This window comes from Palleronia pelagia (assembly GCF_900110115.1).
Taxonomy (GTDB): domain Bacteria; phylum Pseudomonadota; class Alphaproteobacteria; order Rhodobacterales; family Rhodobacteraceae; genus Palleronia; species Palleronia pelagia.
Genome location: NZ_FOCM01000007.1, coordinates 111048 through 165515 on the forward strand (window position 1 = coordinate 111048; position 54468 = coordinate 165515).

Annotated in this window: 59 protein-coding genes, 1 tRNA gene and 1 pseudogene (2 of these 61 running past the window's edge); 31 read left to right on the forward strand and 30 right to left on the reverse strand. The window is 66.0% G+C overall.

Features of this window, described 5'->3' with window-relative positions:
• A protein-coding gene (locus tag BMX96_RS14985) for an NADP-dependent malic enzyme (protein WP_091846228.1) crosses the window boundary here: on the forward strand, positions 1 to 1215 show its 3' portion. Its footprint begins 1065 nt before the window's first position; only the last 1215 of its 2280 coding nucleotides appear in the window; its start codon lies off the left edge, out of view; its stop codon occupies positions 1213 to 1215.
• Between the two features lie 440 nt (positions 1216 to 1655).
• Positions 1656 to 3551, forward strand: a complete 1896-nt coding sequence (locus tag BMX96_RS14995) for a propionyl-CoA synthetase (protein ID WP_091846230.1) — start codon at positions 1656 to 1658, stop codon at positions 3549 to 3551.
• Positions 3552 to 3610: 59 nt separating this feature from the next.
• On the opposite strand, the gene BMX96_RS15000 is transcribed toward BMX96_RS14995, so the two are convergent.
• From BMX96_RS15000 to BMX96_RS20140, 5 genes are all read right to left on the reverse strand, one after another.
• Positions 3611 to 4231, reverse strand: coding sequence for an extensin-like domain-containing protein (locus BMX96_RS15000; protein ID WP_236737090.1), 621 nt, complete (start codon positions 4229 to 4231; stop codon positions 3611 to 3613).
• Positions 4228 to 5151 (reverse strand): prephenate/arogenate dehydrogenase family protein, encoded by a 924-nt coding sequence (locus BMX96_RS15005; protein WP_091846231.1) that lies wholly within the window; start codon positions 5149 to 5151, stop codon positions 4228 to 4230. The genes BMX96_RS15000 and BMX96_RS15005 overlap by 4 nt, the downstream gene beginning before the upstream one ends.
• Positions 5148 to 6236 (reverse strand): histidinol-phosphate transaminase, encoded by a 1089-nt coding sequence (hisC, locus tag BMX96_RS15010; RefSeq protein ID WP_073129012.1) that lies wholly within the window; start codon positions 6234 to 6236, stop codon positions 5148 to 5150. Before hisC ends, BMX96_RS15005 begins: the two co-directional genes overlap by 4 nt.
• A 256-nt stretch (positions 6237 to 6492) precedes the next feature.
• A complete protein-coding gene (gene rpsD, locus BMX96_RS15015) occupies positions 6493 to 7113 on the reverse strand; it encodes a 30S ribosomal protein S4 (RefSeq protein WP_073129011.1) in 621 nt (206 codons plus the stop codon).
• A 110-nt stretch (positions 7114 to 7223) separates the two neighbouring features.
• A complete protein-coding gene (locus BMX96_RS20140) occupies positions 7224 to 7853 on the reverse strand; it encodes a Hint domain-containing protein (protein ID WP_330220649.1) in 630 nt (209 codons plus the stop codon).
• Here BMX96_RS20140 and BMX96_RS20145 point away from each other — a divergent pair.
• The 4 genes from BMX96_RS20145 (at position 7746) to BMX96_RS15035 (ending at position 10797) form a co-directional block, all read left to right on the forward strand.
• Positions 7746 to 8210: a hypothetical protein gene (locus BMX96_RS20145; protein WP_330220650.1), complete on the forward strand. Its 465-nt coding sequence runs from the start codon at positions 7746 to 7748 to the stop codon at positions 8208 to 8210. The two genes, BMX96_RS20140 and BMX96_RS20145, sit on opposite strands and share 108 nt — an antisense overlap.
• Before the next feature lie 333 nt (positions 8211 to 8543).
• Positions 8544 to 9389, forward strand: a complete 846-nt coding sequence (gene panC, locus BMX96_RS15025; protein ID WP_091846233.1) for a pantoate--beta-alanine ligase — start codon at positions 8544 to 8546, stop codon at positions 9387 to 9389.
• A complete protein-coding gene (panB, locus tag BMX96_RS15030) occupies positions 9386 to 10219 on the forward strand; it encodes a 3-methyl-2-oxobutanoate hydroxymethyltransferase (RefSeq protein ID WP_091846234.1) in 834 nt (277 codons plus the stop codon). The genes panC and panB overlap by 4 nt, the downstream gene beginning before the upstream one ends.
• 62 nt (positions 10220 to 10281) lie before the next feature.
• The gene (locus tag BMX96_RS15035; RefSeq protein ID WP_091846235.1) at positions 10282 to 10797 is read left to right on the forward strand and encodes a hypothetical protein; all 516 of its coding nucleotides are present in this window, start codon (positions 10282 to 10284) and stop codon (positions 10795 to 10797) included.
• A 32-nt stretch (positions 10798 to 10829) separates the two neighbouring features.
• On the opposite strand, the gene BMX96_RS15040 is transcribed toward BMX96_RS15035, so the two are convergent.
• Positions 10830 to 12542 carry an alpha-glucosidase gene (locus BMX96_RS15040; RefSeq protein WP_236737091.1) on the reverse strand — a complete coding sequence of 571 codons (1713 nt, stop codon included), beginning with the start codon at positions 12540 to 12542 and terminating at the stop codon, positions 10830 to 10832.
• Between the two features lie 303 nt (positions 12543 to 12845).
• Between BMX96_RS15040 and BMX96_RS15045 the strand changes: the two genes are divergently transcribed.
• Positions 12846 to 13577 (forward strand): hypothetical protein, encoded by a 732-nt coding sequence (locus tag BMX96_RS15045; RefSeq protein ID WP_091846236.1) that lies wholly within the window; start codon positions 12846 to 12848, stop codon positions 13575 to 13577.
• Here BMX96_RS15045 and BMX96_RS15050 read toward each other — a convergent pair.
• On the reverse strand, positions 13574 to 14560 hold the full coding sequence (locus tag BMX96_RS15050; protein WP_091846237.1) for a 2-hydroxyacid dehydrogenase: 987 nt from the start codon (positions 14558 to 14560) through the stop codon (positions 13574 to 13576). The two genes, BMX96_RS15045 and BMX96_RS15050, sit on opposite strands and share 4 nt — an antisense overlap.
• 218 nt (positions 14561 to 14778) lie before the next feature.
• Between BMX96_RS15050 and BMX96_RS15055 the strand changes: the two genes are divergently transcribed.
• Entirely contained in the window at positions 14779 to 15246 is a 468-nt protein-coding gene (locus BMX96_RS15055; protein ID WP_091846290.1) for an SH3 domain-containing protein, read from the forward strand.
• A 49-nt stretch (positions 15247 to 15295) separates the two neighbouring features.
• Positions 15296 to 16204: a cation diffusion facilitator family transporter gene (locus BMX96_RS15060; protein WP_091846238.1), complete on the forward strand. Its 909-nt coding sequence runs from the start codon at positions 15296 to 15298 to the stop codon at positions 16202 to 16204.
• Between the two features lie 29 nt (positions 16205 to 16233).
• Here the strand turns inward: BMX96_RS15060 and BMX96_RS15065 are convergent, their stop codons facing one another.
• Both BMX96_RS15065 and BMX96_RS15070 read right to left on the reverse strand, forming a co-directional pair.
• Positions 16234 to 16470 (reverse strand): DUF1150 family protein, encoded by a 237-nt coding sequence (locus BMX96_RS15065; protein ID WP_073129002.1) that lies wholly within the window; start codon positions 16468 to 16470, stop codon positions 16234 to 16236.
• Complete coding sequence (locus BMX96_RS15070; RefSeq protein ID WP_091846239.1) at positions 16467 to 16925, reverse strand: Hsp20 family protein; 459 nt, start codon at positions 16923 to 16925, stop codon at positions 16467 to 16469. Before BMX96_RS15070 ends, BMX96_RS15065 begins: the two co-directional genes overlap by 4 nt.
• Positions 16926 to 17062: 137 nt before the next feature.
• Here BMX96_RS15070 and BMX96_RS15075 point away from each other — a divergent pair, with 137 nt between their 5' ends.
• The 3 genes from BMX96_RS15075 to BMX96_RS15085 all read left to right on the forward strand — a co-directional run bounded on the left by BMX96_RS15075 (position 17063) and on the right by BMX96_RS15085 (position 19031).
• A complete protein-coding gene (locus BMX96_RS15075) occupies positions 17063 to 17296 on the forward strand; it encodes a YdcH family protein (protein ID WP_073129000.1) in 234 nt (77 codons plus the stop codon).
• 192 nt (positions 17297 to 17488) lie between these two features.
• Positions 17489 to 17974: a 5-(carboxyamino)imidazole ribonucleotide mutase gene (gene purE, locus BMX96_RS15080; protein WP_091846240.1), complete on the forward strand. Its 486-nt coding sequence runs from the start codon at positions 17489 to 17491 to the stop codon at positions 17972 to 17974.
• Positions 17967 to 19031 carry a 5-(carboxyamino)imidazole ribonucleotide synthase gene (locus BMX96_RS15085; RefSeq protein ID WP_091846241.1) on the forward strand — a complete coding sequence of 355 codons (1065 nt, stop codon included), beginning with the start codon at positions 17967 to 17969 and terminating at the stop codon, positions 19029 to 19031. The genes purE and BMX96_RS15085 overlap by 8 nt, the downstream gene beginning before the upstream one ends.
• Before the next feature lie 13 nt (positions 19032 to 19044).
• Here BMX96_RS15085 and BMX96_RS15090 read toward each other — a convergent pair whose 3' ends face one another.
• The 4 genes from BMX96_RS15090 to BMX96_RS15105 form a co-directional block, all read right to left on the reverse strand.
• The gene (locus BMX96_RS15090) at positions 19045 to 19776 is read right to left on the reverse strand and encodes an alpha/beta fold hydrolase (protein WP_091846242.1); all 732 of its coding nucleotides are present in this window, start codon (positions 19774 to 19776) and stop codon (positions 19045 to 19047) included.
• Positions 19777 to 19817: 41 nt separating this feature from the next.
• Positions 19818 to 20654, reverse strand: a complete 837-nt coding sequence (locus tag BMX96_RS15095; protein WP_091846243.1) for a DMT family transporter — start codon at positions 20652 to 20654, stop codon at positions 19818 to 19820.
• A gap of 169 nt (positions 20655 to 20823) precedes the next feature.
• Positions 20824 to 22467 carry a chaperonin GroEL gene (groL, locus tag BMX96_RS15100; RefSeq protein WP_091846244.1) on the reverse strand — a complete coding sequence of 548 codons (1644 nt, stop codon included), beginning with the start codon at positions 22465 to 22467 and terminating at the stop codon, positions 20824 to 20826.
• A 53-nt stretch (positions 22468 to 22520) separates the two neighbouring features.
• A complete protein-coding gene (locus BMX96_RS15105) occupies positions 22521 to 22808 on the reverse strand; it encodes a co-chaperone GroES (protein ID WP_073128995.1) in 288 nt (95 codons plus the stop codon).
• 288 nt (positions 22809 to 23096) lie between these two features.
• Between BMX96_RS15105 and BMX96_RS15110 the strand changes: the two genes are divergently transcribed.
• Complete coding sequence (locus BMX96_RS15110; RefSeq protein WP_091846245.1) at positions 23097 to 23498, forward strand: hypothetical protein; 402 nt, start codon at positions 23097 to 23099, stop codon at positions 23496 to 23498.
• Between the two features lie 18 nt (positions 23499 to 23516).
• Here the strand turns inward: BMX96_RS15110 and BMX96_RS15115 are convergent, their stop codons facing one another.
• From BMX96_RS15115 to BMX96_RS15125, 3 genes are read right to left on the reverse strand one after another with little or no spacing between them, the layout of a single operon-like run.
• Entirely contained in the window at positions 23517 to 23789 is a 273-nt protein-coding gene (locus BMX96_RS15115; protein WP_091846246.1) for an NfeD family protein, read from the reverse strand.
• Positions 23789 to 24682 (reverse strand): SPFH domain-containing protein, encoded by an 894-nt coding sequence (locus BMX96_RS15120; protein WP_175481759.1) that lies wholly within the window; start codon positions 24680 to 24682, stop codon positions 23789 to 23791. Before BMX96_RS15120 ends, BMX96_RS15115 begins: the two co-directional genes overlap by 1 nt.
• A 25-nt stretch (positions 24683 to 24707) precedes the next feature.
• The gene (locus BMX96_RS15125; protein WP_091846247.1) at positions 24708 to 25367 is read right to left on the reverse strand and encodes a DUF2161 domain-containing phosphodiesterase; all 660 of its coding nucleotides are present in this window, start codon (positions 25365 to 25367) and stop codon (positions 24708 to 24710) included.
• 121 nt (positions 25368 to 25488) lie between these two features.
• Here BMX96_RS15125 and BMX96_RS15130 point away from each other — a divergent pair, with 121 nt between their 5' ends.
• The 6 genes from BMX96_RS15130 (at position 25489) to BMX96_RS15155 (ending at position 30565) form a co-directional block, all read left to right on the forward strand.
• Positions 25489 to 26412, forward strand: a complete 924-nt coding sequence (locus BMX96_RS15130; protein WP_091846248.1) for a manganese-dependent inorganic pyrophosphatase — start codon at positions 25489 to 25491, stop codon at positions 26410 to 26412.
• A 163-nt stretch (positions 26413 to 26575) separates the two neighbouring features.
• Complete coding sequence (locus BMX96_RS15135; protein ID WP_091846249.1) at positions 26576 to 27448, forward strand: TIGR01459 family HAD-type hydrolase; 873 nt, start codon at positions 26576 to 26578, stop codon at positions 27446 to 27448.
• A 158-nt stretch (positions 27449 to 27606) separates the two neighbouring features.
• Positions 27607 to 28047 (forward strand): MaoC family dehydratase, encoded by a 441-nt coding sequence (locus BMX96_RS15140; protein WP_073128988.1) that lies wholly within the window; start codon positions 27607 to 27609, stop codon positions 28045 to 28047.
• A 75-nt stretch (positions 28048 to 28122) separates the two neighbouring features.
• Positions 28123 to 29055, forward strand: a complete 933-nt coding sequence (locus BMX96_RS15145; RefSeq protein WP_091846250.1) for a bifunctional riboflavin kinase/FAD synthetase — start codon at positions 28123 to 28125, stop codon at positions 29053 to 29055.
• A complete protein-coding gene (locus tag BMX96_RS15150) occupies positions 29052 to 29522 on the forward strand; it encodes a YcgN family cysteine cluster protein (protein ID WP_091846251.1) in 471 nt (156 codons plus the stop codon). The genes BMX96_RS15145 and BMX96_RS15150 overlap by 4 nt, the downstream gene beginning before the upstream one ends.
• Positions 29522 to 30565: a threonine aldolase family protein gene (locus tag BMX96_RS15155; protein ID WP_091846252.1), complete on the forward strand. Its 1044-nt coding sequence runs from the start codon at positions 29522 to 29524 to the stop codon at positions 30563 to 30565. The genes BMX96_RS15150 and BMX96_RS15155 overlap by 1 nt, the downstream gene beginning before the upstream one ends.
• A gap of 7 nt (positions 30566 to 30572) precedes the next feature.
• On the opposite strand, the gene BMX96_RS15160 is transcribed toward BMX96_RS15155, so the two are convergent.
• The gene (locus tag BMX96_RS15160) at positions 30573 to 31376 is read right to left on the reverse strand and encodes an alpha/beta fold hydrolase (RefSeq protein ID WP_091846253.1); all 804 of its coding nucleotides are present in this window, start codon (positions 31374 to 31376) and stop codon (positions 30573 to 30575) included.
• Positions 31373 to 31969: a 2-hydroxychromene-2-carboxylate isomerase gene (locus BMX96_RS15165; protein WP_091846254.1), complete on the reverse strand. Its 597-nt coding sequence runs from the start codon at positions 31967 to 31969 to the stop codon at positions 31373 to 31375. The genes BMX96_RS15160 and BMX96_RS15165 overlap by 4 nt, the downstream gene beginning before the upstream one ends.
• A gap of 100 nt (positions 31970 to 32069) precedes the next feature.
• Between BMX96_RS15165 and BMX96_RS15170 the strand changes: the two genes are divergently transcribed.
• Positions 32070 to 33089: a ribose-phosphate pyrophosphokinase gene (locus tag BMX96_RS15170; RefSeq protein ID WP_091846255.1), complete on the forward strand. Its 1020-nt coding sequence runs from the start codon at positions 32070 to 32072 to the stop codon at positions 33087 to 33089.
• A gap of 222 nt (positions 33090 to 33311) precedes the next feature.
• On the opposite strand, the gene BMX96_RS19695 is transcribed toward BMX96_RS15170, so the two are convergent.
• Together BMX96_RS19695 and htpX are read right to left on the reverse strand one after the other, a co-directional pair.
• Complete coding sequence (locus tag BMX96_RS19695) at positions 33312 to 33449, reverse strand: hypothetical protein (RefSeq protein ID WP_175481760.1); 138 nt, start codon at positions 33447 to 33449, stop codon at positions 33312 to 33314.
• A 123-nt stretch (positions 33450 to 33572) separates the two neighbouring features.
• Entirely contained in the window at positions 33573 to 34487 is a 915-nt protein-coding gene (htpX, locus tag BMX96_RS15175) for a zinc metalloprotease HtpX (protein ID WP_091846256.1), read from the reverse strand.
• Positions 34488 to 34752: 265 nt separating this feature from the next.
• On the opposite strand from htpX, the gene BMX96_RS15180 reads away from it, so the two are divergent.
• The gene (locus BMX96_RS15180) at positions 34753 to 35730 is read left to right on the forward strand and encodes an ABC transporter substrate-binding protein (protein ID WP_091846257.1); all 978 of its coding nucleotides are present in this window, start codon (positions 34753 to 34755) and stop codon (positions 35728 to 35730) included.
• Positions 35731 to 36191: 461 nt separating this feature from the next.
• Here BMX96_RS15180 and BMX96_RS15185 read toward each other — a convergent pair whose 3' ends face one another.
• From BMX96_RS15185 to BMX96_RS15215, 7 genes are read right to left on the reverse strand one after another with little or no spacing between them, the layout of a single operon-like run.
• Positions 36192 to 37481: an MSMEG_0569 family flavin-dependent oxidoreductase gene (locus tag BMX96_RS15185; RefSeq protein WP_091846258.1), complete on the reverse strand. Its 1290-nt coding sequence runs from the start codon at positions 37479 to 37481 to the stop codon at positions 36192 to 36194.
• The gene (locus BMX96_RS15190) at positions 37463 to 37741 is read right to left on the reverse strand and encodes an MSMEG_0570 family nitrogen starvation response protein (protein WP_091846259.1); all 279 of its coding nucleotides are present in this window, start codon (positions 37739 to 37741) and stop codon (positions 37463 to 37465) included. Before BMX96_RS15190 ends, BMX96_RS15185 begins: the two co-directional genes overlap by 19 nt.
• Positions 37734 to 38711, reverse strand: coding sequence for a sll0787 family AIR synthase-like protein (locus tag BMX96_RS15195; RefSeq protein WP_091846260.1), 978 nt, complete (start codon positions 38709 to 38711; stop codon positions 37734 to 37736). Before BMX96_RS15195 ends, BMX96_RS15190 begins: the two co-directional genes overlap by 8 nt.
• Positions 38708 to 39253, reverse strand: a complete 546-nt coding sequence (locus BMX96_RS15200; RefSeq protein WP_091846261.1) for an MSMEG_0567/Sll0786 family nitrogen starvation N-acetyltransferase — start codon at positions 39251 to 39253, stop codon at positions 38708 to 38710. Before BMX96_RS15200 ends, BMX96_RS15195 begins: the two co-directional genes overlap by 4 nt.
• Positions 39250 to 40368 (reverse strand): MSMEG_0568 family radical SAM protein, encoded by a 1119-nt coding sequence (locus tag BMX96_RS15205; RefSeq protein ID WP_091846262.1) that lies wholly within the window; start codon positions 40366 to 40368, stop codon positions 39250 to 39252. Before BMX96_RS15205 ends, BMX96_RS15200 begins: the two co-directional genes overlap by 4 nt.
• 4 nt (positions 40369 to 40372) lie before the next feature.
• On the reverse strand, positions 40373 to 41338 hold the full coding sequence (locus BMX96_RS15210) for a Nit6803 family nitrilase (RefSeq protein ID WP_091846263.1): 966 nt from the start codon (positions 41336 to 41338) through the stop codon (positions 40373 to 40375).
• A gap of 57 nt (positions 41339 to 41395) precedes the next feature.
• Positions 41396 to 41878, reverse strand: a complete 483-nt coding sequence (locus tag BMX96_RS15215; RefSeq protein WP_085790817.1) for an MSMEG_0572/Sll0783 family nitrogen starvation response protein — start codon at positions 41876 to 41878, stop codon at positions 41396 to 41398.
• 255 nt (positions 41879 to 42133) lie between these two features.
• On the opposite strand from BMX96_RS15215, the gene BMX96_RS15220 reads away from it, so the two are divergent.
• Positions 42134 to 43495 carry an aminotransferase-like domain-containing protein gene (locus BMX96_RS15220; RefSeq protein ID WP_091846264.1) on the forward strand — a complete coding sequence of 454 codons (1362 nt, stop codon included), beginning with the start codon at positions 42134 to 42136 and terminating at the stop codon, positions 43493 to 43495.
• A gap of 361 nt (positions 43496 to 43856) precedes the next feature.
• On the forward strand, positions 43857 to 44723 hold the full coding sequence (locus BMX96_RS15225; protein ID WP_214606858.1) for an alpha/beta fold hydrolase: 867 nt from the start codon (positions 43857 to 43859) through the stop codon (positions 44721 to 44723).
• A gap of 190 nt (positions 44724 to 44913) precedes the next feature.
• On the opposite strand, the gene BMX96_RS15230 is transcribed toward BMX96_RS15225, so the two are convergent.
• A complete protein-coding gene (locus BMX96_RS15230; protein ID WP_091846266.1) occupies positions 44914 to 46092 on the reverse strand; it encodes a CaiB/BaiF CoA transferase family protein in 1179 nt (392 codons plus the stop codon).
• Between the two features lie 339 nt (positions 46093 to 46431).
• Here BMX96_RS15230 and BMX96_RS15235 point away from each other — a divergent pair.
• From BMX96_RS15235 to BMX96_RS15250, 5 genes and pseudogenes are all read left to right on the forward strand, one after another.
• Positions 46432 to 46521: transfer RNA gene (locus tag BMX96_RS15235), tRNA-Ser, on the forward strand.
• Between the two features lie 137 nt (positions 46522 to 46658).
• Positions 46659 to 47861, forward strand: coding sequence for a tyrosine-type recombinase/integrase (locus tag BMX96_RS15240; protein WP_236737093.1), 1203 nt, complete (start codon positions 46659 to 46661; stop codon positions 47859 to 47861).
• Between the two features lie 14 nt (positions 47862 to 47875).
• Complete coding sequence (locus BMX96_RS19360; RefSeq protein WP_139210114.1) at positions 47876 to 48757, forward strand: hypothetical protein; 882 nt, start codon at positions 47876 to 47878, stop codon at positions 48755 to 48757.
• A gap of 399 nt (positions 48758 to 49156) precedes the next feature.
• Positions 49157 to 49306: pseudogene (locus tag BMX96_RS19365) on the forward strand (transposase); the annotation flags it as partial.
• Between the two features lie 95 nt (positions 49307 to 49401).
• Entirely contained in the window at positions 49402 to 49590 is a 189-nt protein-coding gene (locus BMX96_RS15250) for a hypothetical protein (RefSeq protein ID WP_091846267.1), read from the forward strand.
• A 287-nt stretch (positions 49591 to 49877) separates the two neighbouring features.
• Here the strand turns inward: BMX96_RS15250 and BMX96_RS15255 are convergent, their stop codons facing one another.
• The gene (locus BMX96_RS15255; RefSeq protein ID WP_214606859.1) at positions 49878 to 50423 is read right to left on the reverse strand and encodes a methanogen output domain 1-containing protein; all 546 of its coding nucleotides are present in this window, start codon (positions 50421 to 50423) and stop codon (positions 49878 to 49880) included.
• A 488-nt stretch (positions 50424 to 50911) separates the two neighbouring features.
• The gene (locus tag BMX96_RS15260) at positions 50912 to 51148 is read right to left on the reverse strand and encodes a YdcH family protein (RefSeq protein ID WP_214606860.1); all 237 of its coding nucleotides are present in this window, start codon (positions 51146 to 51148) and stop codon (positions 50912 to 50914) included.
• Between the two features lie 147 nt (positions 51149 to 51295).
• On the opposite strand from BMX96_RS15260, the gene BMX96_RS15265 reads away from it, so the two are divergent.
• From BMX96_RS15265 to BMX96_RS15275, 3 genes are all read left to right on the forward strand, one after another.
• Positions 51296 to 52228: a hydrogen peroxide-inducible genes activator gene (locus BMX96_RS15265; protein ID WP_091846268.1), complete on the forward strand. Its 933-nt coding sequence runs from the start codon at positions 51296 to 51298 to the stop codon at positions 52226 to 52228.
• A 248-nt stretch (positions 52229 to 52476) separates the two neighbouring features.
• A complete protein-coding gene (locus BMX96_RS15270; protein ID WP_091846269.1) occupies positions 52477 to 53022 on the forward strand; it encodes a GbsR/MarR family transcriptional regulator in 546 nt (181 codons plus the stop codon).
• A 20-nt stretch (positions 53023 to 53042) separates the two neighbouring features.
• Positions 53043 to 54468, forward strand: partial view of a cytochrome ubiquinol oxidase subunit I gene (locus BMX96_RS15275; protein ID WP_091846270.1) — the 5' portion only. The gene runs 11 nt beyond the window's last position; only the first 1426 of its 1437 coding nucleotides appear in the window; it begins with the start codon at positions 53043 to 53045; its stop codon lies off the right edge, out of view.

The following is a 54468-nucleotide window of genomic DNA, read 5'->3' on the forward strand; positions in this document are numbered from 1 at the left end:
GAGCTCGCCCGCAAGACCACCAGCGCCGAGGCCGCCGCCGCCTACAAGGGTGAACAGCTGACCTTCGGCCCCGATTACCTGATCCCCAAACCCTTCGATCCACGGCTCATGGGGGTCGTCGCCCGCGCGGTGGCCAGCGCCGCGATCGAATCCGGCGTGGCCGAACGGCCGATCGAGGATCTCGACGCCTACAAGCGCCGGCTCGACAGCTCGGTCTTCCGCTCGGCGCTGATCATGCGGCCGGTCTTCGAGGCCGCCGGGACCGCCGAGCGCCGTATCGTCTTCACCGAGGGCGAGGACGAGCGCGTGCTGCGCGCGGCCCACGCCATGCTGGAAGAGACCACGGACAAGCCCATTCTCATCGGCCGCCCCGAGGTGATCGAGCTGAGGGCCGAGCGGGCGGGTCTCCAGATCCGGCCGGGACAAGACTTCGACATCGTGAACCCCGAAAACGATGCCCGTTACCGCGATTATTGGCAGACCTACCACAAGATCATGGAACGGCGCGGCGTGACGCCGGACCTGGCGAAGGCGATCATGCGCACCAACACCACCGCCATCGGCGCCGTCATGGTGCAGCGGGACGAGGCCGACTCGATGATCTGCGGGACCTTCGGGCAGTATCTGTGGCACCTGAATTACATCAGCCAGGTGCTGGGCACGAAGGACCTTCACGCGGTGGGCGCCCTGTCGCTGATGATCCTCGAGGACGGGCCGCTCTTCGTGGCCGACACCCACGTGAACCCGCAGCCCACGCCCCAGCAGATCGCCGACACGGTGAGGTCGAGCGCGCGGCACGTGCGCCGCTTCGGGGTCGAGCCGAAGATCGCGCTGTGTTCGCATTCGCAGTTCGGCAATTTCGACTGCGACACCGGGCTGCGGATGCGCGCCGCGCTCGAGATCCTGGACAGCCAGCCGCGCGACTTCTGCTACGAGGGCGAGATGCACGCCGACGCCGCGCTCGACGGCGAGTTGCGGGCCCGCATCTTCCCGTCCAGCCGGATGGAAGGGGCGGCCAACACGCTGGTCTTCGCCAATACCGACGCCGCCTCGGGCGTGCGCAACATCCTGAAGATGAAGGCGGGCGGGCTCGAGGTGGGGCCGATCCTCATGGGCATGGGCAACCGCGCCCATATCGTCACCAGCTCGATCACCGCGCGCGGCCTTCTGAACATGTCGGCCATCGCCGGGACGCCGGTGGCGCATTACGGCTGAGCTTGCACCGGCCGGAGGGTCGCACCGCTGGCGGAAAGGATGTGTTTCGGGGCGCGTCGCGCCGGCCGGGCGCCACGTCCCGGCCGGTCTTGCAGGAGGTTTCGACAGACCCTCAGCGGGCGGGTTTCGAGCCTTTCTTCTGCTGTTGCTTCGCGGGGGACGGGTCGGCCGTCGGCGCCGGGCGGGGCTGCTTCATCTTCTTTTTCGGGGACTTGTCGGGCATGATCTTCGACCTCCGGGTCCGGGCCGTCGCGGAGATGCGTGGCCCTGGGTGCAGGATGCCCCCTGCCCCTCGTGCCCGCGCGATCATCCGCGTCGTCGGTGTCGCATTCAGACCTCGGCATGAGAATTCGGCGCCTGTTAGCGATGCCATCGCGGGACCATGCTTGTCGCGGCGGCGCGGGGCGGCATAATCCGCCCCGATCAGGGGAGGAGATTACATGACCAGCTACGCCGAGACTTACGCCGCATGGAAGGCAGACCCGGAAGCCTGGTGGATGGAGCAGGCGCGCGCGATCCACTGGGACAGCTTCCCGACCCGCGCGCTCGATGACACCGCCAGCCCGATCTACAACTGGTTCGGCGACGGCATCACCAACACCTGCTACAACGCCGTGGACCGTCACGCAGAGGGCGGGCGCGCCGACCAGCCCGCCCTGATCTGGGACAGCCCCGTGACCGGCCAGAAGAAGACAATCACCTATGCCGAGCTCAAGGAACAATGCGCGCGGCTGGCCGGCGCGCTGAAGGCGCAGGGGGTCGAGACCGGCGACCGGGTCATCATCTACATGCCCATGGTGCCCGAGGCCGTCGTCGCCATGCTGGCCTGCGCGCGGATCGGCGCCATCCACTCGGTCGTGTTCGGCGGCTTCGCCTCAGCCGAGCTGGCGACCCGCATCGACGACGCCAAGCCCAAGGCGATCATCGCGGGATCCTGCGGGATCGAGCCGTCGCGCACAGTGGCCTACAAGCCGCTGCTGGACGGGGCCATCGACCTGGCCGCCCACAAGCCCGAGTTCTGCATCATCTTCCAGCGCGAGCAGCTGCGCGCCGACCTGATCGCCGGGCGCGACCTGGACTGGGACGAGGTGCAGGAAGACGTGACGCCCGCCGACTGCGTGCCGGTGCGCGGCGACCATCCCTGCTACATCCTCTACACGTCCGGCACGACCGGGCAGCCCAAGGGCGTGGTGCGCGCCACCGGCGGGCACCTCGTTGCGCTGAACTGGACGATGAAGGCCGTCTACAACGTCGACCCGGGCGAGGTCTTCTGGGCCGCGTCGGACGTGGGCTGGGTCGTCGGCCACAGCTACATCTGCTACGCGCCGCTGATCCACGGGAACACCTCGGTTGTTTTCGAGGGCAAGCCGGTGGGCACCCCGGACGCCGGCACCTTCTGGCGCGTCATCGAGGAACACGGCGTGAAATCCTTCTTCACCGCCCCCACCGCCTTCCGCGCGGTGCGGCGCGAGGATCCGGACGCGACATTCCTGCAAAACCATGACCTGAGCGGATTGCGCGCGATCTACCTCGCCGGCGAGCGCGCGGACCCCGCCACGATCGAATGGCTCCAGGACAAGACCGGCAAGCCGGTCTACGACCACTGGTGGCAGACCGAAACCGGCTTCCCCATGGTCGCCAACCCCGTCGGGATCGAACCGCTGCCGGTCAAGATCGGCTCGCCCACCGTGCCGATGCCGGGCTACGACGTGCGCATCCTGGGCGAGGACGGCCAGGAATTGCCCGCGGGCGAGCTGGGGGCCATCGCGGTCAAGCTGCCGCTGCCGCCGGGCACGCTGCCGGGCCTGTGGAACGCCGAGGAGCGATTCAAGTCCGCCTACCTGAACGCCTTCCCCGGCTATTACGAGACCGGCGACGCGGGCCGGAAGGACGAGGATGGCTATATCTGGATCATGGCGCGCACCGATGACGTCATCAACGTGGCGGGGCATCGCCTGTCCACCGGCCTGATGGAAGAGGTGCTCGCCACCCATCCCGACGTGGCCGAATGCGCCGTGGTGGGCGTGGCGGACGACCTTAAAGGTCAGCTGCCCATGGGCTTCCTGACGCTGACGCGCGGGGTCAACCGCGACCACGCCGAGATCTGCCGCGAATGCGTGCAGCTGGTACGCGACAAGATCGGCCCGGTCGCCGCCTTCAAGCTGGCGGTGGTGGTCGAACGCCTGCCCAAGACGCGGTCCGGCAAGACGCTGCGTGCGACCATGGCCAAGCTCGCCGACGGCGACAACGTGAAGGTGCCCGCCACCATCGACGACCCCGCGATCCTGGATGAGTTGCGCGAGCGTATCGCGGACCTGGGCTACCCGAAGACCTGATCACCTCGGGCCATCGGCGCAGGCCGGTGGCCCGCTCTCTCGCGCAAGCCCCTGCCGGACTACCGGCAGTACGGTCCCGACCGATAGCTGGCCGTGTCGAAGTGGAAGTGGTCCTGGTGGAACCGGTCGGACTCAGGCCCCAGCACCGTGCCGAACGGACCGCAGGCCCCGCCGTGCAACCGGCGCAAAAGCCGCCCGCGGCGGTAGGTCGACCAGTGATCCAACACCGAGATCCGTTCGCCATCCCTGAGGCCGATGGCCGAGATGTCGATGGCCCGCCCGCGCCCGTGCTCGGAGATCCGCGCGCCGGACTGGTTGTTGCGGGTGCGGCAGGCGTAATGCGCGGCAACGTCCAGCGAACTCAGGCCCCCGCCGCGCCGCCCGACCGCGGGCTTGGCCACGTCGTCGACCCAGACCCGCAGGGACCGCGCGGCCGAACAATCCAGCAGCGCCGATTGCGACAGGACAACGCCCGCAACGCTGCTGACACGCACGGGGCTCTCGATGCCGCAAGCCCCCGCGCCGCCCACCGGTTCGGCCAGCTGGCCGCGAATGGCGGGATCACCGCACAGCGCCTGGCCCGGAAGGGACGCCGCGTCCCGGCTGGCCAGGTGGATCATGCGGCTGCCGCAGCTGCCCAGAACCAGCAGCGCGGTCAAAGCCAACAGGACACGTCTCATCGCTTGCCTCCCCCGCGGCCGAAGTCCGGCGTCGCGGTATCCTGTCCCGCATCGATGATGCCGCGCCGGATCGCCCGGGTGCGGGTGAAATAGTCGTGAAGCATCTCGCCATCGCCGGTGCGGATGGCGCGTTGCAGGGCGAAAAGCTCCTCGGTGAAGCGGCCCAGGATTTCCAGTGTCGCGTCCTTGTTGGTCAGGAACACGTCGCGCCACATGGTCGGGTCGCTGGCCGCGATCCGGGTGAAGTCGCGGAAGCCGGCGGCCGAGTACTTGATGACCTCGCTGTCGGTGACGCGGCGCAGGTCATCGGCCACGCCCACCATGGTGTAGGCGATCAGGTGTGGCGTGTGGCTGGTCACGGCCAGGACAAGGTCGTGGTGATCGGCATCCATGACCTCGACCCGCGCGCCCATCTCGGTCCAGAGCCTGGCCAGCCGGGCGATGGCGTCGGGGTCGGCCCCGTCGTCGATGAGCAGGGTGAAGCGGTTCTCGAAAAGCTCGGCAAAGCCTGCCTCGGGGCCCGATTGCTCGGTCCCGGCAAGGGGGTGGCCCGGGATGAAGTGGATGCCGTCGGGCATGTGCGGGGCCACGGCGTCGATAACGGCGCGCTTGACCGAGCCCACGTCGGTGACGGTGGCGCCCGGCGCCAGGTGTGGCGCGATCTCGATGGCGATGGTCTCCATCGCGCCGACGGGAACGCACAGGACCACGAGGTCGGCATCCTCCACGGCCTCGGCCGCCGTCTCGCACACGCGGTCGCACAGGCCGCGCTTCAACGCGACCCCGCGCGTGGCGGCGGTGCGGGCGGTGCCCACGATCTCGCCCGCGAGGCCCGCGCGCTTCATGGCCAGCGCCATGGAGCCCGCGATCAGCCCCAGCCCGATCAGCGCGACCCGTTCGTAGACCGGCGGATGGCTCACCCGTCCTGGCCCTTGAACTGCCCGATGGAATGGACGACCCGGCGGCACGACGCCTCGTCGCCCACGGTGATGCGCAGGCAATTGGGCAGCTTGTAGCCCGCCACCTTGCGCACCAGCAGCCCGTCGGCGCGCAGATGCGCCTCGCAGGCATCGGCCTCGTCGGCGTTGTCGAAGCGCGCCAGAACGAAATTCGCGGTCGAGGTGTCGGACATGACGCCGATCTCGGCCAGCGCCTTGGCCATCCAGGTGCGCATGCGGGCATTCTCGGCGCGCGAGCGGTCGACGAATTCCCGGTCGCGCACGGCGGCCTCGGCGGCGGCCAGCTGCGCCTCGCCCAAGTTGAAGGGGCCGCGCACCCGATTCAGCACGTCGATCACGTGGGCCGGTCCATAGGCCCAGCCGACCCGCAGGCCGCCCAGCCCGTAGATCTTCGAGAAGGTGCGCGTCATCACGACATTCTCGCGCTTGTCCACCAGCTTGGCGCCGCCATCGTAGCCGTCGACATACTCGGCATAGGCGCCGTCCAGCACCAGCAGCACATGATCGGGCAGCTCGGCCGCAAGGCGGCCCATCTCGTTGCTGCCCAGCATGGTGCCGGTGGGATTGGCCGGGTTGGCGACGAAGACCAGACGGGTGCGGAAGCTCACGGCGTCGAGGATGGCGTCCACGTCGACCTTGCGCTCGTGCTCGGGGACCTCGATCGGCGTGGCGCCCGAGGCCAGCGTGCTGATGCGGTACATGGCGAAGCCGTGCTCGGTGTGGATCACCTCGGTGCCGGGACCGGTATAGGCCTGGCAGATCATGTGGATGATCTCGTCGCTGCCCGCGCCGCAGATGATGCGCGCGGGGTCCAGGTGGTGCACCTCGCCGATGGCCTGGCGCAGGCTCATGTGGTCGGTGGACGGGTAGCGGTGCAGCAGGTGCGCGGTCTTGCGCAGCGCCTCGCGCGCCGACTCGGGCGGGCCCAGCGGGTTCTCGTTCGACGACAGCTTGACCACGTCGCTGACGCCCTCGGCATGGCTCGCCCCGCCCTGGTAGGGCGCGATTTCCATGATGCCGGCCTTGGGCTCGATGGCGTGTGTCATTGTGGCTGTCCTTCCCGTGTCCCGCACCTTCTAGCGTTGCGGTCCGAGCCTGACCAGACGCGTTTGGACGCGGGTCGGGAATTGAGTTTTTGGGAAACAGTGAGGCCCCGCCGGGACCCTGCGGCTGACCGCCGGCTGGCGGTGCCGGCGCGAAGGATCCCCGGTGCCTCGTCCCGGAACACGCGGCGCGATGGCGGACACGAAAAAGGCCGCCCCCGGCGGGACGGCCCTTGGAAATTCTTCGGTCTTCGCGCCCTTAGTTCTGGGCGTAGAATTCGATGACCAGGTTCGGTTCCATCTGCACCGGGTAGGGCACATCGCCCAGGCTGGGCACGCGGGTGAAGGTGGCGGTCATCTTCGAGTGATCGACGTCCAGGTAGTCGGGAACGTCACGCTCGGGCAGGCCGGCGGCTTCCAGCACCGAGGCGAGCTGCTTCGACTTCTGGCGCACCTCGACCACGTCGCCTTCCTTGACGCGGTAGGAGGGGATGTTCACGCGCTTGCCGTTCACCAGCACGTGGCCATGGTTCACGAACTGGCGCGCGGCGAAGACGGTCGCCACGAACTTGGCGCGATAGACGACGGCGTCCAGGCGCTGCTCCAGCAGGCCGATGAGGATCTCACCGGTGTCGCCGCGGCGACGCTCGGCTTCGGCATAGATGCGGCGGAACTGCTTCTCGGTCAGGTCGCCGTAGTAGCCCTTGAGCTTCTGCTTGGCGCGCAGCTGGATGCCGAAGTCGGACATCTTGCCCTTGCGGCGCTGGCCGTGCTGGCCGGGGCCGTATTCGCGGCGGTTCACCGGCGACTTGGGGCGACCCCAGATGTTTTCGCCCATGCGGCGGTCGATCTTGTACTTGGCAGACGTGCGTTTGGTCACGGCTGATCTCCTTTTGTCATGTCAAAAGGGCGTTGTCCTTTGCCTTGGGAGCATTCCCGCCGCCGACAGGCATCCCCTCGCGGGGGCCACCAACACCAATGAGCGGCGGCTTATACGCGCCCTGCGGACAGTGTCAATGCGTCCGACCGGGCGCCTTGCAGAAGGATCGCGGCCTCGGCTGGACCTAGCGTGCGGCGGGCCAGATCGCCGTAGCTTTCGGGGTTGGCGGGAAGTCCCGGAACGGCCCGTTCCAGCGCAATCCGGTCAGCGGGCGCCAGCGCGTCGAGATCCGCGTCGGCGGGGTGAAAGCTCTCGGACGCGATCCCGTTGGCGAAGATCACCTGGTGGCGCTCCATCAGAATGTGGACATAGCGCACCGACCGCGAGGAATGGTCGACCAGGATCGTCCGGTCGTTCACCAGGTCGCGCGCGGCGACCAGGACCTCGGGCGTGTTGAACAAGTCGCGCGCCGCCTGCCCGCCCACAAGGATGCGGTGCCGGGGCGACACCAGCAGGTCGCCATCGGGCATCCCGTCTGCCATGGCGTGGGCACGCAGGCGGACGGGGCGCAGATGCGGCGCGGCCGCCAGCCGCGCGCCCGACAGGGTCGTCTCGCCGACCCACAGGATCTCTTGCGCCCCGTCGTCGCGGGTCATGATCCGATCGCCCGCGCCAAGGTCTTCTACCGGACGGTATCCATCCGGCGTCAGCAACGTCGTCCCGGCGGTGAAGCAGATCACCCTAGGATCGGGCCGCATCAGCCGCGACGGGGAGGGTTCTGGCGCACGGACGACCCAGAGATCGCGGCCGCGCGGCGGCAGGGAACCCTGCGCCATCAGAAGCGGCTGCGCCGCAAGCGCCGTTTCTATCAGGGCGAGACGCCAGACCTGGCGTCCGTCAGTGACCGTGAAGGCACGGTCGGGGTCGAGATGCGCCGCCTCGGGGTCCAGTGGTTCACCGATATCGACAGCCGCGCGCCGCAGCATGCGATGCGCAGCTCGCGCCGCGCGCCGCCCGAGATCAGCTTGTCCTTCATGGCCCCTGAGGACCAGTATATGGTTCGTGTCGTCAACGCACACCGCCTCGCCGGTCCATGACCAGCATGCTCCGGCCAAAAGCGCCGTGGGTGGCGGCGCTCGAAGCCCGTCGAGTTCCGTTTGCGACCAAGCGATGACGAACGTGCCCTTGGCTATCGTCACGTTCCGGCCTGCCTCTGTCTTTTCCGCGCTTTTTGCGCGTGTTATCCGGTGACCTTAACACGGACCACGTCAGCCGGTGCCATTGTCATTTGACATTGCGGCAGCCTGTGGCCGACGCCCCACAATCGCCTTTGGCGTGCGAGGCTTTCCCCCTTGGACCCGCGGGGGCCTCCGGGCTATCTGCGGGATCGAGGGGAGCCCCGCTACGGGGCATCGGACGGGAGAGTTTCGATGGAAAAATGCGAGACGAAGACAAGCCTGCGCAGCTTTCGCGCGGCATTGCCCGGGACGGTGGGGCTGGTGCCGACCATGGGCGCGCTCCACGAGGGGCACCTGAGCCTGGTGCGCCGCGCCCGGGCCGAGAACGACCACGTGATCGCCACCATCTTCGTGAATCCCACGCAGTTCGGACCCAACGAGGATCTCGACACCTATCCCCGCGCGGCCGAGGCCGACCTTGCGCTCTTGCGGGCCGAGGGCGTCGACGCCGTCTTCACCCCCGCCCCGGCCGAGATGTACCACCCCGACGCGCAGACCGTCGTCGAGACCACGCAGCTGGCGAAGATCCTGATCGGTCGCCTGCGGCCCGGCCATTTCCGGGGCGTGGCCACGGTGGTCACGAAGCTGTTCAACATCTGCCAGCCCGACGCCGCCTATTTCGGCGAGAAGGACTACCAGCAGTTGCAGGTGATCCGCACCATGGTGCGCGACCTCGACATCCCCGTGCGCATCGAGGGCGTGCCCACCATGCGCGAGGCCGACGGGCTGGCCATGTCGTCGCGCAACCTGCGCCTGACGCCCGAGGCGCGGGCCGCGGCCCCTGCCCTGCATGCCGCGCTGTCGGCCGTCCAGGGACGACCCGGCCTGTCGGTGGGGCGGATGCGCAAGCTTCTGCGCGAGATCCTGGAGCGGGCCGAAGGCGCCGAGATCGCGTCGATCGACATCCGCGACGCCGCGACCCTGGCCCCCGTGACCGGCACGCCCGATGAGCCGGTCGTGGTGCTTCTGGCCGTTCGCTTCGGTCCCGTGCTACTGATCGACAACCGCGTCATAGCCCCCGTGAAGGACCGCCCATGAGCTCAGAGCCGCAAAAGCCCGTCCGCCGCATCACCGCGCCGCAGATCGCCGCCCGCAAGGGGGGCGAGCCCATCGTTTCGCTGACCTCGTACCACGCGCACACCGCGGCGATCGTGGACAAGCACGCCGATTTCATCCTGGTGGGCGACAGCCTGGGGATGGTGATGCACGGGATGGAGACGACCGTGGGCGTGCCCATGGACCTGATGATCATGCATGGCCGCGCCGTGGTGCGCGGCACCCAGCGGGCGCTGATCGTCGTCGACATGCCCTTCGGCAGCTACGAGGAAAGCCCCAACGTGGCCTTCCGCAACGCCGCCACGATCATGAAGGAAACCCAGTGCGGCGCGGTCAAGCTTGAAGGCGGCGCGCGCATGGCCGAAACCATCCACTTCCTCACCCAGCGCGGTATCCCGGTGATGGCCCATATCGGCCTGACCCCGCAATCCAGCCACACGCTGGGCGGCTTCAAGACGCAAGGCCGGGACGAGGACAGCTGGCCCCTGCACATCCAAGACGCTAAGGCGGTAGCCGAGGCCGGCGCCTTCGCCCTGGTCGTCGAGGGCGTGGTCGAGCCGCTGGCCGACCAGATCACCCAGGCCGTGGACATCCCGACCATCGGCATCGGCGCGTCGAAGAACTGCGACGGGCAGATCCTGGTACTGGAGGACATGCTGGGCCTGGGCGACCGCCCGCCGAAATTCGTGAAGGTCTACGGCAACCTCGGCGCCGAGATCGAACGCGCGGTGTCGGCCTACGCGGGCGAGGTGCGCGACCGCAGCTTCCCCACCGACGACCAGGTCTACAAGACCAAGCCGCCGCAGGGCTGATTGACCGGACGGCGACCGCACTAGGTTTACCCGGGCTAACGACTGATGACCCGGGAGGCCTTATGTATCGACGTTCTTTCCTTGCCCTCGCTTCTGCCGCGACCCTGTCGGCCTGTGTACCCGGCCCGCGCGCCAACCCGCTCAGCCGGGCCGAGGCGCGCAACCTGCGCTTCAACGACATCACCGTGAACACCGGCGGCACCGCCTACCTGACGAACGCGGCGGGCGAGTATCGCAACCAGCTGGCGCCCACGCTCGAAGCCGAGCTCAGGCAGGAATTCAGCGACCGGATCGGCGCCGACGGCACCGCGCAGATCATCGTGGACATCTCGCGCCTGAACCTCGCCGACAGCTTCCGCACCGCCACCGGCGGCGATCAATCGCGGCTGACCGGATCGGTGCGGATCGTCACCGGCGGCGCAACGGTGGCGAGCTACCCGCTCGACGTGACGGCCGGCGAAGCCGCCGAGACGCGCACCGGCGTGCTGATCGGCGCCGCGATCAACTCGCGCGCGCGATTCTTCCGCCGCCTGACCGACAGTTTCGCCGCCGAGACCTATCAGCTGGTCACCGCCTGATCCGATCCGCCAGCGGGCGCGGGCGCACTGCCCTAGCGCAGCAGCGCGACCGCCTCCCATGGCTCGAGCGTCACGCGGCCTTGCAAGCCCCTCCGGGCCACGTGGGTGTGAACGACGGGCCGGCCCGATCCGCACAGGGCGTCGGGCAGCTCGAGCGTTTGCGCCTCGCCCGTCAGATTGACCAGAACCGCCAGCCTCTGTTCGCGCCAGCCGCGAGTGAAGGCGAAGACGGCCGGATGATCCTCCAGGTAGGCCTGGAAGCCGCCGTGGATCAGCACCGGCAGCTCGCGCCGCAAGCCGATCAGGTGCCGGTAGAAGGCGAACAAGCCGTCCGGGTCGGCCCGGTCGGCGGCGACGTGCACCTCGCGGCTGTTGGGGTTCAGCGGCAGCCACGGCGTCCCGGCGGTGAAGCCGGCGCCCGGCCCCCCATCCCATTGCATCGGCGTCCGGGCGTTGTCGCGGCCGTTCAGGTTCACGCCCTCCATGAATTCGGCATGGGTCAGGCCATTCGCCATGAATCCCTCGTACTGGCCATGCGCCTCGAGGTCCTCAACATCGGCCAGCGACGCGGCGCGGGTGTTGATCATGCCGATCTCCTCGCCCTGGTAGACGAAGGGCGTGCCGCGCAGCAGGTGCAGCATCGCCGCCAGAGCCTTGCCCGACGCGATCCGTCCCACGCCGTCGTCGCCGTAGCGCGAAATGTGGCGCGGCAGGTCGTGGTTCGACAGGAACAGCGCATCCCAGCCGTATTCGCGCAGGTGGGTCTGCCACGCCGTGATTTCGCGCTTCAGCATCAGGGGCGTGACCTCGCGCGGGCGGAACTTGTGGAATTGCGGGTCCCAGCCCAGCTTCACGTGGTCGAAGTGAAACATCATGGCCAGCGGCGTCGCGTCCGCGACGTATTGCAGGACGGTGTCGCGGCTGACGGCCCAGCTTTCGCCCACAGTCAACAGGTCGCGCCCTTTCAGCACGCGGTCGTGCATCTCGCCGAGCCGGTCCCAGATATGCGGCCCCTCGTCGAACAGGCCGCGATCCACGTCCTTGCCGATCAGGTCGATCACGTCCATGCGGAAGCCCGCGATGCCGCGGTCGATCCACCATTCCATCATGGACCAGATCCGGTCGCGCAGGTCCGGGTTGTCCCAGTTCAGGTCGGGCTGGCCGGGGCTGAACAGGTGCAGGTACCACCGGTCGACCGCCGCAACATAGGTCCAGGCCGGGCCACCGAAGATGGCGCGCTTGTCGGTGGGAGGCAGCCCGCCCGGCCGTCCTTCGCGCCAGATGAACAGGTCATGCTCGGGGGCGTCGCGCGATGCGGCAGCCGCCTTGAACCAGGCGTGCTCGTCCGAGCAGTGGTTGACCACAAGGTCCATGACGATGCCAATGCCGCGGTCACGTGCCTCGGTCACCAGCCGGTCGAAATCGTCGAGCGTGCCGTATTCGTGGTGAATCGCCTGGTAGTCGCTGATGTCGTAGCCGTTGTCGCGCTGGGGCGAGGCATAGACGGGGCTGAGCCAGATGAACCCGACCCCGAGATCGGCCAGGTGGTCCAGCCGCGAGATGATGCCCGGGATGTCGCCGACCCCGTCGCCGTCACTGTCGCAGAAACTGCGCGGGTAGATCTGGTAGCCAACCGCGCTTTTCCACCACGGTGACGCAACGTTATTTCCTGCGCCCGCCGCGGTTGCCGGAGCGCCATTCGGCCCGCTGACGCCGTGGTTCTTCGCTCGCTCGAAGGTGGTCACTGCTTCTTGCCCCTCAAAATACTTCGGTTTTCTTATTAATCCGGAATGCCTTGCGGCATTGGTCGGAATCGCCAACGGACGGTGTGTCCCGCTCCGCCGGTCCACATGGTTCTGATGCCGAGAAAGTCCCGCAGCTCGCCGCATCTTCAAGGCGGCAACCGAGTTATTCGCCGCTGACACCATGGCCGAACACGCACCCTGCCGCCGTCTATCGACCGTCGCAGCGCTTTACGGGACGGCTGCTACCTCTTTAGGTTGATAGGTGATTATCTGTTGCCGAGTAGTTTCCCGGGATTTCGATCTATGACTTTTACCGAGATCGCGCACGCCCTCAAGCTGGCCGAAGCGCAACTGTCCGCTGCGCTGCGCGACTCGACATCGGCTCGCACCCATGCACGCCTGCTGCGCCGGGTGGCCGAGTTGACGGACGCCGCCGAAAGGCACGAGCCCGAGAGCACCGCCGAACTGCGCGACATGGTCGCCTTTTTCGTGCGCCGATCCAGCCGACAATACCAGGACGTGTCCGACAGCCGCGATCTCGACATCGCGCTGAGACTGTCGAACCGGCTGAGCGCCCTCGACCTGCCACAACGGGCGGGACCGGCCGCCCAGGGGCGGCGCCGTCCGGCAAAGCTGGACTCCAGTGTCGCCGACCCGGACGAGCTGGCCGCGTTCCTCGCCGCCAGCACCGACCGCATGGTCGCCATCGGACCTTCCAAACGCTACCTGGCGGTCAGCCCGGCCAACGCCCAATTCCATGGCTCGACCCCGGCGCGCATGCTGGACTTGCACATCACCGAGATCATCGGGCTGTCCCGCTACGAGACGCGCGCCGCGCACGCGCTGCGTCGCAGTTTCGCCGGCGAGCCGCAGGTCTATGTCTACCCGCTGCCGGTGCCAGGCAACGGCCCGCGCCTGATCCGCTGCGAGATGGACCCGATCCGCGACCGCATGGATCAAGCCTATTGCACGCTGATGCGGATGACGGACATCACCGACGACGCAGCCGCGGCGCCCCAGAGACCCGCGGCCTAGAGAACGCCCGGCACGACCTGGTCGGGCGGCCGGTGGCCATCGGCGAAGGTCTTGATGTTCAACAGCACCTTCTCGCCCATCTCGAGCCGCCCTTCGCGCGTGGCCGATCCCATGTGCGGCAGGAGGACGACGTTGGGCTGTTCGCGCAGCCGGGGGTTCACCTCGGTCCCGTGCTCGAACACGTCCAATCCGGCGCCCGCGATGGCGCCCTGCTCCAACGCGCGGGCGAGCGCATTCTCGTCGATGACCTCGCCCCGCGAAGTGTTGACCACCACAGCCGAGGGCTTCAGCAGCGCGATGCGCCGGGCATTGAGCAGGTGGAAGGTGCTGGGCGTGTGCGGGCAGTTGATCGACAGCACGTCGATCCGGCTGAGCATGTGGTCGAAACTGTCGTGATAGGTCGCCTCGAGCGCCTCCTCGATGGGGGCGCGCAGGGGGGTGCGGTTATGGTAATGCACCGCCATGCCGAAGGCGCGGGCGCGCCGCGCCACCGCCTGGCCGATCCGCCCCATGCCGAGGATGCCCAACCGACGCCCGGCGATGCGCCCTCCGAGATAGGCATTTGGCGCCCAGCCCTCCCACGCGCCCTGCTGCATCACCGACAATCCTTCGGGGATGCGGCGGGTCACCGCCAGCAGTAGCGCCATGGTCATGTCGGCGGTGTCGTCGACGGTCACGCCAGGGGTGTTGGACACCAGGATGCCACGTTGCCGCGCGGTGGCCACGTCCACATTGTCGACCCCTGCCCCGTAATGCGCGATCAGCTTCAGCCGCGGACCTGCGCGCGCCAGCAGCGGGCCGTCGATCCGGTCGGTGATGGTGGGAACCAGGACATCAGCATCCGCCACAGCGGCAGCCAGCTCCTCGCGCGTCATGGGGGCGTCGGTGTCGCGCAGGCGCACGTCGAACAGCTCGGACAGCCGCGACTCCACCGCCTCGGGCAACCGTCGCGTGACAACAACACTCAGGCGTCCATCTCCCATGCCCGTGGCCTCCGGCTTTCGTTCCGACGTCGTTTGGCGCAAACTGACTGCTAATGGGGCAAGGCACAAGCCGTAAGGCGGCCACCGAAGACCCCGGCAGGACGCGGAACCGTCCAAGGGCAATGGCAGCTCGAGCAGGCAGGCGAATGGCAGCGAAATCGGTGTGGGCGGCATGGGCCGTCGCGGTGCTTCTCCTGGTGGTCGTCACCGGGCAGGTCATGGCACAGAGCCCTCAGAGTCCCCTTCTCGGCGCGTCCGGCCGCGGGCCGGTTACGCAGCTGCCGATGCCGCGCTTCGTCTCGATGAAGGCGACCGAGGGCAACGTACGCCGCGGCCCATCGCTCAGCCACCGGATCGACTGGGTCTATCGCCGCAAGGACCTGCCCTTGATGATCGTGGCCGAGCATGGCCATTGGCGCCGGGTCCAGGATCGCGACGGCCAGGGCGGCTGGGTTCATTACTCGCTGCTGTCGGGGGTCCGCACGGTGCTAGTCGAGGCAGACGAGGCGCCCATGCTGCTGAAACCCGCAGAGGGCACGCCCGAGAACGCCCGGGTTCAGCGCGGCGTGGTCGCTCGCATCGACCGGTGCCTGCCCGAATGGTGCCGGATCCGCGCGGGCGGACATCGCGGCTGGGTGCGCAAGGCGCATCTGTGGGGCGTCGGCCCGAACGAGGTGATCGACTAGGCCCGTCGCGCTTGCCAGCAGGACCTGCCCTGCCCTAAACCCCGGCGCCATGGCACGCCCGAGTCCCGACAGACTGAACCTGCTGGCGACCGGCGCCTCCGTCTCGGTGGCGCTGATCCTCGTCGCGGCCAAGCTCTGGGCCTTCGGGACGACCGGATCGGTGTCGGTGGCCGCGTCGCTGGCGGACTCGGGGCTCGACCTGATGGTGTCGCTCGGCGGGCTGGCGGCGGTGCGCTACGCCCAGCGCCCGCCGGACGATGACCACGCCTTCGGACACAGCTCGGCCGAGGACCTGGCCGCGCTGGGGCAATCGGCCTTCATCCTGGTGTCGGCCGGGGCCATCGCCGCCGTGGCACTGGGGCGGCTGTTCGCCGACACCGAAACGCCGATCGCGAATGCCGGCGGCGGGATCGCCGTGATGATCCTGTCGGTGGCGCTGACCGCGGCGCTGGTCGCGTTCCAGACATGGGTCGCGCGCGAGACCGGCAACCGCGTCGTGCTGGCCGACCGTCTGCATTACCTGGGCGATCTGGTCCCGAACCTGGGCGCGCTGGCGGCGCTGGCGGCGGCGGCCCAGTTCGGGCTCTATGCGCTCGACAGCGTGATCGCGCTGGGCGCGGCGGCAATGCTGGCGATAGGGGCGCTGCGTATCGGCGTGGGGGCTTGGAACGCGCTCATGGACCGGGCCGCCCCCACCCACATGATCCGCGGGATCGAGACGCTGGCCGAGGACTGGCCGGGGATCGACGGGTTCCATGACCTCAAGACCCGGACGGCCGGCAGCCGGGTGTTCGTGAACCTGCACGTGGAAATCCGGGGCGACCTGCCCCTGACCGAAGCGCACGATATCGGCGCCGCCCTGCGGCGGGCCATCGTCGACCGCTATCCGAATGCAGACGTTATCATCCACAAGGACCCGGTGCGAACGAAGAAGGCCCCGGACAATGCCGGGGCCTGAAGCTTGCAAATTGCGATGGCGTCAGATGATCAGTGCACGCTGACCGGCGCCATGTCGTTCTGCCGCGCCACGGTGAACGCCAGCGAGCGGTCGGCCACCAGCGCCAGGCGATCGCCGTCGGCATTGTGCACGGCGTAGATCTCGTCCAACTCGCCCGCCTGCTCGCGCAGTTCCTCGGGCAGGTCCGACACCGATACCGGGCGGACGTAGACGATATTGTCCTCGGACGCGTTGTGATCGATCAGTCCGGCAAATTCTTCGGTCATTCTTCACCCTCCTTCTGGGTCCGACGGGACGGCTTGGTGCTGGACGCCCCCCCGATGGGGATAGTGCGGACGATGCTGTCCTGCGGCGCACGCTCCAGATCCAGGTGCAACAGCCCATGGCTGAGCTTGGCACCCGTCACATCAACGCCGTCCGCCAGCACGAAGGTCCGTTGGAACTGCCGCGACGCGATGCCGCGATGCAGGAACACGCGATCGGCCTCCGGTTCGGACTGGCGTCCGCGCACCACCAGTTGCCGGTCCTCGACGGTGATGGACAGGTCGTCCTCGCCGAAACCGGCCACGGCCAGCGATATGCGGTAGGCCCGCTCGCTCACCTGTTCGATGTTGTAAGGGGGATAGCCGCCGGCATCCGTCTTCGCCGTCCGCTCGACCAGCCTTTCCAGCTGCTCGAAGCCCAACAGGAAGGGATGCGATCCCAAAGCCATTTTCGTCATGCCACGTCCTTCGTAAAGCGATCGTGCCTGTGGTACGGCCCCGTGATCGGCGGCCGCTTGCCACAAGATATGGGGGGCGGCGGGCGCGCTCGCAAGGGGCGCTTGCCCGGCCCGCGCAAATGGCGCACTCTGCGTCCATGAACGGCCCGCCCCCGAAAAACCCCCTGCGCATGGACGAAGAGCAGGTGCTCCGCGTCCGGCTGGAGGTGCTCAAGCGCGAGCACCGGGACCTCGACGATTCTGTCCGCGCGCTGCAGGACAAGGGCACCGCCGACATGCTGACGCTGCAGCGGCTCAAGCGGCGCAAGCTTGCCCTGAAGGACCAGATCGCCGCGATCGAGGACCGCATCTTCCCCGACATCATCGCCTGATCGCCGCAACCGCGCGGACGGGTGCAGCACACGGGCCCCTGCCCCGCCGCCTCCGGAATATTTTGCGACCTGCAAGGCCGGGACGCACGCCATTGGCCGCCGAAGCCCTTGCCCCTTCATCTTTCCCGAAATACCTCGGGGGTGCGGGGGCTGGCCCCCGTCCTGTTTGCCAGTTTGCGAGGACAGCGGCCCATGACACCACCCGTCGGCATCATCATGGGCAGCCAGTCCGACTGGCCCACCCTGCGCGAAGCGGCCGAGATCCTGGACGCGCTTCAGGTGGGATACGAGGCGCGCATCGTCTCGGCCCACCGCACGCCGGACCGGCTGTGGGACTATGGCCGCGGGGCCGTGGACCGCGGGTTGCAGGTCATCATCGCGGGCGCCGGGGGGGCCGCGCACCTGCCCGGCATGATGGCGTCGAAAACCCGCCTGCCGGTGATCGGCGTGCCCGTACAGACCCGCGCGCTGTCGGGTGTCGATTCGCTCTATTCCATCGTGCAGATGCCCAAGGGCTTCCCGGTGGCGACCATGGCGATCGGGGCCGCGGGCGCGGCCAATGCCGGGCTGATGGCGGCCGGCATTCTCGCCCTCGGCGATCCGGCCCTGGCCGAAAGGCTGGACGCCTGGCGCCGCGCGCTGTCCGACTCGATCCCCGAGGAGCCGCAAGATGACTGACGCCCTTCCCCCCGGATCGACCATCGGCATCCTTGGCGGCGGCCAGCTGGGCCGGATGCTGTCGGTGGCCGCCAGCCGCCTGGGCTACAAGACCTGCATCTTCGAGCCGGCGGGCGACTGCCCCGCCTCCCACGTGGCGAATTTCCACCTGAAGGCGGGATACGACGACGCCGAGGCGCTGGCCCGTTTCGCAGAGGCGACGGATGTCATCACCTACGAGTTCGAGAATATCCCCACCGACGCGCTGGATATCCTCGAGCGGCATCGCCCCATCCGGCCCGGCCGCGAGGCCCTGCGCGTGAGCCAGGACCGGCTGGTCGAGAAGGACTGGCTGGCTGATCTGGGCCTGACCCCCGCGCCCTACGCCGACGTGCCGGACCGCGCCGCGCTGGACGATGCGCTCGCCCGGATCGGCACGCCCGCGATCCTGAAGACCCGGCGCTTCGGCTATGACGGCAAGGGGCAGGCGCGGATCGACAGCCCCGGCGACGCCGACGAGGCGCTCGGCTCGATGAACGGGGCGCCCGCGGTCCTGGAAGGCTTCGTGGCGTTCCAGCGCGAGATCTCGGTCATCGCGGCGCGCGGACTGGACGGCGCGGTCGCCTGCTACGATCCGGGCGAGAACCTGCACGAGGGCGGCATCCTGCGGCGCACCACCGTGCCCGCCGCCATCCCCCACGCGCTGGCCACTGACGCGGTGCTGCTGGCCGCGCGCATCCTCGGGGCGCTGGACTACGTGGGCGTCATGGGGATCGAGCTATTCGTGACCGACAGCGGCCTCGTGGTGAACGAGATCGCCCCGAGGGTGCATAACTCGGGCCACTGGACCCAGAACGGCGCCACGATCGACCAGTTCGAGCAGCACATCCGCGCCGTGGCGGGCCTGCCGCTGGGCGACGGGAGCCGACATGGAGACATCGAGATGGAGAACCTGATCGGCGACTATTCGGACGCGCTGCCAGGGATCCTGGCGGACCCGGCCGCCGCGCTGCATCTTTACGGCAAGGCCGAAGCGCGGCCGGGCCGCAAGATGGGCCACGTGAACCGCCGCCGTTGAGGCCCGCCTGACCTTACAGGTTCGACCGGTCGAACGAGCCGTCCTTCAGGAAGGCTATGACCTGCGCGATGACCAGCGGGTTCACCATCATGAAGGTGTGGGTGACCGGCAGCACGATGTGGTCGTCCATGCCCGCGATGCGGGTGGACGCGACCGAGACCTTGCCGTCATCCGGTCCCTCGATCAGCGTCGAATAGAGGGGGTTCAGCGACCGGTCCCCGGCGATCACCCCAAGCTCGAACCGCGGCAGGTCCAGCCGGTTGGGATAGCTGCCCGCGCCCGTGCCCAGCTGCAGGCCCGCCTCGCCGTTGATCCACTCGAACGGCCCTAGCTCGCCGAAGACGTCCACCAGTTCGCTGCCCTGGTTGGGCGGTCCCAGCATCACGACGCGGCCCATCTTGGCCGGGCGATTGTCCTCCAGCCAGGCGCGCACGAGGATGCCGCCCATCGAGTGGGTCACGAAATGCACGCGCCGGTCGCCACAGGCGGCCACGGCTTTCGGCACGATACCCGACACCAGCGTCTCGATCGGGGCCTCGGTCGAAGGATAGCCCGCGTTGACGGTGCCGTAGCCTTCCAGCCGCAGGGCCTCGGCCATGACCAGCATCGACGCGCTGGTGCGCGCCAGACCGTGCAGCAGCACCACGCATTCACCGTTGGCCGCCCGGTGTACCGGCGACACATTGCCCTGCGCCACGCCGAGGGCTGGCACCAGGGCCAGGAGAAGAATGATGATGAACCGCATGGGTGGCAGATAGGCGCGACGCCGGGCGATACCAGTGCGGATCAACCTCGCCGGCCCACGAGGCCCAGGGCGATCCCGCCGACCACCAGGCCCGACGCCACGACGAGCCGCAGGCCCACGGGCTCGGACAGGATCAGCGCCCCGCCCAGCACGGCGATCACCGGCACGCTCAACTGCCACAGCGCGGCGCGGGTGGCGCCCAGTTGCGGCACCACCGCGTACCACAGCGCATAGCCCAACCCCGACGTGACCGCGCCCGACACCAGGGCCAGCGCCACGCCGCCTGCGTCCAGCGACAGGGGTGCGGGACCCAGCGCCATCGCGACCAGAGCCAGCGGCACCGCCCCGAGAAACGCCGCCGCCGTGGCGGAAATCGGGTCCGACACGCCGCGCCCCAGCAGCGAATAGATCCCCCAGCCGACCGCGGCCGCCGCCATGGCGAGCCCGTGGATAAGCGAGACGCCCCCGCTCCCGCCCGGCCAGAACATCAGGGCAAGCCCCGCCAGCGCCAGCGCGGACCCGGCCCAGCGCCGCGCCGGAACCGCGTCGCCCGAGAGGATCGCGCCGGCGAACATGGTGACCTGCACCCCGCCGAACAGGATCAGCGCGCCGGCGCCCGCGTCGAGCCGACCGTAGGCGAGGGAAAACCCGATGACGTAGACGGCAAGCATGACCGCGCCCGGACCGCGCAGTCGCCGCAGCCAGTCGCCGCGCCGAAGCGCGGTGGCTATGGCGCCCAGGACCACGGCGCCCGCCAGCACCCGCAGGGCGGCAAAGCTCAGCGCGTCGTTGCCGCCGCCCAGCAGGGCGGCGCGGTTCAGGACCGAGTTGGCGGCGAAGGCCACCATGACCAGCAGGGTGAGAAGCGTCAGGCGCATGTCATCCCCTCAACGGTGCAAAATGCCGCGGGCGCGGACGCCCGGCGCGGCACGCTCGGTCATCACTGGTCTGCAAAGACTCACTCCAACGCTCACAAAAAACAGGGGGCCCCGAAACCGAGGCCCCCCGCCCTGCAGATGCAGGCAAGATCTTCGATCCGAAGATCTCTTACATCATGCCGCCCATGCCGCCCATGTCGGGCATGCCGCCACCGGCACCGGCGCCTTCCTTCTGCGGCTTGTCGGCCACCATCGCTTCGGTGGTGATCAGCAGGCCGGCGATCGAGGCGGCGTCCTGAAGCGCGTGACGCACGACCTTCGCGGGGTCGATGACGCCGAACTTGAACATGTCGCCGTATTCCTCGGTCTGGGCGTTGAAGCCGAACTTCGGATCGTCCGATTCGCGGATCTTGCCCGCGACGACCGAGCCGTCGACGCCCGAGTTCTCTGCGATCTGGCGCAGCGGCGCTTCGAGCGCTTTGCGGACGATCGAGATGCCGATGTCCTGGTCGCCGTTCTCGCCCTTCAGGCCGTCGAGCGCCTTGGCACCCTGCACCAGGGCAACACCGCCGCCGACCACGACACCTTCCTGAACCGCGGCGCGGGTGGCGTTCAGCGCGTCGTCGACGCGGTCCTTGCGCTCCTTCACCTCGACCTCGGTCATGCCGCCCACGCGGATGACGGCCACACCGCCGGCCAGCTTGGCCACGCGCTCTTGCAGCTTCTCGCGGTCGTAGTCGCTGGTGGTTTCCTCGATCTGGGTGCGGATCTGGCTGACGCGCGCTTCGATCTCGGACTTCTCACCGGCACCGTCGACGATGGTGGTCTCGTCCTTGGTGATCGACACTTTCTTGGCGGTGCCAAGCATGTCCATGGTGACGTTTTCCAGCTTCATGCCCAGGTCTTCGCTGATGACCTGACCGCCGGTCAGGATCGCGATGTCCTGCAGCATGGCCTTGCGGCGATCGCCGAAGCCCGGCGCCTTCACGGCAGCGATCTTCAGGCCGCCACGCAGCTTGTTCACCACGAGGGTGGCCAGCGCTTCGCCTTCAACGTCCTCGGCGATGATCAGCAGGGGCTTTTGCGACTGGATGACCGACTCGAGCAGCGGGACCATGGGCTGCAGCGACGAGAGCTTCTTCTCGTGCAGCAGGATCATGCAGTCGTCCAGTTCGGTGATCATCTTGTCGGGGTTGGTCACGAAGTAGGGCGACAGGTAGCCGCGGTCGAACTGCATGCCTTCCACGACGTCGGTCTCTGTCTCGAGGCCCTTGTTCTCCTCGACGGTGATGACACCCTCGTTGCCGACCTTCTGCATCGCGTCGGCGATCTGGCGGCCGATCTCGCTCTCGCCGTTGGCCGAAATGGTGCCGACCTGGGCGACTTCGTCCGAGTTCTCGACCTTGCGGGCGGCGGCCTTGATGGCCTCGACGACCTTGGCGGTGGCGAGGTCGATACCGCGCTTGAGGTCCATCGGGTTCATGCCGGCGGCGACCGACTTCATGCCTTCCTTGATGATGGCCTGGGCCAGCACGGTGGCGGTGGTGGTGCCGTCGCCGGCCTCGTCATTGGTGCGGGAAGCGACTTCCTTCACCATTTGAGCGCCCATGTTCTCGAACTTGTCCTCGAGTTCGATTTCCTTGGCGACCGAAACACCGTCCTTGGTGATGCGGGGCGCGCCGAAGCTCTTCTCGATGACGACGTTGCGGCCCTTGGGGCCCAGCGTAACCTTGACCGCGTTGGCCAGGGTGTTCACGCCCTTGAGCATCTTGTCACGGGCGGAAGTGTCGAATTTGACGTCCTTGGCAGCCATGATGACTCCTCTCTGACTTTATCTGGTGTGGATAGATCGAAGAAACGGGTCGCTTAGGCGATGACGCCCAGGATGTCCGATTCCTTCATGATCAGCAGTTCTTCGCCGTCCAGCGTGATCTCGGTGCCCGACCACTTCCCGAACAGGATCTTGTCGCCTTGCTTGACGTCCATGGCGACGCGCTTGCCGTCCTCGTCACGGGCGCCGGCGCCCACGGACACGACTTCGCCCTCGGCGGGCTTTTCCTTGGCGCTGTCGGGGATGATCAGACCGCCCTTGGTCTTCTCGTCGCTTTCGACACGGCGGACCAGCACGCGGTCATGCAGGGGGGTAAATGCCATCTCTGAACGCTCCTCTGAGTTCATTGTTGTTCGCGTTGGCACTCACTAAGGTCGAGTGCTAACGGACGCTGAGATAGGCACCGCGAGCGGCCCTGTCAACTGGATCGGGGTGCTGAAAATGCGGGGGCTAAAACTGGGCCCGTCGCCCGAAAAATCATTTGTTTTCCGCGCCTAGTGCCCGGTTCTTCGCGCACATGGGCCAGGAGATGCAAGCCCGCACGCCATGTTTTTTCTTGCGCGGTCACAGACCCCCGGGAGAAACTGAAGAACCGAACCCGGGAGGCATCCATGAAACACCTGGCCGTCGCACTCGTCGCGCTGTGCCTCGCATCGCCGGTCGCCGCGCAGGACAGCTACACGGTGACCTTCGACGCGGGGGATTACGGCACGATGATCGAGGGCGAGATCACCGGCAACGCCTACGCCGACTACCGCCTGGCCGCCGCTGGCGCGCAGACCATGTTCGCCGAACTCGAACTGGCCGAGACCGACGGTTACGGCAGCGTGTATTTCAACATCCTGCCGCCCGGCAGCGACGACGTGGCGATCTTCATCGGCTCGACCGAGGGGCGCACGGTGCAACTGACGCTTCCCGAGGACGGGACCTATACCCTGCGCGTCTACCAGATGGGCAACGACCGCGACGCGGGCGCGACGAGCGCGTTCCGCGTGGACCTGTCGATCCAGTAAAGCGGCCGCGCCTGCCGGCTAGTCGTTGATGTCGGTATCCCAGCGCTTCACCTGTCCGCGCCGCACGCCAAGGACCCGGCGCAGCGCAATCCACGCGACAAGCGACGCCGCCGCGAAGACCACGAGGGTGACGAAAACCGACCCGCCCAGCCAGCCGAGCCACAGCGCCCCGGCCACCACCAGCGCGCCCAGGGCGAACCCCAGGAGGATGAAGGTCGGAATCACGAGCTCCAGCAGGGCCAGCAGACCGCCCGCCACGATCCAGACCCACCATTGGTCCCACAATCCCATCAGCCGCGCCCCTTCAAAAGCTTGAAGGCGTCGCCGAACGCCTCGAGCGCCTGCGCGGGCACGACGATCGTCTGTTTGCCGGTCCCCTGCCCCAGCGCCTGCAGGGCCTCGACCTGTTTCAGCGCGACCTGGTACTGCGCGGCCTCGAGCCCGTTCTTGGCGATGGCGGCGGCGACGACCTGGGTCGCATAGGCCTCGGCATCGGCCGACACGCGGCGCGCCTTGGCCTCCTGCTCGGCGGCGTAGAGCTCGGCATCGGCGGCCAGCTCGACGGCGCGTTTCTGGCCCTCGGCCTCGGTCACGGCAGCGCGGCGGGCGCGCTCGGCGTTCAGCTGTTGCAGCATGGCCGCGCGGGTGGCTTCGTCGAGATTGACGTCCAGCACCTCGGCGCGGGTGACCTCGATGCCCCAGTCGTCGACCATCATCTCGACCTGCTCGCGCACCTTGCCGATCAGCTCGGATCGGTTGGACTGCACCTGGTCCAACTCGATCTTGCCGATTTCGCTGCGCACGATGCCGGCCACCGTCGTCGCGATGGCGCCATCCACGTCGCGAATGCGGTAGACGGTCTTCTCCGGCTCGGTGATACGGTAGAAGACGCTGGTCTCGACCTTCACCAGCACGTTGTCGGCGGTGATCGCGTCCTGTTCGGCGTTGGGCAGCTGGCGTTCCAGGATGCTGATCTTGTGCGCCACGCGATCGAGAAAGGGCACGATCAGGTTGATCCCCGGTCCCAGCACGCTGCGCAATCGTCCGAACCGCTCGATCACGAATTTCTGGCTCTGCGGGACGATCTTCACGCCCTTCAGAACCGTGACGACCAGCAGGACGGCAACGATCAGCAGGACCGCGTTCTCGCCGATCAGGGAAAAGAGAATGTCTTCGACGCTCACGGCTATTGTCCGATTTGTGAAATAATCAGCCCTTCCTAGACGCTTCTGATGTCAGAAATATGGTGTTTCTGCCATTCGGGCTGAGGTCGTAAAGACCTGTGCCTATCCGGTCGAACCAGCCGTGGTGGTTGTCCCGCATCATTCGCGTGGCCTGTTCGACCCCTGTCGCGCGCGCGACCGCGGCGCCCTTTGCCGGGCCGTGTCCGGCCAGGAAACGGGCGCAGGCCAGCGCGTCCTGCCGGTAGGCGGTCATCAGGCCCTGCCGCGTTCCGCCACCGACATTCGGGTCCCCTTCCAGCCGGGCGAACTCGCGCAACAGCCGGCCCCTGCGCCGGGGCAGCTTGCGCGGGGTGTAAGGCGCCGGGTCGCAATGCACGCAGACCAGGTCACCGCGCACGGTGATCAGGCCCAGTCCCAGCCGACGGCACAGCCGCAGTTGCGCCTTTGGAACCCCGCCCTTCTTCCACGGCACTGCCAGGTAGACCCAGTCGCTGATCGCCTGCCGGTCGACGCCCTGGTTCACCAGCGACAATGAGAACCCCAGCTTCATCTCGACCAGCACCGGGTCCTCGTCTCCGCGGCAGGCCACGAGGTCGACGGCGGCGATCTCGCCCTTCACCTCGTAGCCCTGCGATTGCAGGAAGGCCTTCAGGGGCGGGTAGAGATCGGTCTCGCGCGCGGGCATGCACCCGGTCTAGCGCAGGCGCGGCGCGGGGGGAATCGCGGATCGGCCAAGGTCCCGTGACAAGGGGCACGCGGCCCCCTATACACGCGCCGCAAACGGCATTTCACAAGGGAAGATCCCCATGAGCACCCTGGTTTTCGGCCACAAGGCCCCCGACACCGATTCGACCGGATCGCCGATCCTGTGGGCGTGGTACATGAACGAGGTCCTGGGACATTCGGCCGAAGCGGTCCTGCTGGGCGAGCCCAACACCGAGGCCGCGTGGCTGCTGAAGAAATACGACCTGCCGAAGCCGCGGATCATCGACGATGTCGAGGACGGCCAGCGCGTGGTGATCGTCGACACCAACAACCCGGCCGAGCTTCCTGCCAACATCGCGAATGCCGACATTCGCCGCATCATCGACCACCACCGCCTGGTGGCCGGCCTGTCCACCAAGGGCCCCATCGACATCACGGTGAAGCCGCTGGCCTGCACCGCGACCATCATGCACGAGCTGATGGGTGACGATGCCGCCAAGATGCCCGAATGGGCCAAGGGCACGATGCTGGCCTGCATCCTGTCCGACACGCTCGCCTTCCGCTCGCCCACCACGACCGACACCGACAAGGCCCTGGCCGAATCGTTGGCGTCGGACCTGGGCGTGCAGGTCGAGATCTTCGCCTCGGAAATGTTCGCGGCGAAGTCCGACGTGTCGGCCTTCTCGGATGCAGAATTGCTGCGCATGGACAGCAAGGAAGCCGAGATCGACGGCAAGACCTTCCGCGTGAGCGTGCTGGAAACCACGTCGCCCGACCAGGTCCTGTCGCGCAAGGACAGCCTGATGAGCGCCATGGACACCGTGGCCAAGGAAGACGGCGTCGACCAGGTTCTGCTGTTCGTGGTCGATATCCTGAAAGAGGAAGCCACGATGCTCCTCCCCAACGACATGGTGCGCAGCATGGCCGAGAAGAGCTTCTCGACGGTCTGCGGCGATGCCGATTACGTGGTCCTGCCCGGCATCATGTCGCGCAAGAAGCAGATCATGCCGAACCTCACGCTGTAAGCCGGCCACGCCTCACGACACGGACGAACCGGCGCGCGGGCCCTCCGCCGCCGGTTTTTTCGTGGGGCCTCGGCCTGTTGCCTGGTCCGGGCACCCTCCCCCCGCCTTCCCATTCCGCGCGCCGCGTGCCAAGGCTTGGCGCGACCGAGCAAGCGAGGCCCCCATGACCCAGATCATCACGTCCCTGTCGCAGATCCAGGACGATTACGACGCGCTGTTTTGCGACCTGTGGGGCTGCGTCCATGACGGGGTCCGGGCCTTGCCCGCCGCGGTGGCGGCGCTTCAGGCGTTCCGCGCCGCCGGCGGCACGGTCGTGCTGCTGACCAATGCGCCGCGCCCCCGCGCCTCGGTGGCCGAGCAGATCGCCGGCATGGGCGTGCCGGACGACGCGTGGGACACCATCGCCACCTCGGGCGACGCGGCGCGCAGCGCCATGTTCACCGGTGCCGTGGGCTCCAAGGTGTATTTCATCGGCGAGGGCCGTGATCACCCGTTCTTCGAGCCGCTCAACATCGTGTCCGACCCCGTGGACATCAGCATGGTCCCGATGGCCGAGGCCGACGGCGTGGTGGTCACCGGCCCGTTCGATCCCAACCAGCCGCCCGACGTCCTGCGGCCGCAACTGCTCGAGGCGAAGACGCGCGGACTGAAGATGCTGAACGCGAACCCCGACATCGTCGTGGACCGGGGCGACCACCGGGAATATTGCGGCGGCGCGGTGGCGCAGCTTTACGAGCAGATGGGCGGTACGGTCCTGTCCTTCGGCAAGCCGCATCCGCCGGTCTACGACCTCGCCCGGCGCCGCCTGGCCGAGCTGGGCGACGGCGTGCCGGACGAGCGGATATTGGCCGTGGGCGACGGCATCGCCACGGACGTGAAGGGCGCGCTGCTGGAGGGGCTGGACGTCCTGTTCGTCAGCGGCGGGCTGGCCGCGGCCGAGACCGCGACGAATACGGATCCCGATCCGGCCAAGCTGGAAAGCTACCTGAACGAGCACCAGATGAACCCGCCCTACACAATCGGCTACCTGCGCTGATCGGGGCGCCATTCCGGCATTTCAGACCTTTGTCCCGGTGCGGCAGCCCCGCGGGGGCTTGCCTTTTCGCATCCGCGGCGTAATTAAGTTGCGCAATGGACGTAAAGTGCGTTATTTGATTGCGCGCCCGATTTTCAAACACGGAAGGGACCTTGGCCATGCTGGACCACACGACGATCAGCACGATCTTCATCGAGGACATGAAGGTGGGCCAGATGCGCGCGCTGGAGAAGAAGATCACCGACCGCGACATCGAACTGTTTGCCGAGGTATCGACCGACAAGAACCCCGTTCACCTGGACGACGCCTATGCCGGCGGTACGATGTTCAAGGGGCGTATCGCACACGGAATGCTGACCGCGGCGCTGATCTCGGCCGTCGTGGGCGAACAGCTGCCCGGTCACGGCACCGTCTACCTGCGGCAGAACATGGCATTCCTTGCGCCCGTCCGCCCCGGCGACACCGTGCGGGCCGAGGTCGAGGTGCTCGAGATCGACCGCAAGCGCAATCGCGTGAAGCTCGCCACGCGCTGCCTGGTGGGCGAGACGCTGGTGCTGCGTGGCGACGCGCTTGTCATGGCGCCGTCGCGCAAGGCCTGACCCCGGCCAAGGGACGCGGACCTGCGACCGGGCCGACCCTTGCGGTCGGCCTGCGCCGCCGCTATCCGCAGCCCTATGCGGATCCTTCGTGACATCGCCGCCATCCCCGACGACGCGCGCGGCGCCAGCGCGGCGATCGGCAATTTCGACGGGGTGCATCGCGGCCACCAGGCGGTCATGTCCATCGCCCGCGACCGCGCGCGCGACGCTGGCGTGCCTTTCGGGATCGTCACGTTCGAGCCGCACCCGCGCGAGGTCTTCGCGCCGGACGCCGACCCCTTCCGCCTGATGAACGCCGAGGCGCGGGCCCACCGGCTGGAAAAGCTGGGGGTCGATATCCTGTATGAAATGCCCTTCGACGCGCGGATGATCGCGCGCACGCCCGAGGCGTTCGCGCGCGAGGTGCTGTCGGACGGGCTCGGCCTTAGCCACGCGGTCACCGGCGCGGATTTCCGCTTCGGCAAGGGGCGCGCGGGGGACGGCGCGGCCCTGGAAGCCCTCGGCGCGCAACTGGGCTTCGACGTGACGCTGGCCAGCCTGCTGCGCGAACAGGGCGACGGGATCTCGTCCACCCGTATCCGGCAGGCCCTGAGCGACGGCGATCCGCGCCTGGCCGCCACGATGCTGGGCCACCTGCACCGGATCGAAGGCCCCGTCCTGCACGGCGAGAAGCGCGGGCGCCAGCTGGGATACCCCACCGCCAACATGTCCATGGACGGGCTGCACCTGCCGCGTTTCGGCGTCTACGCGGTGGCGGTCGATATCACCACCGGCCCCGACCGGGGCAGCTATGGCGGCGTCGCGTCGCTGGGCGTGCGGCCCATGTTCGGTGTGAACACCCCCAATCTCGAAACCTTCCTGTTCGACTTCAAGGGCGACCTCTACGGCCAGCACCTGTCGGTGGGGCTGGTCGAGTTCCTGCGCGGCGAGGAACGCTTCGACGGGATCGAGGCCCTGATCGAGCAGATGGACCGCGACAGCGACCGCGCGCGGGCGGTGCTGGCATGAGCGATCCGATCCGCCGCAGCGTCGGGCGCCCCCGCTTCTGGGAACGCTACCCGCTGGACGAGCTGTCCAAGGCCGAGTGGGAGGCGCTCTGCGACGGCTGCGGGAAGTGCTGCCTCAACAAGCTCGAGGACGAGGACACGGGCGAGGTCGCCCTCACCCGCGTGGCTTGCCGCCTGTTCGACGACGCCACCTGCCGCTGCGCGCAATACGACATCCGTACGCAGTTCGTGCCGGAATGCGTCGTCCTGACGCCCAAGACCCTACCGGACGCCGCCTACTGGATGCCGCGCACCTGCGCCTACCGGCTGCTGCACGAGGGCAAGCCGCTTTACGACTGGCACCCGTTGATCTCGGGCGATCCACAGACGGTGCATGACGCTGGCGTTTCGGCCCAGCACATGACCGTGCCCGAGTTCGAGGTGCCCGAGGAAGACTGGGAAGACCACATCATCGAGGAGCCCACCTGATGCATTTCGCGTCCGACAATTCCGGTCCCGCGCACCCGAAGGTCATGCAGGCGCTGATGGAGGCCAATGACGGCTATCGCATGCCCTATGGCGCGGATGCCGAGATGGCGGCGGTGCGCGACCGCATCCGCGAGGTGTTCGAGGCGCCCGAGGCGGCCGTCTACCTGGTCGCGACCGGATCGGCCTGCAACGCGCTGATCCTCGCGACGCTGTGCCAGCCGTGGCAGGCCGTCTTCTGCTCCGAGGTCGCCCATATCGAGGAGGACGAATGCGGCGCGCCCGAGTTCTTCACCGGCGGGGCGAAGCTGGCGCTGGTGGACGCGCCCGACGCGATGATGACGCCCGAAGCCCTGCGCGCCCGCATCGACCGGACGGACCAGGGCGTGGTCCACGGCGTGCAGCGCGGCCCGGTCTCGCTGACCACGGTGACGGAACGCGGGACGGTCTATTCGCTGGATCAACTGCGCGGGCTGGCGGGCGTCGCCAAGGACTACGACCTGCCGGTGCACCTGGACGGCGCGCGCTTTGCCAACGCGCTGGTGACCGCCAACCACAGCCCCGCCGACATGACCTGGCGCGCGGGGATCGACGCGGTCAGCCTCGGCGGCACCAAGAACGGGCTGCTGGGGGTCGAGGCGGCGGTCTTCTTCGACCCCGCCCACGCGTGGGAGTTCGAGCTGCGGCGCAAGCGGTCGGGGCACCTGTTCTCCAAGCACCGCTATCTCAGCGCGCAGATGCTGGCCTATCTGACGGATGACCTGTGGCTTGAAACCGCGCGCGCCGCGAACGCCGCCTGCGCGCGGCTGGTCGCGGGCCTGCGGGCGCTGGACCATGTCGAGCTGCGGCATCCGCCGCAGGCCAACATGATCTATTGCGCGTTCCCGCGCGGGCTGCATCGCAAGGCGAAAGAGGCCGGCGCGCAGTTCTATTCGTTGGGCGCGCTCGACGGCGACGATGACGAGATGCTGGGCGCACGGCTGGTCTGCGACTGGTCGGCCAGCGACGAGAACACCGACCGCTTCCTTAAGATCCTCGGCGCCTGAGGCCCGGCTAGCCAGCAGCCAGGTGATCGCGGATCAGCGTGGCAACCGCTTCGGGATGGGTCAGCGGGGCCATGTGTCCCGCGCCCCGCACCGTGACCGGCCGCGCCTGCGGCATCCGCGCGGACAGCGCGTCGTGGATCGCCCCGATCACCGGCGCGGCCCGTTCGCCCGCGACCAGCAGCGTCGGCGCCGTGGCCCGCTCCAGCCAACCGGGATGCATCAACCCGCCGCTGTCATGCTCGATCCCGTCGGACGCGGCCGGGATCAGGTGGATGCGGTCCACCATCGCCTGTCGCTGCGCCGCCGGGAGCTTGTCGAAGGCGCGGTCGTCGCCCCATTGCGCGGTGAACAGGCGCGTGGCCTCGACCCGGTCGCCCCGCGTCATCGCCTCGGCGAAGGCCTGGAAGCCGGCGCGATGCCTCGCGTGCGCCTCGGTCCCGCGGGCGGCGGCGAAGAACACCGGCTCGACCAGCACCATGCGGCGCACGAGGTCCGGCCGCTCCACCGCCAATCGCAGGGCCACGGTCGCCCCGAAGGAATGACCGATGAGGTCGGTCGGCCCGTCGCAGAAGCTCTCGGCGATGCGCGTGGACAGGGCATGGATGTCGCCGTCGCGCTCGGACCAATCGCCCGAGCGCCCGTGCCCCGGCAGGTCGAACGCGGTGGCGGTCACCTCCTGCGACAGGCGCTCGGTCACCGGTGTCCACGCGCGGTGCGATGCCAACGAGCAGTGCAGGAACAGCGCGCGCCGCGGCCCGCTGCCATAGGTCTGGTGCGCGACCGGGAAGCCCGCGCGGGTGTCGTGGATCATGCCTGGCCCAGCGCCCAGTCAAGCTGGTCGAGCCTGTCCTGGCCCCAGAACCGCTGATCGTCGTCGGTGATGTAGAACGGCGCCCCGAAGACGCCGGCGGCCACCGCGTCCTCGAGATTGCGGGCATAGGTCTCGGCCCCGGTCAGCAGCCCGCTATCGGCCAGCTTGGGGTCGAAGCCGTGGGCCGACAGCACGTCGCGGATCACGTCGTCCTCGGCGATGTTCTTCTCCTCGGCCCAGCAGGCCCGGCCGATTCCGTGAACCAGCCCGCCCAGGTCGCCGCCGCCCGCGGCCTGTGCCGCGATGATCGCGTAGGACGACGGAGCGGGGTTCGTGGGAAAGAAGGCCGGTTTTACGTTCAGGGGCAGGCCCGCCATGTCGGCGGTGCGGCGCAGGTCCTGAAGGCGGTATTCCTGGCGGTTCGGATGCCGTTCGCCGGGGGGCGTGCCGCCGGTGCGCGAGAACAGCCCGAGGATGTCGAGCGGCTTGTAGGTGATGGAATGCCCGTGCCTGTAGGCAATCTCCTCAAGCCGGGTTCCGGCGAGGTAGGTAAACGGGGAAATCGTGGCGAAATAGTAGTCAATCCGCGCCATTACAGGGCCTCGCTGTCCGGGTAGGTTTGCCGCAGCCTAGGCCCGTGCTAGGCGGTGTCAACGCGGGCGAATCCGTCCCGATGCTGCCAAAGGTCCGCCCATGCCCACCCCGTCCGAACCCAAGCTCATTTCCGGCAACGCCAACCAGACGCTTGCAAAAGCCATCGCGCGGCGGATGTCTATGCACCGGGGCATGAATATCGGGCTTTGCGACGCGCGGGTCGAACGGTTCAACGACGCCGAGATCTTCGTCGAGGTCTACGAGAATGTCCGCGGCGAGGACATGTTCCTGATCCAGCCCACCTCGAACCCCGCGAACGACAACCTGATGGAACTGCTCATCATGTCGGACGCGCTGCGTCGATCCTCGGCCGCACGCATCACCGCCGTGATCCCCTATTTCGGCTACGCCCGCCAGGACCGTCGCACCAAGGCCCGCACCCCCATCACGGCCAAGCTGGTCGCGAACATGATCGTCGAGGCGGGGATCGAGCGGGTCCTGACCATGGATCTCCACGCGGCGCAGATCCAGGGCTTCTTCGATATTCCGGTCGACAACCTCTACGCCTCCCCGGTCTTCGCGTTGGACATCAAGGACGCGTTTCGGGGCCAAATGGACGATGTGATGGTGATCTCGCCCGACGTGGGTGGCGTCGCCCGCGCGCGCGAACTGGCCAAGCGCATCGGTGCCCCGCTGGCCATCGTGGACAAGCGCCGCGAACGCGCCGGCGAGGTCAGCGAGATGACGGTGATCGGTGACGTGACCGACCGCACCTGCATCATCGTGGACGACATCGTCGACACCGCCGGAACGCTCTGCAAGGCGGCCGAGACGCTGCTGAGCGCCGGCGCGAAAGAGGTGCACGCCTACATCACACACGGCGTGCTGTCCGGGCCGGCCGTCAGCCGGGTCACCGACTCGGTCATGAAATCGCTGGTGATCTCGGACAGCATCGAGGCGACGGCGGCGGTGAAGGCCTGCGATAAGATCCGCATCGTGCCCATGGCGCCGATGTTCGCGCAGGCCATCCTGAACATCTGGCACGGCACGTCGGTCAGCAGCCTGTTCGACCCCGACACGCTGGGCCCGATCTACGAGGGGCTCTACGCCACCGAGTAGGCGGCAGGACGACGGGGCCGCCGCTTCCCGGACTTGTTAAGGACGGGAACCCGAGGTCGGGGGGCAATGGTGTAATCAGCCCGTTGCCCGAGCAATCGTCGCGGGGCTTGCTTCTTTCTTCCGGGCCGCTGATGTCACGCGGATGTCCGACGATCGGCCGCCTGGTTAACACTGCCATCGTCGAATGCGGCGTGAGGGCGACGGGACGCCCCACTCACAGGATCAGAGCGCGCCGATGAGCAGGCCGAGGGCCATGATCGCCACCATGAAGGCCATGAGTTTTGCGAGATACCAGGGGCTGGGCTCACTGGGGTTCAGATCGGACCAGACCTTGCGCATCGTGCCACGAATATCGCGCATGGGGTGTTCCTCCGGGGTTTGGTGGAGGGTCAACGGATCGCCCAAGGGCATGTTCCACATGCGCGGTCGGACCGCACCGCGCGCCGGGTGCGAAGCAGACGAGGTCCTTCCAGGAGCCCCGGACTACGACCAGGGCCCCTTGCGCTGCCCCCGCCCCGCGCGCGGGATGCGGCTGTCCGACACCGGCTGCACCCTTGGCGTCGTGCCGCCGCCCGCCAGTTCCCGCAGCGCGGCGACACGATTCTCGGTGGCTGGGTGGGTGGCGAACAGGCTGTCGTGCTTGTGGGCGTGCAGCGGGTTGATGATGAACATGTGCGCGGTGGCCGGGTTACGCTCGGCCGCGTGGTTGTCGACGCGCGCGGCGCCCGACGCGATCTTCTCCAGCGCCGACGCAAGCCACATGGGCTGACCGCAGATCTCGGCCCCGGCCTTGTCGGCGGCATATTCACGTGTGCGGCTGATCGCCATCTGCACCAGCGCCGCGGCCAGCGGCGCGAGGATCATCATGGCGATCGTCCCCACCAGCCCGAGCCGTTCGCGTGAGCCGCCGAAGAACAACGCGAAGTTCGCCAACATGGAGATCGCACCGGCGAAGGTCGCGGTGACGGTCATGATCGCGGTGTCGTGGTTGCGGATATGGGCGAGCTCGTGGGCGATGACGCCCGCGACCTCTTCGCGCGACAGGCTGCGCACCAGCCCCGCGGTCACGGCGACGGCGGCATTCTCGGGGTTGCGGCCCGTGGCGAAGGCGTTCGGCTGGGCCGTGTCGATGTAATAGAGCTTTGGCATGGGCAGCCCGGCATTGCGCGCCAGCTCGGCCGTCATGTCGTGCAGGCCCATCCGGTCCCCGGGCGGGATCGGCTGGGCATTGTGCATGCGCAGGACCATCCGGTCCGAGTTCCACCAGCTGAACGCGTTCATCCCCGCTGCGACCACCAGCGCGATCAGCGCGCCGCCGGTCCCCCCGATCAGGTAGCCCACGCCCATGAACAGCGCGGTCATCGCCGCCATCAGGATCGCAGTCTTCGCATAACCCATGGGACACCCCGGAAGCAGTCGGTTGAAGGTAGCAAAAATATGGAGGCGCCCGGCGCCTTTGCAAGCGGCCGATCGGCGCGCGGCAGGCGCCCGAGGACCCTGGGCTGGGCCGCCGCGTCACGCATTCTTCACCGCCCCCGCCTGTTGACGGCCGGGCGGCCCGCCACAGTTCTTCCTTCAACCGCGCACCCCACCGGGGGGCCGCGCAGACGGCCAAGCACCGCCGCGAACGGCGGCCCACGGCCCCGTCAGGAGGAGCTCATCCATGAAGCGTCACATCACCATCGCCGGCCTCGCCGCCACCACCGCCCTGGCGCTCGCCGGCACCGCCCGGGCGCAGGACAGCTGTGGCGAAGTCTCGATCACCGAGATGGACTGGGCCTCGGCCGCCATCGTCACCAACGTCTCGGTCTTCCTCATGGAACAGGGCTATGGCTGCGACGTCACCGTGGTGCCGTCCTCGACCACCGCGGCGCTGGTCTCGGTGGCCGAGACGGGCGAGCCCGACATCGTGACCGAGGTCTGGCCCAACGGGAACCCGTCCTACGACCGGCTGTCAGAAGAGGGTCGGATCGTCACAGTCGCCGACGTGCTGTCCGACGGCAGCCGCCAGGGCTGGTACGTGCCGACCTCGCTGGTCGAGGAACACCCCGAGCTCGCTACGCTCGAGGGCCTGCTGGCGAACCCGGATCTGGTCGGCAACCGGCTCCATTCCTGCCCGGACGGCTGGGCCTGCCGCTATTCGACCGAGGCGCTGGCCGAAGCCGTGGGCGTTGAGGAGGCCGGGATCGAGGTCTTCCAGCACGGCTCGGGCGAGACGCTGGCCACCTCCATGGCCGCGGCTGTCGAGAACGACGACCCGTGGCTCGGCTACTACTGGGAGCCGACGGCGATCATCGGCAAGTACGACATGACGCTGGTCGATCTGGGCGAATACGATTTCGACACGTTCGAGTGCAACCAGGACCCCGATTGCGAAACCAACGGCGTTACCGCCTACCCCAGCACGCCCGTCTATACCGTCGTCACCACCGATTTCGAGGACGAGCACCCCGAGCTGACAGAGCTCATGTCCAACGTGTCCTTCACCAACGACCAGATGGGCGCCGTGCTGGCCTGGCAGGAGGACAACAGCGCCTCACCCGAGGAAGCGGCGGTGTATTTCCTGCGGGAATACTCGGATGTCTGGCAGACCTGGGTGAACGACGCGGCACGGGAGCAGTTGTCGGCCTTGATCGAGTAAGGGGCGATCTGTCCGCCGTGGGATAGGGCGGAACCGGATGCAGGGCCGACGCCTTCGGTGGCGGTCGGGGTTCTGCTGTGCGGGACCTTTTTGCCGTTCGCCGCACCTGCTCAGTTTACGCTGGAATTGCGAAGCGCTGCAGAATGAAGAGCGGGAAGCTGACCTTCGCTGCAGATACAGGGTGATCGATATACGAGAGTGAAAGCTGACATTCGGTTGCTTCGACACCATTGGAATTGCGACATCGCGATCGCACGGTCCGTTACCTTGGAAATTTCATTCCTAGTATGACGCTTCGATGTCAGAATAGACGTCCTGCCAGACTGACATCGAACTTAGAAATGAGGGCACGCTCGAAAAACCCTTGGCCGATGAGGGGCGATTGTTCTTCGGTAGCGATAGGACAAGGATTAGAGTCAAAGTACAGCTTACGGGGAAGGCGCACAGCAACGATAGAGATCTTACCCGAAGCGCCGGCCTTTCGAGCCTTGGCCAAGTCGCCGGATGATACAACTGGTCACATGATCCGCGTCTTCGCCAACGCCAAGAAACCGGCCCGAGCCCCAGGTGTGCAACCAACCCAACCCGAGAAAATAGACGCCGTCCACGTCACAGACGCCACGATGATGGATCGGCCTTCCGGTGCCATCAAGGCAATCCACATGGAGCCAGCCGTAATCGGGCCGGAATCCGATACACCAGAGGATCGACGTGATCCCTTCCTCATCGGCGTCGACTTCGGTGATCTCGGAGCCGGGCCGCCAGGCCTTTTCGAATGGCGGCTCTGCCGGGGCCTCTATACCCTTTTCGTCGATATAGGCGTCGATCATCTTGCGGATACCGATATAGCTGTCGTCCGCATCATCCAGATTTTTTTCAAGATCGGGGGCAAACGTGATCGTCGAGCCCTTCATCCCCGTCACTGACCCGTAGAGTTGCAAGCCATCCAGCGCGAATTTGCGCAGGTCTATTTCGTGACCGCCATCTCGACCGGACATGTAATGATTGGTCTTGGCCTCCGTTGCCTTTGGATCGGGCTGCTGGTCGATCGTCCTCTCATAATAGCCCATCTCGTGCAGCCAGTCCGTGGCATCGCGACCCCGGTACATGCGCGGGCTGCGCGGGGCGGGACCGACTGCCAACGCCACGTCGCGCCCGGCAATTCGCAGATCCTCCATAAGCTGGACGCCCGACTGTCCGGTGCCGACCACAAGGCACTTGCCCTCGGGAATATCTGCCGGGCTCCGGTAATCCCGCGTGTGAAGGTGGGCAATCGACGGATCGAGATCGGCGGCATAGGGTGGCGTGATCGGTCGGTCATACCCGCCCGAGGCCACGATCACGTGCTCAGCTGACCAAAGCCCGTCATCGGTATCGACCTCGAACCGTCCGTCGGCGTTCTGTGCGACACGGGTGACTGTGATGCCCTCGCGCAGTGGCGCATCAAAGCTATCCGCAAACGCCTCGACATAGTCCACGATCTCGTCCTTGAGCATGAAGCCCTCCGGATCGTCGCCTTGATAGGGAAAGCCCGGCAAACGGCACTGCCAGTTGGGCGTCACGAGGCAAAAACTGTCCCAGCGCTGGTTTTTCCAGGCGTGGAACCGGGTATGTCGCTCCAGCACGACATGCTCGACCCCCTGTCGGCACAAATACCACGAAGCGGAAAGCCCCGCCTGGCCTGCACCGATGATGACTACGGGGATATTCACGCGGGAATTCGGCATCGGACTCACGTTATCGACAAGCATGTAACGGTCTCCTCGGGGGAAAAGTCGGCTGCGCGGGCCTTGATCGACGCGGCCTGCGCATCGGCAGAACTGCACCGAAATCCAAACTTGGCCTCGACGCGGCGCGCGGCGTGGTCCAGCCCGGCCTCACTGCGTTTCAGAAACTCGGTGAGTGGATAGCTCGCTCCGGCCGTCAGATGCTCGTGGATCGTCGTGGACGGGGAATAACAAATGTCTTCCTTGCCATCAGGCCAGCGAATGCGAAACGCGACTTCAGGCATGGGCGGGCGCCTTTTTCGGTGCGAGGCCAAGATAGGGATCTGCCGCGTGATCCCAGAGCGTCCCGCGCGCGCTTCCCGCCCGCAGAGTGATCCTCATATCAGATGTGATGCGTCCGATGGAGGCGGCAGAGATGTCGCGGCTGCCAAATCGCTCGAGGACCGCCGCAACATTGCCAGGCTTGGCGGCGAGCAGGAAGCCGAAGCTTGGAAAGGTGGTCATCCAACGCTCCAGGCAGACTTCGGTCGGGCAGGTGATGGCGTCGAGGTCAATCTCGATACCCACTCCGGAGCATTCCGCCAGCATCAGCGCCGTGCCGGCTATGCCGCCCTGACTGATATCTTTGCCAGCATGTACCAGTCCGGCTTCTGCGAGATCGGGCAGCAGAGCCAGATCCTCGCGCAGCCGCAGAGGTTCGACCCCTAGAAAAGCAGGGAAGTTGTTGCTCTCGCCCGCATATTCGCCTCGCAGATCGACGGCGGCGATCAGGATATCGCCGGGCTCCGCGTCAAAACTGGTTATCAGCGCCTTTGCGTGTCCGTACATGCTGGCCGCGAGTTGGGGGCGATCAGTACGAAGATTGGAATGCCCCCCCACGATAGGAATTTGGTAGGCAGCGCTCGCCTCGGACATACCTTTGAGGATGTCAGCAGCGGTCTCGGCGTCGGGGGCCCAAAGCGCATTGGTCAGTGCCGTGGCGCGGCCGCCCATCGCGGCGATGTCGGACGCATTCACCATGACCGCGCACCAACCTGCGAACCACGGCGCATCGGCCACGAACTCGTTCATGAACCCTTCTGTTGCCAAAAGCTGCCAGCCGTCTGCGACACGCAGCGCGGCGGCGTCGTCGCCGGGGCGTCCAAGGCTGTCTTGCCCGAGGCCAAGCCCGCGGCAAACGATGTCTATGTCGCGCTTGCCCGTCACATGAGGATGCGCGGCCAGCTTGGCGGCAAGGCTTGCCGGATCGGTCATGCCGCCCGCCGGTTCGTCAGCGCCATCCAGCCACGTGCCGGATCCTCGATCGGCGGATAGGCGGCAAGATCCGCGCGCATCTTCATGTGTGGGTGGCCATGCAGGTCCCGTTCGCCAAGCGAGGTCCAGTTCAGCTTTTCGAACAGCGGCACGTTCTGCATCTGCACAAAAGCCAGGAACAGCTTACACCCACGCCCATGCGCCGTACCGACTGCCAGCCGAACAAGTTCGGCGCCAAGGCGACCAACCCGGCGATATCCCGGGGCGACCGCCAGTCGTGACCCCCACCAGACCTGTGGATCTGCTTCGTGGATCCGCACTGTTCCGACAACTTCGTCGGCTTCCGAGGCCATCGTCGAAATCGCAACCAGCGGCAGCGCAACCTTGTCGATTTCGTCGCGATCATGATCGGGAAAGATACCCTGCTCGGTCACAAAAGTGCGGTGCCGGAGCGACGCCGCACCGCCGATTTCCCAGGGCCTCGTGGCCTGTCGGATCAGGAATTCCGGTGTTACGAAGGCTTCCGGCTTTTCAATGATCATGCCGGAACCTTCTCGCGCGGTGCGAGCTTTTCGAATGCCGAGAGAGCTGAACAAGCCCCGCAACGTCCGCAGCCGGCCTTTATGTCTTCTGCGCGCATCCCATTCTCGCGGATCATCCGGGCGAGCGGCGGCAGGACGCTGTGCATGAACTCGGGCGTCGGAGACGGGTGGCTTTCGAGCGGTGTGCCCGAGACGGGCACGAAGGGCACAACAAAGGGATAGACGCCCATCGCCGTCAGACGCTCGGACATCTCGAGGATAGCCTCTGCAGTGTCGCCCAGACCCGCAAGGATATAGGTCGACACCTGCCCCCAACCGAAAATCTCGACGGCGGCGGCAAAACTGTCATAATACTTTGAAAGCGGCACTTGCGCCTTGCCCGGCATGATCTCGGCCCGAAGCTCTGGCGTGACGACTTCCAGATGCATTCCGAGGCTGTCGATGCCTGCATCCTTCATCCGGCGCAGCCATGCATCGTCATCGGGCGGCTCGCACTGGCCTTGCAGCGGCAGGTCGACGGCGGCGCGGATCGCCTCGGCGCTGTCGGCCAGCACCCGGGCGCCGCGATCCTTGCCGGCGGGCGTGCCGGTGGTCATCACCATGTGCTTGACCCCGTCCAGCCGGACGGCAGCGCTGGCCACCTCGGCCAGTTGTGCCGGCGTCTTGTGGGCGATGGTGCGCCCGGCGGCGAGGCTTTGACCGATGGCGCAGAACTTGCAGGTCTTCTTGCGGCTTTCGTAGCGGATGCAGGTCTGCAGCACCGTGGTCGCCAGAACGTCCTTGGAGTGCAACTGCGCGATGTGGCCGTAGGGAATGCCATCCGCCGTTTCCAGATCCAGGAAACTGGCGCGCTTGGGAAAGCTGACTTCGGCAAAGAACACTCCGTCCTTGGTAACCCGCGCATGTCCGTCTGCGTCCGGAGCCTCGACAAGATACGGGCTGTCGAAAGCAGAGTGCGTGTGGACCGGGATCATGACGGTCATACCATCAATGGTGACCGCCTTGTGATCGGTCGGCCCCGCCCCGCCGCGCCGACTGTCGGCGCCGGCACGTGGGTCGACCATGCGCATGCCCCGGGTCTGGAGATCGGTGATAACGGAACCTGTCTGTGTCATAGCGTCAGTCCTCCAGGGGAATGGGCTCGAATGGCGTTTCCGGGGCCACCAGGTGGCGCGTGGCGACCGGTGACGGATCGTGGCGCAACGACAAGAGCTCGGGCCTCGCGTAATGCCCGACGCTGTCCATCATGCGCTTGCGCTTGGTCACAAGCCCCATGTCGAGATCGGCGTACAGAATGCCTTCGCCGTCGGTCAGAGGCGGCACGGCATGGCGCCCCTCTGGTGTGATAATGCAGGTCATGCAGCCGCCGCGCAGGCCTTTTTGCAGGGCTTTATCCGGCGTGACGGACGCAATCTGATCCTCTGTCAGCCAGCCGGTGGCGTTGACCACGAAGCAGCCTGACTCAAGCGCGTGATGCCGCATCGTGACTTCGATCTGATCGGCAAAGACCTCACCGACAAGGCTGCCGGGGAATTGCGCGACATGGATCTCTTCGTGCTGCGTCATCAGCGCGTAGCGGGCCAGCGGGTTGTAATGCTCCCAACAGGCAAGCGCGCCGATCCGGCCCGCGCGCGTCTCGACCACTTGCAGGCCAGAGCCATCTCCCTGGCCCCATACCATGCGCTCGTGATAGGTGGGCGTGATCTTACGCCGCTTGAGAAGCAAGGTTCCGTTGGCGTCGAAGACCAGCTGCGCATTGTACAGCGAGCCGTGATCGCGCTCGTTGACACCTAAAACGACCACGATGCCATGATGCGCGCAGCGTTCCGCCACGCGCCGGGTCTCGTCCGAGGGGACGGTCACGGCCTGCTCATAAAGATGCAGATGCGGCTTTCCCTGCTGCACTGGCGGCAGAACGAACGAGAAATAAGGGTAGAACGGCACGAAGGTTTCGGGGAAGACCACCAGGTCAGCGCCATGTCCGGCGGCCTCGTCGATTGCATCCAGCACACGCGCGAGGGTCTTCTCTCGGCTTGTCAGATCGGGGGCAATCTGAACGGCGGCGGCTTTTATGTGACGAGGCATGAGCGCTCCGGTAAACGGTATTGCGCCGGGGCCGGATCCGGCCCCGGCCGTGACTGCTCAGACCGTCCAGGTATCGACGATCACGGCATTGTCGCGAACATGGATCAGCTTGAGGTCCAGGACGTCCTGCGGCGCGATGGGGATAATGCCCTCAAGCAGCGACGGCTCGCCATGTCCGTACAGAGCCTGCAGAGCGAAGCGGCAGGCATACACCTTGCCACCCTCGCTCATGAACTTCTTGAGGTTGTCCGCAAAGTTCTGGTGGCCCGGGAAGGCCGCATCGCCAAGCGTGGGAAAGCCGCGCTGGATTCCAAGGGTCACGCCCGGCCCGTAAAGCAGGATCGACGTCTCGAACCCCTTACGATTGAGCCGGATGGCGTTGAGGATGTTAACCAGGCCGATGGAGCCTTCGAAGGCAACAGTGTGGAATGTGACGAGCGCCTTCTGTCCTTCTTCTGCCTTAACGTCTTCGAAAACCTTGTCTTCATAGTCGACGAAGAAATCTCCGTCCTTGTGTTTTTCCATTGTGACTGCGGGCATGCGGATCCTCCGGTTGGCCAATTGCCGAGCTTGTTGAGTGGTCCAACCGTGAATGGACCGTTAATATGCAATCAATCACCAGTTCAATTATGCATACAATAAAGATGTCAGCAGCGAATTCGCCCGCCGGCTTGAGGTGCTTTTCAGGCCCTATGCTGGAATAATGTGCGGTCAACGTACATCTCGCGGAAGATCTCTGAGGCAGATCCATACAAAGTGCTTCAATCTTTCGCGAATCGATTGTATGGGGAATGTATGCATTCGTGGACTCCAATACTTCGGCCCGAAGGCGGGGCGCGTTACTTGCAGCTTGCGGATGCCATCGCCCAGGGCGTGCGCGACGGCACGCTTGGCCTTGGTGATCGCCTTCCGCCGCAGCGGCAACTTGCGAATCGCCTGGGGATCGACTTCACAACGGTATCGCGCGGCTATGCGGAGGCGCGCCGTCGCGGACTGATCAGCAGCCACGTGGGACGCGGCACCTTCATCGCTCGGTCCACGGCGGAGCCCGAGCAACCGGAGCTGAGGCGCAAGTCAGACGTAGATTTGACGATGAACCTGCCGCCCGAACCTCAGGACGCCGACTTGATTGAGCGGATGCAAGATGGTCTTCAGACGGTCTCGGCAAACCTTGTCGACCTGCTGCGTTATCAGTCCGCGACAGGGGGGCAGATCGACAAGGACGCCGCATCGACCTGGTTGTCACTGCGCGGGCTGGTGCCGTCGTTGGACCGGATCGCAGTCACGCCAGGAGCGCATCCGACGATGCTGGCAATCCTGATGAGCCTCGCGCGTCCCGGTGACGCGGTCTTGTGTGAGGATGTCACGTATCCGGGCCTGCGCAGCATTGCCGGACGACTGGGCTTGCGCCTTATCGGCCTTCCAGGCGATGCAGAAGGTATCGATCCGGACGCGCTAGATGCCGCGATCAAGGCGCAGGCTCCGAAGGCGCTCTACCTCAATCCGACCTTGCAGAACCCGACCACGCGGACGATCTCGCTGGCTCGGCGAGAACGGATTGCCGAGGTCATTTCATCTCGAAATTTGCCGCTGATCGAGGACGACGCCTACGGCTTCATCCCGCCGAATCCGCCGGCTCCCCTGGCAAGTTTCGCACCGGACCACGTCTGGCATATCGGCGGTCTGGCGAAGTGCATCGGGGCCGGGCTGCGATTGGCCTACACGGTTGCGCCCAACAGTCACCTGGCGCGCGAGCTTGCTCATAATCTCAAGCTCATATCGGTGATGCCCTCTCCGTTGATGATGGCGCTGGCGACGCGGTGGATCGCTGACGGCACCGCCGATCGGATCCGACGTTTCATCCGGGAAGAAACAGTGGCGCGACAGGCGATCGCGGCGCAGCTACTGCCCGCGGCAACGTATGAATCTCACCCACACGCGTTCAACATCTGGCTGCGCCTGCCCGAGGGCCTCGGCCGGGCGGACATCATTGGACGTATGTCAGGGACTGGCCTTGGACTCATGCCATCGGATGCCTTTACCGTGTCAGGCGAGCCATCAGAGAGCCTTCGCGTATGCCTCGGTGGCCAAATATCACGTACAGAGTTGAGAGACACCTTGGGCCTGCTTGCATATTTGATATCGAGCCGGTTCTGAAATGCTTTGCTCTCCAAGCACCCTCCTTCCAGTTGCGCCGCATCTCGGTTAGCCTTCGTTGAGCGTTTGCAGTGAATGTTGGCCACGCGCTGCATGGCAGCGAGACGAAAGCGTCGGCGGCGGTTCTGGGCCGTCGTTGACTGCGGCGAGACGACCGCACGGGGGGTCAGGAATTGATATCTGCTGCGCGGGGGCGTCGGTGGCGGCGATGCGCAGGAGGACCGGAATATGCGCGTCCACTGCGCGGCGCCGTCGGCATGACGACCCGTCGGCTACCAGCACCACCGGCGAAACAAACTCCGCTGCCGAGCGTTCCTTGAGCATGGAACTGAATTGCGAACGTCACGGTGCAGGATCACCCTTGCTGCTGGTTCACGGGCTGGGTGGAAGCGTCCGGTCCTGGGACAGCATCCTGCCGATTCTTGCTGGCGGACGCGAGGTCATATTGGTCGATCTGCCTGGGCACGGGGGGTCTCCGGCGCTTCCGGGGCGCCAGACGATCGCCGCCCATGCGGACGCGCTCGAGCACTTCATCGACCGGAACGGGCTCGCCGGCGTCGATACCGTCGGCAGTTCTGTCGGCGCGCGGCTGGTGCTGGAACTGGCACGGCGCGGCATCGGCGGCCACACGGTCGCTTATGATCCGGGCGGTTTCTGGCGCGGCTGGGAGACGGCGTGGTTCCGCTCCACGCTTGCCGCCTCGGTCCGGCTGGTGCGCCTCCTGCGGCGGCGCATTCCGGCGCTCTCGCACAGCCGCGCCGCGCGGGCCGTTCTGCTCGCGCAACTGTCGGCGAGGCCCGGCGCCCTCGATCCCCTGCTGGTCCGGAACGAGCTGACGGCCATAGCCGAGACAGACGTGTTCGACGCGATGCTGCGCGAACTGGCGCGTGGTCCGTTGCAGGAGGGGACCGCCACACCTCCGGGCCGCGTGACGATTGGCTGGGGCCGTCAGGACCGTCTCCTACTGCCACGTCAGGCGGAACGCGCACAAGCGGCGTTCCCCACCGCGCGGTTGCACTGGTTCGAGCGGTGTGGCCACTTCCCGCAATGGGACCGCCCGAAGGAGGCCGCAGAGGTCATCTTGAAAACGATGGCGAGATCAGGCGCGGATAACGGACGTGACCTCTCACGCGCGGTCCAGCTCCGCGAGAAAGTGCATGATGAGACGGAGATAACTCGAGCGGATGTTTCCTTTGTCCGCTCCACCGACCTTCACCTTCGAAAATGATGCGCGAGGGATGAATGGCCGATATCGTGAAGCTGCATCGCAGCGTTCGACCATCAAGCCAGTGGCAGGTCTGGGCCGGTAGTATCGAACCCCCGCATGCTCCAACCACGAAATTCGTGATCGCCGCCGTGGGTAGTTTGGGCTCGAAGCAGCCATTCATCGCGGACAAGATCGTCGTCCACCGAACCCCCTACCCCTTCCGGAACCGCCCCAGGATCTCGTCCGTATCCTCGCCGCAATAGGGCGGCGCGCGGTCGTAGCGTACGGGCGTGGCGCTGAATTTCAGCGGGTTGCCCAGCAGCCGGACCGCGCCCTTGGCTGTGCCGGGCTTTGTCATCTCGATCACCATCTCGCGGGCTTTCGCCTGCTCAGATGTCAGCGCCTGCCCTACCGTCTGCACCGCCGAGGCCGTGACCGACCGCGCTTCCAGCCCCGCCACCACGTCCTCGACCCGCCGCAACCGCATGGCCGGGATGAGGACGTCCATCAGGCTCTCGCGGTGTTCGGTGCGCGCGCGGTTGGTGGCATAGCGCGGGTCGTCCGGCAGCTGCGGCAGGTCCAGGAAGTCGCAGAACCGCACGAACTGGCGGTCGTTGCCCACGGCGACCACCACGTGCCCGTCCGCCGCCTCGAACACCTGGTAGGGCACGATGGCGGGGTGTGCGTTGCCGTGGCGCTTGGGCTCGGTCTCGGTCTCAAGGTAGGTGGTGCCCACGTTGATCAGCCACGCCATCTGCGCGTCCAGCAGGCCGATATCGATGTGCTGCCCCTGCCCCGTCCGGTCCCGGTGGCGCAAGGCGGCGAGAATGCCCGAGCTGGCGTAGAGCCCGCAGATCACGTCGGCCACGGCGACGCCCACCTTCATGGGTTCGCCCTCGGGTTCGCCGGTCAGGGACATGATGCCACCATAGGCCTGCGCCATCAGGTCGTATCCGGGGCGCGCGGCGTTCGGCCCCGTCTGCCCGTAGCCCGAGATCGAGCAGTAGACGAGCCGCGGGTTCAGCGTCAGCATCGCGTCGGCGTCCAGCCCGTATTTCGCCAGGTTCCCCGGCTTGAAGTTCTCGACCAGGATGTCCGCCTCGGCCACCATGGCGCGGATCGCGCGCTGGCCCTCTTCCGACGCCAGGTCCACCGCGACCGAGTACTTGTTGCGGTTGGCCGACAGGAAATAGCCCGACAGGTCGGTCTCGCGGCCCGCGGGGTCCTTCACCGATACCGGCCCCCAGTGGCGGGTGTCGTCGCCCCCGGTCGCCGGGTTCTCGATCTTCCACACCTCGGCGCCCATGTCGCCCAGAAGCTGCGTGCAGGTGGGCCCGGCCAGCACCCGGCTGAGATCCAGAACCTTCACCCCGTCCAGCGCACCCGCCATGTCGTAAATCCTCCCTTGGATCGCGCCTTGGCTACAGCGTCGCGCCGCCCGGCGCCAGCCGCGGCACGTCCCCGCGCCCCGCGTTTCGCCGGCGATGGATGCTGCCAGCCCGCGCGTGCAGGCTCCTGCCCCACCGGTCCCTGTATTGTCCGAGCGAGACGCAAGCGGCAGCAGGCGGCGCATCGACAAATCGCGGCGTCGGTGGTCCAGCACCACGGGATCGTCCGTCGAGCGCTCCCTGCCGGCAGCACGGCATCGCGCACCGACAAGTTCCGCCCCGGCGCCGAAATCCCGACTTTCGCCTTGTCACGCCTCCGGCCCGTCTCTAAACGGGTCGACGGAGACGTGGCCGAGTGGTCGAAGGCGCTCCCCTGCTAAGGGAGTAGGCGGGAAACCGTCTCGAGGGTTCGAATCCCTTCGTCTCCGCCATCGCACAATATCGCCCGATAACAATTAGCCGCCTTGAGTGGCTCTTTCCCCTTGTTTTTATGGCGCATCGCAAAGTTTGCGTTTGTGTTGGCTTTCTTTCGATTGACTTGGTATCGTCTCCTTGGGTGGTATAAAATGTGGTATTCTCGGTGGCTCTGTCCGGAAAGCTTACCAAGAAGCTAGTCGAGAATCTCGGCGCTGGGCGTCACGGGGATGGAGGCGGGCTTTACCTCGTCGTGGATCCTTCCGGCGCCAGGCGCTGGATTGTGCGGGTCGTCATCAAAGGACAGAGAAACCGCAAGGGCGCTCCTCTTCGCACAGACTTCGGCCTCGGCGGTGCTAACATTGTGACGCTCAATCAAGCGCGCGAGCGGGCCCTCGAGTATCGGCGTATGGCGAGACAAGGTCTGAACCCGCGTTACAATGCCGCGCGCGAGGCGCCGACCTTTGAGGAACTCGCGCAACAAGTGCATATTGAGCGGCTTCCGACGTGGAAGAACGCTAAGCACGGGGCGCAATGGATCAACACGCTGCGTGACTATGCTTTTCCGAAGATCGGACGACTGCCAGTGGACGCCGTTGGCCAACCGGAAGTGCTAATGTGTCTGTCGCCAATCTGGACTGAAAAGCATGAAACGGCGCGGAGGCTCTCGCAGAGGATCAAGATCGTGCTGGACGTGGCCAAGTCGAAGGGCTTTCGCAGTGGCGAGAACCCCGTCACGACGATCAGCGAGGCGGGTGTATTGCCAAAGGTCAAGGCCAAACCCAAGCATCACGAAGCCATGCGCTGGCAGGATGTACCAGCACTCTACGCCGATCTCGCCGGACGAAGCGCTATTTCCGCGAAGGCGCTGATGTTCACCTGCCTCACCGGGGCCCGAACGGGCGAGGTTCTGGGCATGACATGGGATGAGGTCGACGCTGAGCGCCGAATCTGGACTTGCCCAGCCGTGCGAATGAAATCCGGGGAAAGCCATCGTGTGCCTTTGACGGACGAGATGCTGGCTGTCGTCGAGCCTCTACGTGCTATGGGCTCGAAGTACGTGTTCGAGGGGCAGAAGCGGCACAAGCCACTTTCGAACATGTCCATGCTCATGCTGCTTCGGCGGATGCAGATCGAGGGAGTCACTGTCCATGGCTTCCGCTCTACCTTCAGGGTCTGGGCAGCAGAGATCGCGCGGGCGCCGCGCGAAGTGGCTGAAATGAGCCTCGCGCACAAAGTGGGTTCTGAAGTGGAGCGTGCTTATTCCCGCTCTGATTTGTTGGATCGGCGACGCGAATTGATGATAGCGTGGTCGCGGTTCGCAAGTGGGAACCAACCCATTTCTGCCCTCGACTAGGAGGTCTGAATACGATGTTTTCACGCGAGGGGTATGTACCCATCTCCAAGCTCTGGCGAGATTTTGAGCAGACGATGGGCGCGTGGTGTCTGAAAAGTGCGCAGTCGATCTATCGCTCGAAGACTTTCCAGCCTAGGGAAGCGTTCGGAACCTCCCTGGATCTCTGCGAGGATATTTTTCTACACCTGCTGGATGACTACGGTCTATCTCTTGTGCCTGCTTCCGGGGACGTCATAAACGTCTCCCCAACTTTACCGAAGTCCGCAGCGCGCTTCTTAGAAAAGATGTCGGTCTTGGAAAGCTCGATCGTCGCAGATTGCCCTGACCAAGCTGGTGCAAAAAGCGAATGGCTCACAAGTATGGGGTCAAATCAGTTCCGTCGGGCTTTTAACGGGACATTCTCGCCAGAAGACACGTCGCCGCGGAGCAATCTGGATTGGGATGAGAGACTCGGAGCGGCAGCCTTCCACACGTTGCCGATTCTGTTTGAGCGGTCATCTTTCGTGGTTGCCCGGCAACTTCCGCCCTGGGCGAACGACCTGATCGAAGACGCTTACGTGCGCCATGTTTGGGGAAATGTCGCCGGATACTCGATCTGCCTCACTGCCAAGGAGGGCACTCGCTTTTGCAGGGCGATGTCTCCCAAAGTGGCCCTGCCGGTTCTTGGTGCTTTGGTTCCAAGCTTCGACGTACAAATCGGCGTCGGCCCTGAGGCGGGGCGCCCCCGAATTCTTGAAGATGTGAGAGATGCCCTACGCACACTCGATCTCTTGGACAGTGATCTGCGGTGGAAACAGAAGCAGGCAGCGGTTGAGGCGGTCCTCGGAAGAGCTGTGAGCGAAACAACGCTGAGACGGGCTGCGCAGCACGCGAAAGGGGATCGCAGCGTTTCTTAGAGATTATGCAGCTTGATAGGCGTCAAGACGGACTTGGTCGAGGGTATTCCATGTGCGACACGTCATGGATTCTATCAAAATCCCTGCCAAAAACCCTTTCAAAAATCTTTAGGGGTTTTGACCGTTCTGCCGGTCTGGCGGCGCAGTCAGTTTCCATCCAATTGAAAGCCATCTCAAACCGACAAAAGGGATCGGAAGATGGCATCACTTTTCGAACAGGATCGAACCTACGTGTTGGGCGATCCCGAACTCGAGATCCTAGGTGATCGCGAGAAACTTGCGCAGTGGCGCCACAAGGGGCTCGGCCCAGCCTACTACAAGTTGGGCCGAAAGGTCGTCTATCGCGGCGCGGACCTGAATGCTTGGGCGGAGCTGAACCGTTTCGAGCCGTGCGCTGACGTGTTCAGCCCGCCGCTTGGCAAGCTCAGCGATGAGTTCAAGCGTGACGCGGTCGCGCAGATCAAAGAGCGAGGCTAACCGGTTAGGGAAGTGTCGGAGCGTCTGGGGGGCAGCGCGTATTCGCTTTACGCATGGAAGAAGAAGGTCGCTTAAGCGCAAGCACGCCCGGAACGGAATGCTGATGCCCGCCGACTTCGAGCGGCAGCACAAACTGAGACACGAAGGCGTCTAGGAAACTCGGGGCTATGGACAAGCTCGTACCGCAGGTTTTCCGCTGCATTCAGAGCGCGTCGGAGACGTCCCTCGGTCTCGCGCTGGATGAGGAGCTGGGCGTTGAGAGCCCTGACTTGCTCAGTGAACATCGGAAACTGATCGCGGATCAGGTCGGTCTCCATGAGGAGGACACAGGGTTCTTCGACACCCTCCATTTGTAGACCCCGCACACGAAACTCCAGGCGCTCCTGTCCACGCCATAGGGTGAGCGGTGTCCATGTGGAGGATCCAGCGCGGGATCGGAGTGCTTCTGTCAGGCCGCCGCCATGCGGAGACCAATCGTTCAGGCTTGGCAGCTCCGTGCCGTGTCGTGGTTGCGACAGGAGTGCCTGCGCCCGGGTGTTGCAGGCGACGACGTTGCCTCGAAGATCTGATGTGAGGACGGCGGTTGGCAGATCCTGGAGCATCTGCCGGGCGAGCTCTGAGCTCGACATGTGTGCTGCTTGGTTCAATTTGTGTCCACAAGTTCCGGGTCGTAGGCCCGGAAGTATTCTCGTTCGGTGGCCTTGGTGTCTGGCGTTTTCTCAAGCCGGACGACGACGCGGCATCCGGGATCCCCGCGCGCGATCGTTTCTTCGAGCTCCACGCGGGCGTAACCAAGATTGTCTGCGCTGATCCGTCCGAACACGTTCGAGGTCATCATGCACAGGGAGGGACGATCCATGACTGCGGCTCCGAAGGGGCAGCGCCTGTTTCCGAAAACGAGCTCCTCCTGCGTGGCTGAGATGAGGTAGAAGTCGCCTCCGATGCGCCTCTTCAGATCGACGCAAACCTCGGCGACCTGCGTCGCCGTCAGACGATCCGTCTCAAGCGCGTCCTTGTAGCTCCGGTCGATCCAATGCCCGACATTGCTGCCGACCGCGCTGATGTAGCCCTCCGCCAGATCCAGACCGACGACACTTTCGAGCGTGCCCGACAGGTCCCGGACCAGCTGACGCAGGAAAAGATCTCGATCGAGGTCCAGATCAGCCTCTTCAGCTTTTTGCGTCATCATCTTCCTTTCTCGCCAGGTCATTGAGTCCGGCTCCAACCTGAGCAGGCGCATCAGGTGGGCTTAAGGCGTCTCTCCCAACACCACTCTAAAGGGAAAGTGACATGGCTGACAGATGCCGATGCCGTCGCCGCGTCGCTAACGAAAATCAGCCTCGGTAAACCCGGCGCGGTTCAAAAGGCCCCAACGCTTGTAATGGAAAAATGAACAGATAGGCTGGAGCCGTCGCTCGACTTGAATCTACATCGGCGTCGCCAAGGTAACGGTCAGAGACCTGCGGACGGGCCCTTTTGAGTTATCCCGGGCCGCCTCGCGCCCCGGCACGCGTGATGGTTGCGAAATAGGCTTTCGAGACGGGTGGGTTGGTCGACCGCGGCGGGCCGCTGCCGTCTCCTCGCTGTTGAGGGCATCGCGCATGTCATCCAGATCTGGGCTGTGCATTAACCCAAGGCCGCTATGGCGGAAAAGAAACTTAAAATACATCTCAGGCCTCAAGCGGACTTCGCCGGGCGACGGAGCCTGTCAAGGCTGCGCAGAAGGCCGTCGTAGCGGGCGATTTGATCCTTCACCCCGAGCTTCTGCCGTTTCAGCCTCTGGAGCAGGATGCTGGAGGGGGCTGGGCGCTTCAGTTCGTCCGTGATCCGCTGCGCCAGGTGTTGATGGCGCTGGCGCAGAGTGTCGATCCGGGCCTTGATCGAGGGAATCTTGCCGGCGTGCATCGTGGTCATGGGGTCCTCCTTATCTGTTGGTTCTATAGCGATCCGATTGGTCGCCTCTTACAGCTGGGTGGGAATTTGATCGGTAAAAGGACGAAAAATATTAAACTATGATCGGAAATTCCTATCTATGGTGGGTCCTTTCCGCGGAGGCCGATCATGTCCACCGACCTGACCCTGAAGCAGTTGAGCTACTTCGTGGCCCTTGCCGAAGCGCGGCATTACCGCAGAGCCGCCGAACGTGTTGGCATCAGTCAGCCATCGCTGAGCCAACAAATCGTCGCGCTGGAAGAGGCGTTGGGGCTTGAGCTGGTCGAGCGCGGACAGCGCGGCGCGGTTCTGACGCCACACGGCCGGGAAGTGCTGGACCAGACCCGCCGTGTTCTGGACGAGATCGAGGCCCTGCGGGCGCTGGCACAGGATGCGCGCGAGGGGTTCAGCGGAACGATCCGCTTGGGCTCGACGCCCACCTTGGGGCCTTACCTGCTGCCTTACCTCATGCGCCTTCTGCACATGGCACATCCGTCACTGAAGGTCGTGGTGCGCGACGCCCCACCGCGGCAATTGCAGGACGAGCTGCTTGGCGGGCAGCACGATCTGATCCTGACACAGTTGCCTGTACATTCGGGAGATGCGGAGGTCATGCGCCTCTTCCGCGAACCTTTGAAGCTGGTGATGGCGCAGGACCACCCACTGGCCCGGAGGGCCGTTGTACGGGATGCCGACTTGGTGGGCCAAGACGTTCTGTGCCTGTCGGACGCCTATCGTTTGCACGCCCAGGTCGCCGCACTCTGCCAGGAGATCGGTGCCGGCCTACGCCGCGACTATGAAGGCACCAGCCTGGATGCACTGCGGCAGATGACGGCGCTGAACATGGGGGTGAGCTTTCTGCCTGCTCTTTATGTTAGTTCCGAGGTCTCAAAGGAGGCTGGAGACGTTGCAGTGCACAAGTTCCGAAACGATCGCGTCACCAGATCGGTTGGATTGGCATGGCGCCGCCGGTCGGGTCATCGCGACTTGATCCGCTTGATAGCGAGCTTGATAACGGAGGTCGTAAGGGAGCGGTTCGTCGGCGTCGTCGTGCCCGACTAGGACGCGTAGGTCCGCGAGAGGCAGCCGCGATCAGGTCAGTAGACGACCCCTGCGACTGTACCAGAACATCAGGCATAAATTGGTTCGTTTTACTCGTCTGGTCCCGTGCTGAAGCTGGATTTCGCTGGGCCCGTGGCGGCGTTTCTTTGGTGACCATGCGTCACACCAAAGCCGGGTTGATTTCAGGTGCGGAAGTGGTCATCTCAGTTTCAGTAATTACTGAAAATTCGGAAATGATTGTTGCTAAGATGAAGATGACGCCCCTGCACCAGGAGTTCGTGCTGCATTTCGGCGAGATGGGAAGCCGCTGGGGGATCAACCGCACGGTCGGCCAGATCTATGCCCTGCTCTTCCTGTCCTCGGCGCCACTGAACGCCGACCAGATCACCGAGGCACTGGGCATCAGCCGGTCCAACACCTCGATGGGGCTGAAAGAATTGCAGTCCTGGGGACTCGTCCTGCGCAAGCACCTTCCCGGCGACCGGAAGGAGCATTTCACGACCCCCGACGACCTGTGGCTCATCGTCCGCACCCTGATCGAGGAGCGCAAGAAGCGCGAGATCGACCCGACGCTGTCGAAGCTCCGCGAGCTCGAGATGCAGGGCCCCGGCGGGGATGACTACGCCGAGGCCCGCATCGCCGAGCTGCGCGAAATGATCGAGATGATGACCGAATTCTACGACGACATGGCCCGGCTCGAAACCGAGAAGCTGGTCCGCCTCATGACTTACGGCAGCCGTCTCGCGGGCCTGATCGACAAGGTCGGCGGCTACCTGCCGTCGACCAAAAGCTAACCCAGACACACGACACCACCATGGAAACGCTCGACACCCTCATTCTCAGCCGCATCCAGTTCGCGGCCAATATCTCGTTCCACATCCTGTTCCCGACCATCACCATCGCGCTCGGGTGGGTCCTGCTGTTCTTCCGCCTGCGTTTCGCCTGGACGGGCGACGAGAAATGGATGGCCTCCTATCGCTTCTGGGTGAAGATCTTCGCCCTCAGCTTCGCCATGGGCGTGGTCTCGGGCATCACCATGTCCTTCCAGTTCGGCACCAACTGGCCCGGCTTCATGGAAACCGTCGGCAACATCGCGGGCCCGCTGCTGGCCTACGAGGTGCTGACCGCCTTCTTCCTCGAGGCGGCCTTCGTCGGCATCATGCTGTTCGGCTTCTCGCGCGTGCCCAGCTGGCTGCACATCACCGCGACCGCGCTGGTAGCCTTCGGCACCACGCTTTCGACCTTCTGGATCATCGTGCTGAACAGCTGGATGCACACGCCCCAGGGGTTCGAGATGGTCGACGGCGTCGCCCATGCGACCAACTGGTTGGAGATCATCTTCAACCCCTCCATGCCCTACCGTTTCGCCCACATGATGCTGGCGTCGTTCCTGACCGTCGGCTTCCTCGTGGCAGGCGTGTCGGCCTTCCGCTGGCTCCTGGGCGACCGCTCGCGCGAGGTTCGGGCGATGCTGAAGACCGGCGTGATGGTCGGCGCGCTGCTGATCCCGGTGCAGATCTTCATGGGCGACCTGCACGGTCTCAACACGAAGGAATACCAGCCTGCCAAGGTCGCCGCGATGGAGGGTCTGTGGGAGACGCAGGAGGGCGCGCCGCTGGTGCTGTTCGGCCTGCCGGACGAAGAGGCGCGGCTGAACCGCTACTCGATCGAGGTTCCGGGCCTGGCCTCCTTCATCCTGACGCACGACTGGGACGGCAAGCTGACCGGCCTGAACGACTTCGTGGCCGAGGACGGCACACCGCAACACCCGCCGGTCGCGCCGGTCTTCTGGTCCTTCCGCGTGATGGTGGGCACGGGCCTGGCGATGCTCGCGCTCAGCTGGACGGCCGCGTTCTTCATGTGGCGCCGCCGCGACCGGCACGAGGGTCGGATCCGTGGTCACTGGCTGGCGGTCGAGGGGCTGCCGAAATCCCTGCTCTGGGCGCTGGTGCCCATGGCGTTCTCGGGCTGGGTGGCCACGCTCGCCGGCTGGTACACGACCGAGATCGGCCGCCAGCCGTGGCTCGTGCAGGACGTGATGACCACTGACATGGCGGTGGCCGACGTCCCCGCGCCGATGGTTCTGGGCACGCTGCTCACTTACCTCGCGATCTACGCGGCCCTGTTGATCGCCTATGTCGGCGTGATCGCCTACCTCGCGCGCAAGGCCGCGCGTGGGGACGACGGCCGCGCCATCGAGATGGACCATTCCGGCAAGGCGCATGTCGCCGCCGTGACCC

Coding starts and splice junctions, on each gene's coding strand:
- BMX96_RS14995 (WP_091846230.1), top strand. CDS start 1,656: ATGACCAGCTACGCCGAGACTTACGCCGCATGGAAGGCAGACCCGGAA.
- BMX96_RS15000 (WP_236737090.1), bottom strand. CDS start 4,231: ATGAGACGTGTCCTGTTGGCTTTGACCGCGCTGCTGGTTCTGGGCAGC.
- hisC (WP_073129012.1), bottom strand. CDS start 6,236: ATGACACACGCCATCGAGCCCAAGGCCGGCATCATGGAAATCGCGCCC.
- panC (WP_091846233.1), top strand. CDS start 8,544: ATGGAAAAATGCGAGACGAAGACAAGCCTGCGCAGCTTTCGCGCGGCA.
- panB (WP_091846234.1), top strand. CDS start 9,386: ATGAGCTCAGAGCCGCAAAAGCCCGTCCGCCGCATCACCGCGCCGCAG.
- BMX96_RS15035 (WP_091846235.1), top strand. CDS start 10,282: ATGTATCGACGTTCTTTCCTTGCCCTCGCTTCTGCCGCGACCCTGTCG.
- BMX96_RS15045 (WP_091846236.1), top strand. CDS start 12,846: ATGACTTTTACCGAGATCGCGCACGCCCTCAAGCTGGCCGAAGCGCAA.
- BMX96_RS15050 (WP_091846237.1), bottom strand. CDS start 14,560: ATGGGAGATGGACGCCTGAGTGTTGTTGTCACGCGACGGTTGCCCGAG.
- BMX96_RS15055 (WP_091846290.1), top strand. CDS start 14,779: ATGGCACAGAGCCCTCAGAGTCCCCTTCTCGGCGCGTCCGGCCGCGGG.
- BMX96_RS15060 (WP_091846238.1), top strand. CDS start 15,296: ATGGCACGCCCGAGTCCCGACAGACTGAACCTGCTGGCGACCGGCGCC.
- BMX96_RS15065 (WP_073129002.1), bottom strand. CDS start 16,470: ATGACCGAAGAATTTGCCGGACTGATCGATCACAACGCGTCCGAGGAC.
- BMX96_RS15070 (WP_091846239.1), bottom strand. CDS start 16,925: ATGACGAAAATGGCTTTGGGATCGCATCCCTTCCTGTTGGGCTTCGAG.
- BMX96_RS15075 (WP_073129000.1), top strand. CDS start 17,063: ATGAACGGCCCGCCCCCGAAAAACCCCCTGCGCATGGACGAAGAGCAG.
- purE (WP_091846240.1), top strand. CDS start 17,489: ATGACACCACCCGTCGGCATCATCATGGGCAGCCAGTCCGACTGGCCC.
- BMX96_RS15085 (WP_091846241.1), top strand. CDS start 17,967: ATGACTGACGCCCTTCCCCCCGGATCGACCATCGGCATCCTTGGCGGC.
- BMX96_RS15090 (WP_091846242.1), bottom strand. CDS start 19,776: ATGCGGTTCATCATCATTCTTCTCCTGGCCCTGGTGCCAGCCCTCGGC.
- BMX96_RS15095 (WP_091846243.1), bottom strand. CDS start 20,654: ATGCGCCTGACGCTTCTCACCCTGCTGGTCATGGTGGCCTTCGCCGCC.
- groL (WP_091846244.1), bottom strand. CDS start 22,467: ATGGCTGCCAAGGACGTCAAATTCGACACTTCCGCCCGTGACAAGATG.
- BMX96_RS15105 (WP_073128995.1), bottom strand. CDS start 22,808: ATGGCATTTACCCCCCTGCATGACCGCGTGCTGGTCCGCCGTGTCGAA.
- BMX96_RS15110 (WP_091846245.1), top strand. CDS start 23,097: ATGAAACACCTGGCCGTCGCACTCGTCGCGCTGTGCCTCGCATCGCCG.
- BMX96_RS15115 (WP_091846246.1), bottom strand. CDS start 23,789: ATGGGATTGTGGGACCAATGGTGGGTCTGGATCGTGGCGGGCGGTCTG.
- BMX96_RS15125 (WP_091846247.1), bottom strand. CDS start 25,367: ATGCCCGCGCGCGAGACCGATCTCTACCCGCCCCTGAAGGCCTTCCTG.
- BMX96_RS15130 (WP_091846248.1), top strand. CDS start 25,489: ATGAGCACCCTGGTTTTCGGCCACAAGGCCCCCGACACCGATTCGACC.
- BMX96_RS15135 (WP_091846249.1), top strand. CDS start 26,576: ATGACCCAGATCATCACGTCCCTGTCGCAGATCCAGGACGATTACGAC.
- BMX96_RS15140 (WP_073128988.1), top strand. CDS start 27,607: ATGCTGGACCACACGACGATCAGCACGATCTTCATCGAGGACATGAAG.
- BMX96_RS15145 (WP_091846250.1), top strand. CDS start 28,123: ATGCGGATCCTTCGTGACATCGCCGCCATCCCCGACGACGCGCGCGGC.
- BMX96_RS15150 (WP_091846251.1), top strand. CDS start 29,052: ATGAGCGATCCGATCCGCCGCAGCGTCGGGCGCCCCCGCTTCTGGGAA.
- BMX96_RS15155 (WP_091846252.1), top strand. CDS start 29,522: ATGCATTTCGCGTCCGACAATTCCGGTCCCGCGCACCCGAAGGTCATG.
- BMX96_RS15160 (WP_091846253.1), bottom strand. CDS start 31,376: ATGATCCACGACACCCGCGCGGGCTTCCCGGTCGCGCACCAGACCTAT.
- BMX96_RS15165 (WP_091846254.1), bottom strand. CDS start 31,969: ATGGCGCGGATTGACTACTATTTCGCCACGATTTCCCCGTTTACCTAC.
- BMX96_RS15170 (WP_091846255.1), top strand. CDS start 32,070: ATGCCCACCCCGTCCGAACCCAAGCTCATTTCCGGCAACGCCAACCAG.
- BMX96_RS19695 (WP_175481760.1), bottom strand. CDS start 33,449: ATGCGCGATATTCGTGGCACGATGCGCAAGGTCTGGTCCGATCTGAAC.
- htpX (WP_091846256.1), bottom strand. CDS start 34,487: ATGGGTTATGCGAAGACTGCGATCCTGATGGCGGCGATGACCGCGCTG.
- BMX96_RS15180 (WP_091846257.1), top strand. CDS start 34,753: ATGAAGCGTCACATCACCATCGCCGGCCTCGCCGCCACCACCGCCCTG.
- BMX96_RS15185 (WP_091846258.1), bottom strand. CDS start 37,481: ATGCTTGTCGATAACGTGAGTCCGATGCCGAATTCCCGCGTGAATATC.
- BMX96_RS15190 (WP_091846259.1), bottom strand. CDS start 37,741: ATGCCTGAAGTCGCGTTTCGCATTCGCTGGCCTGATGGCAAGGAAGAC.
- BMX96_RS15195 (WP_091846260.1), bottom strand. CDS start 38,711: ATGACCGATCCGGCAAGCCTTGCCGCCAAGCTGGCCGCGCATCCTCAT.
- BMX96_RS15200 (WP_091846261.1), bottom strand. CDS start 39,253: ATGATCATTGAAAAGCCGGAAGCCTTCGTAACACCGGAATTCCTGATC.
- BMX96_RS15205 (WP_091846262.1), bottom strand. CDS start 40,368: ATGACACAGACAGGTTCCGTTATCACCGATCTCCAGACCCGGGGCATG.
- BMX96_RS15210 (WP_091846263.1), bottom strand. CDS start 41,338: ATGCCTCGTCACATAAAAGCCGCCGCCGTTCAGATTGCCCCCGATCTG.
- BMX96_RS15215 (WP_085790817.1), bottom strand. CDS start 41,878: ATGCCCGCAGTCACAATGGAAAAACACAAGGACGGAGATTTCTTCGTC.
- BMX96_RS15220 (WP_091846264.1), top strand. CDS start 42,134: ATGCATTCGTGGACTCCAATACTTCGGCCCGAAGGCGGGGCGCGTTAC.
- BMX96_RS15230 (WP_091846266.1), bottom strand. CDS start 46,092: ATGGCGGGTGCGCTGGACGGGGTGAAGGTTCTGGATCTCAGCCGGGTG.
- BMX96_RS19360 (WP_139210114.1), top strand. CDS start 47,876: ATGTTTTCACGCGAGGGGTATGTACCCATCTCCAAGCTCTGGCGAGAT.
- BMX96_RS15250 (WP_091846267.1), top strand. CDS start 49,402: ATGGACAAGCTCGTACCGCAGGTTTTCCGCTGCATTCAGAGCGCGTCG.
- BMX96_RS15255 (WP_214606859.1), bottom strand. CDS start 50,423: ATGATGACGCAAAAAGCTGAAGAGGCTGATCTGGACCTCGATCGAGAT.
- BMX96_RS15260 (WP_214606860.1), bottom strand. CDS start 51,148: ATGACCACGATGCACGCCGGCAAGATTCCCTCGATCAAGGCCCGGATC.
- BMX96_RS15265 (WP_091846268.1), top strand. CDS start 51,296: ATGTCCACCGACCTGACCCTGAAGCAGTTGAGCTACTTCGTGGCCCTT.
- BMX96_RS15270 (WP_091846269.1), top strand. CDS start 52,477: ATGAAGATGACGCCCCTGCACCAGGAGTTCGTGCTGCATTTCGGCGAG.